Source organism: Mitsuokella jalaludinii DSM 13811 (assembly GCF_000702905.1).
Classification (GTDB): domain Bacteria; phylum Bacillota; class Negativicutes; order Selenomonadales; family Selenomonadaceae; genus Mitsuokella; species Mitsuokella jalaludinii.
In genome coordinates, this window is sequence record NZ_JNKR01000002.1 from 115,343 (window position 1) to 171,860 (window position 56,518).

Sequence of the window (56,518 nt, forward strand, 5' to 3'; positions counted from 1 at the left end):
ATTCTCCCAAGCCTGTTGGACAGGTGCATCATATTCATCAATGAGCAGGATGACCTGCCGCCCATAATGCTGACGCAGCATCTCCATCAAGAGAGCCAGCGCCGCAGAAAGGCGCGCTTCATCCGCTTCCATCTCTACAATCTGCTGGAAGCGCTTCTTCAACGGATCCTGCACGCGCGGGCTGTCGAGCAGATAGGTGTACCGGAGAAATAGCATGCTGATGTAACTGGAAAACAGCCCCTGCATCATCTCCCAGCTCAGACCATTCGTATCCTTGAACGTCAGGAACACCACCGGATACTGCCCGCACGCCCCCATATACGACGCCCCAGCCCGCTCGATGTCCAGCCCCACGAAGAGTTCACGGCTCTTGTCTGCCTTATCAATGGAAAAGAACCAGTCGAGCATGCTCATCGTCAGCGTCTTGCCGAACCGCCTCGGTCTCGTCAAGAGCGTCACTTTGCTATGCTCATCCAGCAGTTGCCGAATGAACCGCGTCTTGTCGACAAAATAATACCCCTTCCGCAATTCGCAGAAGTCTTCCACGCCGATTGGCATTGCCTTGTGCATACTGTCACCACCTTTTACTTATTGCCGTTTTTTTCATTATAGCACATCCGAAGGGTGCCGCGCCTCTGGTAATGCGTCTATGGTGTGCCAGAGTGCCGGGGACTCTGACGACACATCTTTTGGTATGATATAAGAAGAAAATGAGGTGTTCGACATGGTCAACTTCAAATGGAATCAGAAACGCGCGCTCGAAGTCGCGAAGGAAGACGGCATTTCTATTGGTGAGGCACGTGGCGAAGCGCGTGGAGAGGCACGTGGAGAGGTGCGTGGTAAGCTGATTGGCGAACGCAATGCCATGATGAAAGTCGCGCTGTCGCTCTTGAAGAAGGGACTTCCTGTAGGTGTCATCACCGATTCGACCAACCTCTCACTCGAGGAAGTCCGCAAGATTGCCAAGGATAATGGACTGGCTTTCTGACAGCGCGCAACGGTGAACAACGAATGCATAAAAAATCAAGAGGCATAGGAGTCGTAGCTCTTATGCCTCTTGTTGTCTTTGTGATGAACTCCCCCAAGGGGATGGTTGCGGTATTGCCCATCGCGCGGCGCTCAGAACTGCCAGTTGATGCCGACGTTGCCCTGCCATTTTTTATGCCAGTCGCTGCCAAAGGAGCGCTGGAAATTGTTGACGATGCACAATCTGGGATCTAGCAACATTCTAGGGGTTGACATTATGAGATATATCTCATAAAATATAAACAGGAGGAGTATATGAGATTTGAAGTCAAATTTTATGAAACAACAGACGGCAAGAAACCCGTAGAAGATTTTTTATTGAGTCTAGAGAACAAAATGCAGGCTAAGATGGTGCAGATGATGGAACTCTTGGAAGAAAAGGGGACCGACTTGCGTGAACCTTACACAAAGCCTTTGGGCGATGGTATTTTTGAGCTGAGATGTAAGCAATCTAGCAACATCTCTCGTGCTCTTTTCTTCTTCTTTCTCGGTGGTAAAATCATTATAACAAATGGATTCATCAAAAAGACCAACAAGACACCACCAAAGGAAATCCGCTTAGCAAAAGAGCGGCGTGCAGACTACATACAGCAACAGGAGGATTTATGATGAAAAGCTTACAAGAATTTAAAGCCGAGCGAATGAAGGACCCAGCATTTGCAAAAGCATACGCTGAATCGGAGCCTGAGATCAACATCATCCGCGCAATTGTCGAGGCTCGCAACCGGCAGAACCTTACGCAAAAGGAATTGGCCGAAAAGACGGGTATTGCACAGACTGAGATCAGCCGCATTGAGAGCGGTGCCCGCAACCCATCCTTGAAGATCCTGCAACGGTTAGCAGATGGCATGGGAATGGTTCTCAAGGTTTCGTTCGAGCCAAAGAGGGAGATACATGCATAATGTTCGACATGGTCAACTTCAAATGGGATCAGAAACGCGCACTCGAAGTCGCGAAGGAAGACGGTATTTCTATCGGCGAGGCACGCGGAGAAGCACGTGGAGAGGCACGTGGTGAACGCAATGACATGATGAAAGTCGCACTGTCACTCTTGAAGAAAGGGCTTCCTGTAGGTGTCATCACCGATTCGACCAACCTCTCACTCGAAGAAGTCCGCAAGATTGCCAAGGATAACGGGCTGGCTTTCTGACGGAGCGCGACGGTGAATAACAATTGCATAAAAAAACAAGAGGCATAGGAGCCGTGGCCCCTATGCCTCTTGCTGTACCCGCTTGCAGCAAGGTATGCGATGTTATTTGGTTGCTGCTTTCTTGTCCTGCGCGGCGAGGAGCTGCTGGACCATGGCCTTGAGTTCCTTGATCTCGCTGTCCTGCTTCTTGAGCTGATCGTCCTGACGGGCGACGGTTGCGCGCAGCTCCGTGATCTCCTGCGTGGAGCCCGGGCGGATCTGGGATTTGCCCTTCGGGCCGAACTTGAAGCTGACGCCTGCATTGATCATGTTCTCGCCATTGCCGAAATTCGTGCCGAGGCTGAACATCGTGTCCTCATCCGGGCGGTAGAACGCGCCGACAGCCGCACTGTTGGCATCGCGGTAGTTGCCGTAGCCAACAGCGAAGTCCCACTTGTCATCCGGGTCGAAATCAAGAGGATGCAGCGCCGCCAGAGCCGCCGCACCGGCACCGACCTTGTTGATCTTGCTGTCGAGGTTGTTCACACGGCCATTGATGTTCGTGATGCTCGAAGCATTCGAAGCCACCTGGCTGTCGAGCGCCGAGATGTTCTCACCAGCCGTGTTGGACGATTTCACGTACGTGCCATCCTTCTGGACGCGCGTCTCGTTGTAGACCGTGCCTGCATTGACGGCAGCCTTTGAGCCTTTCTCGATGGAAGCATCTTCATTGACCGTAAGATGATCTGTCGTGATGTTCTTAGCCGTTGCATTATTGACTTGGATACCTTTGTTCAGAGATACCTGGTAATTTGCCGGTTTTGTCGGATCTGTCTCTGTATTTGTCACAGTGATATTCGAGCCATCGCCCTTGACAGTACCTACGCCACCATCTTTGCCATCCTTACCATTTTTACCAGCAGGCCCTTGTGCACCGGTATCACCTTTATCACCCTTCGGACCTTGGGCTCCAGTTGCACCGGTATCACCTTTGTCGCCCTTGTCTCCTTTCGGGCCTTGTTCACCAGTTGCACCGGTATCACCTTTGTCGCCCTTGTCTCCTTTCGGGCCTTGTTCACCAGTTGCACCGGTATCACCTTTATCACCCTTGTCTCCTTTCGGGCCTTGTTCGCCAGTTGCACCGGTATCACCTTTGTCGCCCTTGTCTCCTTTCAGGCCTTGTTCACCAGTTGCACCGGTATCGCCTTTGTCTCCCTTGTCTCCTTTCGGGCCTTTGAAGTCCGGATCATCTTTCAGAGCATCTTTATCCAACGTAACCAATACTCGTTTGTCGCCTTCACTGCCGACTTCCCGTGCTAACAAGCCATCGCCAAAGTCAAACTGCAGATTGCTGATCGTCATATCCTTTGCAATCTGGTTTCCGCCTGTATACACACCACTGGCAACTTTACCGCCGGTATAGATCTGAACAGGCAGATTCATCACGGCCTTCAGCTGTGCCACGTTAACTGCATCCGTATCGTTGAAGCCAGCAGCTAAGTTGGTAATCTGACGGGTAATAGCCGGGGTAGTTACGTTATCGTCTTTATCCTTTTCTTCTGCACGACCGACCGAAACTGCAGCCGCCGTCGATTTCCAGGTAGAAGACGTATCAGTCGATGCCTTCTTTGTAGCGGGATCATAACCAACTGCATCCTTATCGATAGCAGCTACAGAACCGGCACCGATGGCTACACCGCCTGTTTTTTCGACGTTGGCATTATGGCCGAGAATCGTTGCATCAGTTACCGATGTCGTCATCTTGCTGTCAGCCGAGCCGATGATGACAGAGCCATTTGCGCCTGTCACTTCACGGTTATCACCGAGGAGCTGGATGTTATCTGTCGTCTTGACGACGTTCCTGGAACCCAGTACGGATACGCCATGAGACGAATCAACGGTATTGCCGATACCGGAAACCACAACAGCTCCCTTGGCATCCTGCTGAAGTTTCCCCTTCAATGTATCCTGAAGCGCTTTGGCCGAATCGCCGCCTTCCGTCGGAGCCTCGATATCGGTCAGCGAATTGGTGACTTCATTGCCCGCACCGAGAATGGTCGTATTGTTGGAGTTGGCAATCCGGTTGGCCGTACCGACGATGCTGCTAGCCACGCCCGAATTATCAGCTGCGTCCTTATCCTGATATTTATACGATTCAATGCTGTTCAGCGAACCATCTACGGTAGCTGCGAAGTTCTGAATCTTCTTCTTGGCCGTCGTAGCGGAATAAGCACCCGTTACAGTAGCGAACGTGCCGTTGTTGAAGCTATTCGTGCCAAGGGTCGTCATATTGATGTTATTGAAGTTATCGCGCAGTTTCTGAGAATCTGTACCATCTACGTCTATATCGGCAATGGCCCCTTTATACATATGAGAACCGACCATCAGACTGCCTGTACGAGCAAAGCTGTTACGGCCAATGGCAATACCACCGGCTTCATTTCCCGGTGTAAGCGGAATGTTATTGTCATCAAACTTAGTCTGGCCAAAGGCCCAGTTCTTCTCGGTATTGCCGTACATATTTTCAACACGTGCATTCTGGCCAAGGGCAATGCTGCCACCCTGATTAACATAGGAATCAACATGGGAATCCTGGCCGATGGCTACATCACCGCCGTTGGCATTCGGTTTGCCGTCGCTGGAACGAATCCAGGAGCCAGTACCAATAGCGACACCGTTAGCACTGCCTGCATAAGCCGTATCGCCGATGGCAACGGCACTCGCCTTATCTGCGTTTGCTCCAACACCTGCCGCCAGAGCATTAGTTCCGGTAGCGCCATCATTCTTGTAATTCTTTGCAGTAGAATCCGTGGAATTTACACTGTAGAAATGCGTCTGAGCCGCTTTCAACTGAGCCACATTGACGGCATCCGTATCCTGCGTGCCAGCTGCGACGTTAGTAATCTGGCGGGTAATGTTCTTAGAAGCATCGCCGACGGAAACGGCAGCCGCCGTCGATTTCCAAATGCCGCTTGTATCTTTATTGCGGTCAGTTCCAGACGGATCATAACCAACTGCATCCTTATCAACAGAAGCTACCGAACCTGCACCAAGGGCCACACCGCCATCGACCTTAGCATTGGCATTATGACCGACGATGACAGTGTCTTTATTTGAGGTTGTGATTGGCGTCTTTTCGTCGGCATTGCCGATAATCACGTTATGGGTCTGGCCTTCTGCTACGGTGCGATAATCGCCGATGACCGTATTGGAATCAGCGCCCTTATTGATCGTAACACTCTGACCCAGTACCTTTACATGGCTGGCATCGGTAATGGAACTGTTGAACCCATCCAGATAGTTGTACTGTACTTTCTTGTAAGTCGTCGATTTCATGGAGTTCCCCACGCCCATGATTTGTGAATTCTGGGTCTTTTCAGCGCTGTTGCCACCGCCGATGACCAGGGTAGCACCGCCTGCACTGCTGGCAACACCATCCATCAGAGCTTTCTGCATATCGGCAGCAGATTTGAACAATGAACTGTAAGCAGACGTATCAAATGAAGCGATGGAGTCTTTGACGCTATTGCCTGCGCCCATAACGATGGCCCCATTGCTGTTGGTCACTTTGTTGGCCGTACCGGAAATCATATTGGCTACACCACTAGTAGAGTCATAACTTGATAAAGACTCATTAGAATTAAAGGTGCCGATAACTGTAGCAAAAGCATTTTTTGTAGCATTGCCCGTATCAGAAAGACCGGCCGCTTCATACTGATTAGTCTGTACATTATAGCTGCCAATGGTAGTAGCAAAACCGCCGCCGGTATAGGAATTGGTCCCCAAAGTAGTGGAAGCTACACCAAACTGACGCAGTTGGTCTGCTGTGGTATCACCGATGGAAATCTTATTTTCTGCCAGTGTATGAGCACCGATTTCGATGGAGCCTGTACGGGCATACGAATTCGTTCCTATTGCAATAGCCTCGGGTAAATTCTTTTTAGCATGTTCATTCGAGTGAATATTCCAGCCCGTCTGGACTAAGCCATGCCACATAGTGGGGTCTGCTTTTTCTCCAAACGAAAGCATAGATTCCTGTGTCCCGCCGCCGATAAAGACCTTGGCATTCTTGCCGATGGCAATATTGGTCCCATCGTTGACCGGACTGATGTCGTAAGCAATGGGCTGGGCCCCTTTGTCCACAATATCCTTGTCCGCGGCCCAGCTGATGCCTGGCGTGCATCCCCACGTCAGGGCACCGGCGGTGAGAGCCATGGCGATGATGCGGGCCGGGGCTGGGGTGCTATGGTCGATAGACGGTTGACTGCTCTTGTGGTTCCGCTTAGCAAGTTCGGACACGACGATGTAGCACTGTCGTGCCTTGCTTGTAGATGACTTTGTAGATTCGATTCATTCGGTCTTCCCCTCCACTCTCATTTATCACTGAATTCATATGATTAAATTTAGTTTTAGGATAAGACCTATTGTTGTCGCACAGTCAATCTCGACATTGTTATCTATCATCGTTCTTTAGATATGTATGATATATCAATTTGTTGTTGCTGGAGATAAAAACAGCATGCGGCAGGGATAATGTCGCATGCTGTGAGGGGTCAACCGGATATGCTTTCTGCTGAAGGCGCGCTGCTGTCATCTCTTTGGATAGGCACCTGGAAGCGCAGGGTTTCGGCGGTCTTGCGGAAATCCTGCGCATCAAGGACGCCGATGATCTGGCAGGTGACATCGCCGATCAGCGTGCAGTTCTCTTGCTGGCAGTAGGCCAGGAGCTTCTCCATGTAGGCCGGGGCCTGCTCAAAATCTTCGAAATAGACACAGGCACACGTACTGCTCTCGTACGTCTCCGTCTTTACTTTCTCCGTGCTGTCATCGGGGACGATCATGCCAATCCGATCTGCCCGGCAGCGCCCCGCGAGGAAATCCTCCTGTTTCACCGTCAGGAAGGCATTGTACGGATAGACGCCGCGAATTTTCTTCTTGTGCAATTCTCCTTCCATGCACGAGAGATCGTAGACGACGCTGCCGAAATCCTCCTGGAAGTAATTGCGCACCGCCTTCTTCATGTAGACATGGGATGACGGCACGTACCCAATCGTCAAGGTGTCCTTGGGCGGCCGGTGTGTGAAATAGTCATTCCAGCGAAGGACCTTCTGGAGCTCTCTTTTCTGCCATTGCAGCTCACGCATCTTCCGGTCCAGCTCAACGACCTTCTGGCTATACGTATGCACTAGGAAGTCGGCACTGGAGTGATCCAGGATAGCCGCAATCTCCTTGAGGCTCAGGCCTAGATCCTTGTTGTGCTGGATCATGTGGAACACCATGCTCTGCCTGACATCGTAGATGCGGTAGTTGCTCTTCGGATTGACCTCTATCGGCTTCAGCAGTCCTTTCTCATCATAGAGCCGCAGTGTCGCCAATGTCGTATGATTCAACTTGGCCATCTGGCCGATTGTAATCTTGTTGTTCTTCATGATTATCCCTCCGCGAATGCTGTCATCTCGGCTGCCACAGTCTCATCATGCAAGCCCAACCAGGTAATCCAACGATACATGATAATACTTCGCCAGTATGATGAGCCGCTCTATCGGCAGCTTGCGCTTGCCGAGCTCATACATGCCATAGGCGACCTGACTGCAGTGCAGGACCTTGGCGACATCCGCCTGGGATAAGTTATTGCGCTCACGCAGATCTTTTAGATTCTTTGCCCAGATACTAGGCGTATGACGCAGGGCGGCTCCATCCGCCTTAGGCTGACATTCCCCCATCGCGACGTCCCCCCCCCGTGTACATTTGTGCACTTTGCGGTTGTAACCTGTACATCCATGACAATGACATTCCTTTCTAAAAATAACGGGACTGTTCTCATACATGCATCTGCCATATGGCTAATGCACGTTTAGTTTTATCATAACCCATATCTTAAGATTAGGGTCAATATGCATTTTGATTTTACAGATTCAGAAATACAATCCATATATTTGCCAATATACAAGAGAAGTTCTTCCTTCTGTCTGTATTGTACTACGACTTCCCTTGAATACATACCACTATTCTGCTGTCTTGCAGAAAAAATGAGATAGATCACACAGAAAAAGGATGTATTTATCTTGCAGGTGTGTGATATTATGAAATTGCGATTACAGATTGTATAGCACATTGTTATAAAACAAGACACTAAGAAGGCCGTGTGTCATTTGCCACACGGCCTTCTGTTCATCCTATGGAAGCGTGATGTCAATCAGCCCTGATCTTGGAGTCCGGCCAGGTAGTCGAGCGATACATGGTAGTACCTTGCCAGCTTCACGAGGTTATCAACCGAGATTCGGCGCTTGCCAAGCTCGTACATGCCGCACGCGACCTGACTGCAGCGGAGGACCTTCGCCACATCTGTCTGCGACAGATTGTTGGCCTGGCGGAGTTCTCGCAGCCGCTTGGACCACACGGCGACATTCCTTGTCATCTGCGATGTCTTCTCCTTTCCAGCCATCAGCCCTGACTCTTGTCGAGCTTGGCAAGGATTTCCGTCATCTTCTGCTCGAGAGCATCGATGCGCTTATCCTTGTCGGCATTGTCCTTCTTGAGCTCGTCGGTCCCCTTCGACTGTGCGTCGATGACTTTGGCCATCTGCGTCTTCGTCAGAGCATGGTGGTCCGAGCCGCCCGGGCCGAACTTGACGGTCACGCCCGCATTGAGGCCCACATCGCCATTGCCGAACGAAACGCCGAAGCAGAACAGGCTGTTCTCATCCGGCTGGTAGAACGCGCCAACCGCGCCTGCATTCGAATTGCGGTAATGGCCGTAGCCAAGCGCGAACTGCGCTTTGTCGTCCGGATCGAATTCCTGTATCGGATGCAGCGCCGCCAGGGCATTGCTGCCCGCCGCCGCACGGCTGATGTCGTTCTCGATGAGGCGGCTCGTCGTCTTGAGGCCAGTGTCCAGCGCGGACAAGTTCTGGCCGACGGTATTGTTTTCCTTGATTATGGATTCAAATCACATGCATCTAACCACGCCCAGAATGGCCAATTGAGTTAGAATTCACTGTCGACGGTTGGAGAGCTTGCGCGTACCTTTCCGCCGTGCTATAATAGACATAGAAAAAGAGGCCACCGTAGACGGTTGTCCTCAACTGTTGATCAAAAAGATGACCGTATAGTTGTGAGCTTGGCGGTCATTTTTTGTGCTTCTGTCTTTCCCGAGAGCGTAGCCCAGAGAAAAGCAAGCAATCGCAAATCCGAGGACATTCATGACAATGCCATAGAGCGTTCCTTCGTTCATGCGCATCCCCTCCTTCCAGTTGAGATCTGCCGCAAAGCAACAGTCCGCTGTGGAGGGCGTACAAAAATCCCTCCATCGTCAAACATCAAAGTAATCTGATAGAGAGGACAACCGCCTACCGTTGGTGGCCATCGGGAGCAAGCATGCTCCCGATTCTTTTATTATAGCATACGATTTCGGCAAAGAGAATGCATCATCAACAACATCAAGAGCTACAGCATCTTCGTCCAGAAGGTCCGCGATGGCCTGCAAAACGGGCTCGAACTCAGGACGGCTATCCGTCAGGCCATCACTTACCTGTAAGCGTCATCACCGATTCTACCAGCCTCTCACTCGAAGAAGTCCGCAAGATTGCCAGGGATAACGGGCTGGCTTTCTGACAGAGCGCAACGGTGAACAACGAATGCATAAAAAATCAAGAGGCATAGGAGCCGCAACTCCTATGCCTCTTGTTGTACTTGTAACAAAATCTCTTGCTGTGTCAGGGAATGGAGCGGAAATGAACGGAGATGACGTTTCCCATGGGGGGCTGCTCGTCCTGTTTCTTCCCGGTTGCCTGGATCCGGCGCAGATGTTTCACATTGTGTCCTATCTTGCCCGGACGCTCTTTTTTCTGCAGCAGTTCGAGCATGTTGAGCTGCTGCAGGACGCTCTTGAGTGTGCCGCTCTTCCTCGCCCGGCGGATTTTCTGCGCGAGCAGGATGAGGACGGCGTCTTCGACTTTGGCAAGGTTCGCATTGTGCTGCGGGCCAAGGCCGAGTTCTTCTGCCATTCCGATTTTCCTGAGGTAATCTGCGAGGCTGCCGCGCGCAAAAGCGAACGCCATCCTCTCGTGAAGACGGACTGCTGCACGTACCATGATTCCGTCCAACCTCACATCAAAATCAGTATGTCTCATAGGAACACACCCTTTCTGATGAATCAGAATCATCGTTTTGCTTGTCCTGCCAGAAGGAGTTGCCTTCTGGCAATTCTTTCCTACGCTCTTATTTCGCGGCAAACAAGAAAAATCCTGCCGGAATGCGGTGCTTTCGGCAGGATTTTTTATATAAGAAAGGACCCCTTGCGGGGCCCTCCATTTGGGGATACATCAAATCTATGGGGTTATGAGGATTCGAGTTATATGTTCAGGATACCTTATTTGGTGTCCATGATGGCTTCCGGGCCGCGATCGCCGGTGCGGATGCGGACGGCATCGGTGAGCTCGTAGACGAAGATCTTGCCATCGCCGATGTTGCCTGTGCGCACGGCTTTCTGTGCAACTTCGAGCACGCGCTCGACCGGAATCTCACAGACGACGGTCTCGAGCTTGATCTTCGGGACGAGGTTGATGTCGTATTCCTTGCCGCGGTAGACTTCCGTGTGGCCTTTCGACAGGCCGCAGCCGAACACCTGGCTGACGGTCATGCCGAGCACGCCGATATCGTTGAGTGCCTGCTTGAGTTCTTCGAGCTTGCTGGCACGTGTGATGATTTCTACTTTCGTGATCTTCATAGCTGCCTCACTCTTTCTGCGTACTTAGAATCGTGTTTGCGAGCATCTCGCTGGAGTTCTCGAGGGATGCAATCGGGCTGCCGGCCATCATGGCGCTGGCATAGCCGCGCTCGCCGTGCTCGACGACATCGAGCCCTGCGATTTCTTCCGTCTCGTCTGCGCGGACCTTCATGAAGTGGCTGACAATCTTGAATAGGATGTACGTACCGACAATGGCAAGAGCATAAGCAACGATAACCGAAACGACCTGAGCGAAGAGCAGGTGCGTTTCGCCGTAGAAGAGGCCGTCAGCACCGGCCGGGTTGACTTCCGTCGTAGCCCAGAGGCCCGTTGCGATGGAGCCCCAGGTACCGCCGATGCCGTGAACACCAAAGGCATCGAGCGAATCATCGTAGCCGAGCTTCTCTTTGAGGACAGCGACGGCGAGGTAGCAGACAATACCACCGATAAAACCAATGGCGAGCGCCGGCATCGGCTTTACAAAGCCGGCAGCTGGCGTGATGGCAACGAGGCCGGCGATGCAGCCGGAAGCCGCGCCGAGGATGGTTGGCTTGCCGTTGCGGTACCACTCAACGAGTACCCAGGAGACCGTTGCAGCAGCAGCTGCTGCCTGCGTCGTGACGAATGCGTTGGCGGCGAGGCCGTTTGCGCCGAGAGCCGAGCCGGCGTTGAAGCCGAACCAGCCGAACCAGAGGAGTGCTGCGCCGAGAACCGTCATCGGCAGGTTGTGCGGAATCATGGCGAACTGGCCGTAGCCGCGGCGCGTGCCGAGCAAGATGCAGATCGTCAGGCCGGACACACCGGAAAGGATGTGGATGACGAGGCCGCCGGCGAAGTCAAGCGCGCCGAGCTCTGCGAGGAAGCCGCCGCCCCATACCCAGTGAGCCATCGGGTTGTAGATGAAGATGGCCCAGAGCAGGATCAGGACAGCAAAGGCTGCGAAGCGCATGCGCTCTGCGAACGCGCCCGTGATGAGGGCCGGCGTGATGACGGCGAACATGCACTGGAAGGCGACGAAGGCGAGCTCCGGGATCGTGCCGTTCTCGAGGACGTTGAGGCCGACACCGGCAAGGCCGACCTTGTCGAGGCTGCCGATGAAGCCGCCGATGTCCGTGCCGAACGTCATGGCATAGCCGAGGATGACCCACTCAACGGAGATCATCGCGATGATGAAGAAACTCTGCATGATGGTCGTCAGGACGTTCTTGCTGCGGACCATGCCGCCGTAGAAGAACGCGAGACCAGGTGTCATTACAAAGACCAGGGCTGCACTGATGAGCACCCAGGCCGTATCGCCAGTGTCAATCATAAGAATCCATTCCTTTCCATTAGCTCAAAAAGATTGCAACGCTTGGAAAATATAATAGCTTTTTCCGTTCCATTCACCCGCCGCTGAATCAGGGCCAAATGCAAAAGGCGTCCAGCGGCATGAGCCTCGATGAGGTTTCTCATGCCCGCCGGACGCCTTTGTCCATTCCTGGCCGCTGTTTGTTTTGGGGATTTCAACGGAAAGTGTACCAGCCAGTGAACAGGAAAGCCCCGAAGAATCCGGTACCTGATTCTTCGGGGCTCCATTGCCTCTTGCTGATGTCTCTATAATAGCAGGGTCACCTGCATTCGTCAACAACAAATTTACATGTATACAGTATTTCGTTCTGAGCCACCCTGCTCAGTCCGACAGAAGTCCATGCTTCTTGACGATGAGGTCGTACGTGCCGTCCTCGCGCTTCTTGACGGAGAGGACCTTGTGGTCCTCGTCCTTGAGGCTGCGCGGCACATTCTGGATCGGCTCGCCGTCATTGAGGTGCACGGCAAGCGTCTGGCCGTCCTCGAGATCTTCGAGGGCTAGCTTGACTTTGACAAAGGTGATGGGGCAGACGACATCCGTGATGTCGATCGTGCCGTCGGTCTTCATTGCTTCACTCATAATACTTTATTGACCTCCTCTTCCAGCTTGTCCCAGCCGACGCGGTCCAGGCAGTTGGCAAAGCGCTCGCTCGGCTTCGCGTACTTCTCAAAGAAAGCCAGCGTCGTGTCGACGAGTTCGTAGAGTTTCTCCTCTTCAAAGACGATCGGCAGGAAATGGCGGCCAATCGCGATGCGGTTGCCGTAGAGGCCGCCGAACGAGATGACGAAGCCGGCCTTGCCCTGCCAGGCGTCCGTCGGGCAGCTCTTGATGCACTTGCCACAGTAGACGCACTTCGACTCGTCGAGCACGACCTTGCCCTCGTCTGCCTTGACCGTGATGGCCTTCTCGGGGCAAACAGCTTCGCAGACGCCGCAGAACGTGCAGGAATCGGACGACCATTTCGGCTCGACGCCGCCCTTGACGCCGAAGTCGTTCTCCTCGGCCTTGAGGCAGTTGTTGTGGCAGCCAGTGAAGCCGAACTTGAACTTGTGCGGCAGCTCGCGGCCACCGTAGCGCTTGTCGAACTCCTGCGCGAGGTGCTGCGTGTCGATGAGGCCCGAGGCGCAGACGGCGCAGCCCTGGCAGGCCGTGATCGTGCGCACGCGCGGCCCGCAGACGCCGACGGAGGCGCCGCCCTCGTGCAGGGCTTTCTTGACGGCGTCGATATCCTCGAGGCGGATGAAGGGAATCTCGATGCCCTGGCGTGAGGTCAGGTGCACGTAGCCCTTGCCGTACTGCTCCGCGACTTTCTGCACGGTGCCGAGCTGGGCCGCGGTGAAGTGGCCGCCGACGGACTTCAGGCGCATCGAGAAATGGTCTTTCTGGCGCTGGCGCATGAAGCCGCCTTTTTTGAGCTCTTTATAATCAACTGCCATGGGAATTCCTCCTAAGATATACATACATTATGATTGCTAGATGAGATAGATAGTAGATAGATGACGTTCTCATCAATGAGGGAAGACGGGAGGGGCTGGCCCGGCGCTGCGCGTGACGGTCTGCTAAACCTGTTTTTTGCCTTTTATGGCAGCCTTGCCAAGGAGCTAAACGCGCTCCGCTTGGACGACGCTCCTTGGCAAGGATTCTGGTCGGCAAAAAACCGGTTCTTCACGCAGACCGTCAAAGCTCCGCTAAGGGCCAGCCCCTCCCTCACTTCCTGAGATGCTCGAGGCGTTCCTCTCAGCTCATCGCCGATGAAGAGAAAATCAGCGGATGCGCAAGTCCTCTTTGCTCACGTCGGTCCGTTTCTCAATGTGGAAACTGTTCAAAACGGGTTCGCCGCCGTTGAGGGAGAGGATGAAGTAGCTCGCGCGGCTGTCGTAGGCGAGGCGCTTGTCTTCTTCGCTCGGGCGGGAGGGGGATGCGGGGTGGCTGTGCCAGTTGCCGAGGAGCTCGAGTCCTTGGGCGCGCAGCTCCTTGACTGCGGCGAACTGCTCCTTCGGGTCGAGGGAGAAATGTTCTTCGCTGTGATCGGTGTTCGTCAGGAAGAAGACTTTCTCCACGAATTTCTCGCCGGTCGCTTCGTCGATGCGGCCGCCAATCAGGCCGCAGTCCTCGACGGGCGCGGTCTTGCGCGCGTGCTGCACCATTGCGAGATAGTCCGCCAGTTTCAGATGAATGATCATGCTCTCCCCCCTCAGTGATGACGCAGGTCGCAGGCCGGCTGCTCGTAGTCGATGAGCTCGGTGATTGTCGGGTGATCGCTGCAGATGCCGCAGTTCGGGTTGCGCGGGATCTTGATCTTGCGGAAGGTCATCGTCAGGGCGTCGTACGTCAGGAGATAGCCCGTCAGGAGGTCGCCGATGCCGAGGATGTACTTGAGTGCTTCCGTCGCCTGCAGCGTGCCGATGACGCCGCCCATGACACCGAGCACACCGGCCTGACGGCAGGTTGGCACAGCGTCTTTCGGCGGCATTGTCGGGAAGACGCAGCGGTAGCACGGGCCCTTGCCCGGCACGTACGTCATGAGCTGGCCCTGGAAGCGGATGATACCTGCGTGCGAGAACGGCTTCTTCTCGAAGACGCACGCATCGTTGATCAGGAACTTCGCCGGGAAGTTATCGGTGCCGTCGATGATGAAGTCGTAGTCCTGGTCGCGGATGATGTCGCGGATGTTCTTCGACGTCACCATCTCGTTGTAGGTATGGACCTCGACGTCCGAGTTCATCGCCGCGATCGTCTCCTGACCCGACTGGACCTTGGCCTTGCCGACATCCTTCGTCTGGTGGATGATCTGGCGCTGCAGGTTCGAGAGGTCGACGACATCGAAGTCGACGAGGCCGATCGTGCCGACGCCGGCCGCTGCGAGGTACATCGCAGCCGGTGCGCCGAGGCCGCCCGTGCCGATCACGAGCACCTTGCCGCCGAGCAGTTTCTCCTGCCCCTTGCCGCCGACCTTGTCGAGGATGATGTGGCGCGAATAGCGTTCAATCTGTTCATTCGTCAAAGAGCTCATCTTGCGCCGCCTCCCATGAAATAGAGGAATTCCACCTTGTCGCCGTCCTTGACGAACGTCGACTCAAAGCCCGAGTGATCGACGAACTCACCGTTGAGCTCCACCGTCACGTAGTCCGGCTGCTCCGCCTTGGCGACGACGAGCAGGTCCTTGAGGTTGATGGACTTCTCGATGGTCAGTTCTTTGCCGTTTACTGTCAGTTTCATGTAAAATCCCTCCATAATACCAGAAAAAGCTCGCGATAAAGACACCCTGACAGAACAGACTCCTGCCACAGGCCTTATCGTGAGCTTTCGTTGACGAATGACTCTCGTATCTTGTTAATGCATACTTTGTTTATATGTTTAACAATTTATGGCTATTATACAGCCGTCTGCGAGAAATGTCAACATGTAGTGATAAAAGTCACGGATTATTTCGTGGCGCCAGCCAGAGGGGCCCTTGCATCAGGGAGCTCATCGCGCAGCCGCCCGCCGCGCCCGCCGCGAGGACTTCCGGCAGGCGCTCGGGCGTGATGCCGCCGATGGCGTAGACGGGAAGCGCTGTCGAAGCGGCGGCTTCGCGCAGGAAGCGGAGGCCGCGCGGCGGCAGGCCCGGCTTGCAGGTGGTCTCATAGATGTGGCCCGCGATGAGATACGAGCAGCCGAGCTGTTCCGCTTCGCGCACGTCTTCGAGCGAATGGCACGAGGTGCCGAGCCGCCCAGGCAACGCCCTCCCTTCCTGACGCATGGTGCGCAGGAGGGGAAGTGGCAGGTGAAGGCCGTCGGCATGGAGCCGCTTCGCCGCACCAGCGAAGGTATGCGCGATAAAGGGCACCTGATGGCGGCGGCAGAGGATCTGTACCTCCCGCGCCAGTACCTCATAGTCCCCCTCCTCCATATCCTTCTCGCGCAGGATGAGGGCGGCGGGATGTGCGGCGGCTACCTGTTCGAGGCGCGCGAGGAAGGCTGACTGCCCTCCTGCCTCATCAAAGAGATGGCGGTTGGTCACCGCGATGAGATGCTCCTGCTTCGCAGGAAGAACTTTCTTAGAGATACACATAGTCATTGAGCACTGGCTGCAGGCCCTCGCCGGCCATGTCCGCGTACATGCGGCGCAGGCTGCGGCTGTCGCAGATCTCGAACTGCGCGTCGCCGGTCTCGCCCTCTCCCTTCCCCGTGTACTTCTCCTCGTGGTCGCCGATGCCCGTCGAGACGCCGGCGGAAATCTTCGTCGCAGCGATCTTGACGATGCCGTTGCGGAAGGCTGCGCTCTCGCGCGAAGAGACGGTGATGCCGACGTACGGCAGGAAGATGCGGTAGGCGCAGAGGATCTGGCAGAGCTGGCGCTCGCCGACATCCTGCGGGTTGATTTTCTCGTTGTTGATGATCGGGCGCAGGCGCGGGCACGAGAGCGAGAACTCGGCCTGCGGGTACTTGCGCTGCAGGTAGTAGACGTGCAGCGCTGTCGCGAGGGCGTCCTTGCGGAAGTCGGCGAGGCCTAAGAGTGCCGAGAAACCGACGCCGCGCATGCCGCCCATCAGGGCGCGCTCCTGCGCCTCGAAGCGGTACGGCCAGACGCGCTTGTGGCCCATGAGGTGAAGCGTCTCGTATTTCTTGACATCGTATGTCTCCTGGAAGACGGTGACGTAGTCGGCGCCGCACTCGTGCAGGTAGCGGTAGTCGGCGACATTCATCGGGTAGACTTCGAGGCCGACGTTGCGGAAGTACTTGCGCGCGAGCTTACAGGCTTCGCCGATGTAAGCAACGCTACTCTTCTCCTTGCTCTCGCCCGTCAGCATGAGGATCTCCTCCATGCCGCTCTTGGCGATGACCTGCATCTCGTGCTCGATCTCGTCCTTGCTGAGCTGCAGGCGGTGGATGTCGTTGTAGCAGTTGAAGCCGCAGTAGACGCAGTAGTTCTCGCAGTAATTGGCGATGTAGAGCGGCGTGAAGAGGTAGACCGTGTTGCCGAAGTGACGGCTCGTCTCGCGGCTCGCGCGCTCCGCCATCTGCTCCAAGAGCGGCAGGGCGGCCGGCGAGAGCAGCGCCTTAAAGTCCTCGATCGTGCACGTCTCGTGGTCGAGGGCGCGCTTGGCGTCAAGGATCGTGTAGGCGCTCGGGTCGTAGTCGTTCATGGCCGCGATGACCGTCTCGCGCACAGTCGGGTCGATCTGCTCCATGTCGGGCCAGTAGGCCATCGGGTCGGTACGGCTCGAGGGGTCCGTCTCCAGGCGGTGCTTCTTGGCGAGGGCTTTCTCGCTGAGCTTGTCCGAGTCGATGAAGAAATTATTTTTCTGATTCGTCATCACAATGCGCTTCCTTTCTGTTCTCTACGCTCAGTCATGCAGGAAGCCCGTCAGCGGGTCGGAAGCGGCGGCACCGCGCGTCAGCACGCGGCCGAGCCCCGAGAGATATGCCTTGCGGCCGGCGCGGATCGCATCGCGCATCGCCGAGGCCATGAGCGGCACATCGCCGGCCGTCGCGAGAGCCGTGTTCGCCATGATGGCCGCGGCGCCCATCTCCATCGCCGCGCAGGCCTCCGACGGCTTGCCGATGCCGGCGTCGACGATGATCGGCAGGTCGATCTCGTCGATGAGGATCTGCAGGAATTCCTTCGTCGCGAGTCCCTTGTTCGAGCCGATTGGCGCGGCGAGCGGCATGACGGCCGCTGCACCGGCATCGACGAGCGCGCGGGCGGCGTAGAGGTCGGGGTACATGTAGGGCAGCACGACAAAGCCCTCCTTGGCGAGCATTTCGGTCGCGCGGATCGTCTCGTTGTTGTCGGGCAGCAGGTACTTCGAGTCGCGCATAATCTCGATCTTGATGAAGTCGCCGCAGCCGAGCGCCTTGGCGAGATGCGCGATGCGCACGGCCTCCTCCGCCGTGCGGGCGCCCGAGGTATTGGGCAGCAGGGTGACGGTCTTTGGCACGTAGTCGAGGATGTTCTCCTTCTCCTTGGTGTTCGCGCGGCGCACGGCCACCGTCACGAGCTCTGCTTCGGCGTAGCGCACGGCCGCGTCGATGAGTTCGAGCGAGTACTTGCCCGAGCCGAGAATGAAACGCGAGTGGAACGTGTGGCTGCCGAGCGTGAAGCTGTCCTCGGCCATCTTTTCCTCGATGGATTTCGTGGATTTTGTGGATTCTGTCATTTCTATCGTCTTCTTTCTCTATCTCTCTGTGCATATACGGCAGCTGCTGTGGGCCGTCAGGCACCGCCGCCCATGAAGCAGACGATCTCGACGACATCGCCCGCCCTGAATGATGTCGTCTCGTACGCATCCTTCGCGAGGATCGCGCCGTTGTACTCGACAGCGATTGCCCGGCTGTCGTAGCCGGCTTCCTTCAGGAAGTCCAGGAGCATCGTGCCGTCTTTGGCCTGTGCTTCTCCATTGATCGTGACCATAGGTTCATCTCCATCCTGTCTGCATAAAAAAAGAAGGAAGACCTGCTTGGTCTTCCTTCGCTCATCTCACGTCTGCGCCTGCCCTGCGGCGAAGCGCTCCATCTCCCTACGTTGGCATTATCCAAATCAGGTCAAGGGTCGGGACCACGAGTCCCCTCTCAGCCTGCTGTGCACGACGCCGCAAGCTCCCCCGTTATGCAATTGCAACTCTTATTATAGTCGGACTCTTTCACATTGTCAACGTCTCTCAAGCAATTGTGTATTGGTTGGCGACAGACTGCCAAAGCTCGAGGCCCGTGCGCGCGACCGTCGCGTAGAACGGCTCGCCCGCCTCGCGCAGTGCGAGGTACTTCTGGACGAGGGCCTCCAGGAGGCCGAGGAGCTTGTCGTCGGCCACGCGGCCCTCGAGCGGCCGAGCAAAGGCAGATCCCTCGCCGAGATGTCCGCCGATCATCAACGTGTAGACGGGCACGACCGCCTCGCCGACGCGCGCGCGGCCGCCCGTCAGTCCGATGTCGGCGACCTGCGGCTGCGCGCAGGCGTGGAAGCAGCCCGTCAGGTTGATGCGCAGCGGCTGTCCGACCTCTGGGAAAGCTTCGTCGAGCGCGGCCGTGAGCTCGTGCAGGCGGTTCTTCGTCTCGATCGGTGCGAAGTTGCAGTAGGCATTGCCCGTGCACGAGGAGGCGTAGCCCGTGAAGAACCCCGGCGCCGTCGGGTAGGCCTTGAAGATTGCATCATGAAGCAGTGCCCCGGTCTCTCCCTCGGGGATGTCGAGCAGGATGAGGTTCTGCGAGTTCGTCGTGCGCAGGCGTCCCTGGCCGAAGCGCTCAGCAAGCTCGGCAAATGCCCGGAGGTCTTCGGCTCGGATGTGGCCGTTCTTCACGTGGACGCCGACGTAGCAGAGTCCCGGCTGCTTCTGCGCGTGGATGCCGTAAAAGCGGCCGTAGTTCCACGGGGCGGTGACTTCCTCGCCGCCGCGCAGCAGAGCGCCCGTCTGTGCCTCGATCTTCTCGGCGACACGCTCTGCGCCGAGGTCCGCCACGAGGTACTTGAGGCGGCAGTGATTGCGCTTCTCGCGGTAGCCCTCGTCGCGGAAGAGCGTTGCGACAGCCTCAGCGACGGCCTTGACCTCCGCCGGGCGGATGAAGAACGGCAGGCGTACCGCAAGATGCGGCTCTGCCGAAAGGCCGCCGCCGACGTAGGCGACGAAGCCCGCCTCCCCCTCGCGCCTTGCCGGCACAAAGGCAAGGTCATTGATGCGCGCAAAGCCGGCATCATGCGGGTTGGCCGAGATGGAGATCTTGAACTTGCGCGGCAGGTTCGAGAAATCGCGGTTGCCGAGGAAGAACCGGAAGACTTCCTCGACGAGCGGGCGCGTGTCGAGAAGTTCCTCTGCGTCGACACCGGCCAGCGGGTTGCCGAGGATCGTGCGCGGCACATCGCCGCAGGCCTCGACGGAGCTCAGGTCCGCGGCCTTGAGCCGCGGCAGGATGTCCACGGCATCGCGCAGGGTGATGTTGTGGATCTGCACGGCCTGACGTATCGTGATCTGGATCTCGCCCTTGCCGTACGCGGCGGCAAAATCCGCGAGGACTTTGGCCTGCGCTGCCGTCAGCTGGCCCGAAGGCAGCTTGACGCGCACGAGGAAGTGGCCGTCGCGCGGCCGCTGCGCGTAGATCCCCGCCCACTTGAGGCGCTCGATGTCTCCGGGGTCGATCTCCTTGAATGCCTTTTCGGCGAGCGCGGGAAGCTCCTTGAGGATCTCGAGCCCGTCCTTCTCGTGTTTCCACTGTTCATTGCGGTTGGTCATACTATCTCTCCTGTCATGAAAAATGGAGGTCCCCGTACTCAACGAGCATCCATACGCAAAAGAGCATACATACTCGAAAGAATACAGGAACCTCCATTTGCTGGTCAGTTACTGAATCGTATTTACGATACCATGGATAGTCGTTATCCGTCAACAGAAAATATCACAGATCTGTGATAAAAATCACAATACCTCTTCTTCCCCACCGCTCAATGGCGGCCAAAGGCGAAGATCTTGACGCAGAGAAAGGTGATCGGCACGCCGAGGATGGCGGCGAGCAGGTAGCTCGCGAGCGACGGCAGGCCGAGCAGATTGTAGCAGATGAAGACGATGGCGTTCTGGATGATGTAATTCGGCACGTACGAGAGGAAGAACTTCACGTAGCGCGCGGGCGTCATGCGCGTCGGGAAGACGAAGAAGCTGTTGAGCAGATACGCATTGCCATTGCTCAGCAGATAGCCGATGTTGAATGCGAGGTTCGCATTGTGGACGAGCGGCTCGAGAATCGTCGCGAGGAAGCTGCAGAGGAAGGTGTTGAGCGTGCCGATGATGAGGAAGAGCAGGAAGGCGCGCGTGAAGAAGTGGTGCTTGATGGTCTGCCAGTCAACTCTCATGGGCAGGCTCCGGCTCTTCTACCGAATCATTGGCCATGGCGATGGCCGAAGCCGCCGCCTCGTCATCGAGGCCGTGCGCGAGGTCTTCGGGCTTGCCGCGCGCGAGGAGGTAGAGCGGACGGCGCTTCGTCTCCTCGTAGGTGCGGCCGAGATACTCGCCGATGATGCCGAGGATCAGGAGCTGCATGCCGCCGAAGAAGAGCAGGCAGGCCATGATCGTCGGCCAGCCCGCCGCCGTGTCCTCGCTGACGAAGGTCTCATAGAGCACGTGCAGGAAGAGGCAGATGCTCGCGAAGAGGCTCGCCATGCCGAAGTAGAGGCCGAGGCGCAGCGGGAAGGTCGAGCACGTGAAGACGCCGTCGACGGCGAGGCGCCACATCTTGCGCGGCGAGAACTTCGAGCTGCCCGCAAAGCGCGGCGGCGCCGTGAAGTGCAGCTGCTTCTGCCGGAAGCCCATCGCGCCGATGAGCCCGCGGATGAAGCGCGCGTGCTCGCGGTAGCGCCGGAAGGCCAGCACGGCCTTGCGGTCCATCAGGCGGAAATCCGAGCCGCCCGGCTGCACGGGCACCTCCGAGATGAGGTTGAGGAACTTGTAGTACCCGGCGGATGTCGTGCGCTTGAGCCACGAGGCATCGCGCGTCGCATCGCGTATCGTCTGCACGACATCGTATCCCTCGTGCCAGTACTTCAGCAGTTCGGGAATGAGCTCGGGCGGGTGCTGCATGTCGCCGTCCATCGTGATGACGACATCGCCGTCCGCGTGGTCGAGGCCGCAGGTCAGCGCGAGCTGGTGGCCGTAATTGCGTGCGAGCAGCATCGGCTGGACGCGTGCGTCTTCACGCTCGAGCTTCGCGAGGATGGCGCGGCTCTTGTCGCGCGATCCGTCGTCGACAAAGATGATTTCCCAGTCAAGGTCAAGACCTGCCATCGTCTGGCGGACGGCTTCGTAGAAATGATGCAGATTGTCCTCCTCGTTGTAGACGGGTACGACGATGGACAGTCTCTTTTTCTCCATGGATATCTAGACTTCCCTTCTATCCTTCTGTGTTCCTTCGTGTTCCTTCTGTGTTTTTATTCCGCATCGCCGGGATTGGCGATGCGGCGGCGCGGCACGATGGCCTTGACGATCGTCGTGCCCTGTGACTCGTAGACGTTCTCGAGAGCGCTGTCGGCGAGGCGGCCGCGCAGGAAAGGCAGCCGCTCCGTCTCGCAGATGATGAGGATCGGCGTCTCGGACGGCAGGTCCTCATAGGCGAGGAACGGCATGACATTCTTGGCGTTCCAGCTCATGCCGCCGGGCCGGACGTCCTCCATCTCCTCGCGCCCGATAAGCTCGGGGATGTTCTCTCCGTAGTAGAAGACCGTCGAGGCCTTGTAGTGGATACGGTCATTATTATAGTCGCCGTAGTTAACGACGAGGTAATCACCGGGATTAAGATTCCTTAAAGCAGCGGCCGTCGTGCGCCCCGACTGCTGCTCGCAGAGCGGGATGGCGGCCACGAAGATCAGCACGGCGTAGAGCACGTACATGCAGGCGGCAGTCCGCTTGACGAGGCGCATCTTCGGCAGCAGAAAGCGGCCCGCGAGGATGGCCATCGGCAGGAAGGCCGGCTGCGTGTAGGTGACGTACTTCGTCGCCATGCACTGGAAGAAGAGGTTGACGAGCAGCGCCCAGACAAAGAGGAAGATGGCCGCATCGCTCACGCGCCGCTGCTTCACCCTCTCCCTGAGCTCTGCCCAGCACTTCTTGACCTGGTAGAGCACGACGAACGACCACGGCGCGAAGCCCACGAGGAAAATGAGCGTGTAGTAGTAGAAGACATCGTCGCGCGCATGCTCGGCCACGCGGGCGCGCAGGAAATTGTGCACGCCGAAGAACGTGTCGATGAAGTCCATGCCGTGCAGGCGGTACATGACGTAGTACCACGAGCCGCCGACGGCGAGGAAGACGGCCATGCCGGGCAGCCACTTCATGTGCAGGAGCTCCCCCGCCCGGCGCCGCACGCAGAGGAAGACGAGCAGGATGAAGCCCGGCAGCAGGAAGCCTATGGGCCCCTTCGTCAGGACGGTCAGCCCCGAAAAGAAAAAGGCCGCGAGGTAGAGCCATCGCCTACCGCTGCGGTAAGCGAGGTAGAAGGCAATGAGCACGGCGTTGAAGAAAAAGACGAACGTCATGTCCGTGATGACGGCCTTCGAGAGGTAGAAGAAGGCGATCGTCGTGCCGAAGATGATGGCCGAGAGGAAGGCCGTAGCCCTGTCGTAGAGCTTGCGCGCGAAGTAGTACGTCTCAAGCACATTGAGCACCGAGAACACAGCCGGGAAAAAGCGCGCAGCAAACTCTCCCGTGCCGAAAATCTGGAAAGCCACGAGGAGTTCCCAGTAAAAGAAGATCGGTTTATCATACCAGTAATTCCCGTAGATGCGCGGCGAGGTGAAATCGCCAGCTGCCAGCATCTCCTTGGCGGTCAACGCGTAGTTCGATTCGACGGGGTCCGTGATGGCCAGCTGGCCGTTGCCGAGCAGGACGAGGACAATGACGGCGAGTAGTGCCAGCGCGCGCTCGTGCTGCTTCATCATGGCAAGGATCTTATTCATGCTTTGCCCCCATCATCCCTGCTGATCTGCAGCAGCATCCTTTGCGAGGCAGGCCAGCGTCTCCTGCTGGATGTCGGCGAGCGTCGTCTTGGCGAGCTCCTGCTCGAGCGCGCGCTGGGCATCTTGCAGGTGGCCGTCGAGGATCTTGTGGATGTTGCGGCCGACCGGGCAGGCCGGATTCGGATTGTCGTGGAAGTGGAAGAGATGCTCGTGGTCGATGGACTCGACGGCCTCGAAGATGTCTAAGAGCGTGATCTCCTCGAGCGGACGCGTGATCCTGATGCCGCCCGTGCCGCGCGCGACCTTGATGAGCCCGGCCTTCTGGAGCTGGGACATCGTCTTGCGGATGATGACGGGGTTGACATTGACGCTGCCCGCGAGGAAATCGCTCGTGAGCTTGTACTGGTCCCCGAACGCCTCGATGCAGGCAAAGATGTGGACCGCAATGGTGAAACGGCTGGAAATCTGCATAGTATCCCCTCTTTCCCGGCTCATATCGCATCCCATCGCACCGTATATACTGTATATGCTGTATATGCTGTACATGGATCTTCATGGATCTTGAGCCGCATTCTCTCATCTATCGTATTCTTGCAGATACGCTGTATTTATTAATACCTTCAGTATAGCAGGAATCCAATGCCTGTCAATTTCCCTGCTACATCGAGCGCTCTGCCTCATGGCTGTGCGCTCGCCTGCGCCGCGCTCTCGAACGGGAAGCGGTCGAGCGCAAAGAAGCGGCCGCGGATGCCGCCCATGGCCTCGTGCAGCATGCGCAGGAAGAGCGGCCAGTCCGCCGGCATGTCCTGCGCATCATAATGGCAAGTGAGCCCCGCCTCGAGGCGGTCGTGGCGCTGCCAGCGCACGATGAGCCGCGCCCCCGTATCCGAGCCATCGATGCAGCGCACGTGCAGGCGCTGCTCGAAGGCAGCCGGTTTGTCGAGCGCATCGAGCAGATTGCTCACCGCCTTCGGCAGATCGTAGGCATGGCGCTCCGTGCCGAAATCCTCCTTGTGGCGGTTGTAAAGGATCATGCGCTTGCGGCGGTCGAGGACGAGTTTCTCGCGCAGCTCCACGACCGTCCTCTTCCGCCCCGTGATGACGGGCACCTTCTCGACGAGCAGGAAGCGGATGTACTCGAGGTGGTTCTGCTGCTGGATGGCGACGTCCGGCAATTCATTGAGGCAGTCGACGAACGACGTCCAGTTCTCGGGGAACGCCCCGAGCCCTATGATGTGGCGCGCGTTCTTGCCCTGCTCCTTGTAGAAGAGCTGCCAGCGCGTGTCCGCCGAGAGCGGCGCCGACGCCGTGAAGCGCGAGCGCCAGCGCTGCGCGATGGCGAGCTTGTCGAGCTTGCGCAGCCAGCGGCGGCCATTCGGCAACTCTACAAGAGCGTCCGGAGCGAGTTCCTGCGGCAGCTCCTCGAGCGAATCCGCCCGGGCCGCGCCGACATAGACCTTGCGCTCGCGCACCGCCACCTCGACCCGCAGGCTGCCTGCCCGCAGAGGGCCGCCCATCGTGAATATCAATTGTTCGAGCAAAATGTAACCCCCTAGATACCTAAGATACAGAATAGAAGATAAAACACACTGCAATGCAGGCTCCCGGCCAGCGCGGACATCCGCAAGAATCGCTTTACAGGAAAGATAGAAATGCGGTACAATGGCTGTCAGGAGGTGTATTGTTTTTATGAAGAAAATCTATTTACTCGCGATGATGCTCTGCCTGCTCATCCTGCCGGCAACGGCCATGGCTGCTCCGTCCGCGAACGCCAAGGCATTCGAGAGCGAAGAGACGATCTCGAACGAGTGGATCGACGCCATGCTCGTCAAGCAGGACTCGGCCTCTGCCCTCGCCGTCATGAGCGCCGAGGCCAAGAAGAACGTCAAGGCATCTGAAATGCTCAAGGCACAGCAGCGCATGGCCAAGGAACTCGGCACGCTCAAGGAGAGCCGCTTCGTCTCGTGGACGCGCTTCGACAAGACGGACCAGTTCATCTACCTCATGAGCTTCGACAAAGCCAAGGTCGTCCGCTGCGAATTCATCTTCAACAGCAAAGGCGAGCTCGACTACTTCGCCCTGACGCCATTCGCACCGCAGGAGAATGCAAAGAACGCAAAGGCAAGCAACAAGGCAAAGAAATAAGCTATGGGATGACGCCTGCAAAAAGAGCTGTCGCGAAAGCGGCAGCCCTTTTTTTGTATAACATCGTAGGGGGCGGGGTGGAGACTATTTCGGTTTCGTCACTTCGTTAAATGCCCCGCAAGGTATATCTTCAGTACTGAGGAACTGCGCCGCATACAGCGACGCTTTTACATTGCAAACAAAGCCAAGCTCGTTTGCGGGGCAGCCCTGCGGGCAGTCACTCCGTTCCTGCAAGCGAAATAGTCTCCACCCCGCCTAGTCAGGCCATCGCATATGAGCCCACCGTAGAAGTCGAGTTGTGGCAGTAAAAAGGTACTGCCTAAGGGTGGGGGAATATATTTCGCCTGCAGGCGGCGCAGTACGTGCCCGAAGGGTGTGCCCCACCCAGAGGCTATCTTCGCTACGCGATGTCAAAGCGCCGCGGCAGGCGGCGAAGCGGCTTCCGTCCGCAACCTCACTTGGGGCACATTTACGGAGCCGCCGAAGCCGAAATATGTTTCACCGCCCCCTTGCCAAACCTCCCTCGATGGCCCTTTGCAAACCGAGCATAGGCCCCATTTCGCGGAGCTTCTGAAGCCGGAATACACCCCCCGCCCCGTACAGATGTCAACAAGAACTGACCTCTTTTGCCGGCTCAAAGACTGAGCTTCTCCTGCACATGGTCGAGTATGATCCCGCCAATCGCGCTCTTGCTCATGAGCGGGTAGTCCCACATGCGGCCGTCCCGCGCGAAGATCTTGACGCGGTTTGTCTCGGTGCCAAAGCCCGCGTCCTTCTCGGAGACGTCATTGGCGACGATGAAGTCGAGGTTCTTCTTGGCGAGCTTGGCCTTGGCGTAGTCCTCGACGTGCTGCGTCTCTGCGGCGAAGCCGACGAGGATCTGGTGCGCCTTCTTCTGGCCGAGCTCGTAGAGGATGTCGGGGTTGCGCTCGAGCACGAGCGTGAACTCCCCGTCCTGCTTCTTGATCTTGTCAGCCGCTACGACCTTGGGCCGGTAATCGGCGACGGCGGCCGCCTTGATGACGACATCCGTGGCCGGGAACTCCCGGAGCACGGCTTCGCGCATCTGCCGCGCCGTCTCGACGCGCACGATGCGCACGCCCTCCGGCACGGGCAGAGCGCTTGGCGCCGACACCAGCACGACATCGGCGCCGCGGCTCTTTGCCTGCTGCGCGATGGCATAGCCCATGCGGCCCGTCGAGCGGTTGCCAAGGTAGCGCACGGGGTCGAGCGGCTCGATGGTGCCGCCGGCCGTCACGAGTACCTTCTTGCCCGCGAGCTCCTTCCCCTTGGCGAAGAAGGCAGCGAGCTCCTCTACGATGGCGGCTGGCTCCGGCAGGCGCCCCTTGCCGCGGACGCCGCAGGCGAGCATGCCGCTCGCTGGCTCGATGATGTGATATCCCCTTGCGGCGAGGTCGCGCAGGTTGCGCTGCGTCACGGGATTCTCGTACATGTTCGTGTTCATCGCCGGCGCGGCAAAGACAGGTGCCTTTGTCGCGAGCAAGGTCGTCGTCAGCATGTCGTCGGCGATGCCGGCCGCTGCCTTGGCAAGGACGTTGGCCGTCGCAGGTGCGATCAGCACAGCATCGGCGAGACGCGCGAGCGCGATGTGCTCGACATGGTAGTGCGGCACCTTGGCCCACATGTCCGTCGTCACCGGTTGGCCGCTGATCTCGCGGAAGGTCAGCTCCGTGACGAAGTTCTCGGCGCCGCGCGTCATGATGACATGGACCTCCGCGCCGGCTTTCTTCAGGCGGCTCGCGATCTCGACGGCCTTGTAGGCGGCGATGCCGCCCGTCACACCGAGCACGATTTTCTTGCCCGAGAGGGCGCCTGCGTTCTCCTGTTCCATCGGCTGCATCTCCTCCCCTGCTGTTTCCTCAAGGAATCTTACTGGTCGATATCGAGCTCGTAAGAGATCTTGCCCTCGGCAATCTCCTCGAGCGCATTCGTCACGTTCTTCGTCGAGCGGGCCTTCGTCGCCTTGAGCTCAGCGCCGTCTAAGAGCTGGCGTGCGCGCTTGGCGGCGAGCACGACGAGGCCGTAGCGGCTGTCGACTTTCTTCATCAGCGTATCCGTGGACGGATTGACCATGCTCATCTCAACAGTATTCGTTCTCATTGTTCCAACACCTCATTGATCATATCTTCTTTATCACGACGGCAGTGCTCTGCGACCATGATGGCCTGGATGCGCTTCACAGCCTGGCGCACTGTGTCATTGATGACGACAAACGTGTAATTGCGGCCAATCTCGATCTCCTTCTCGGCGGAGCCGAGACGGCGCGCGAGCGACTCCTCTGTCTCCGAGCCGCGGCCGCGGATGCGGCGCTCGAGCTCCGGCAAGGACGGCGGCAAGAGGAAGATGAAGAGCCCGTCGGGGCAGCGCTTCATGACATTCAGCGCGCCCTGCGTATCGATTTCGAGCAGGATGTCCTGCCCTGCCTCGCGGCGCTCCTCGATCTTGCCGAGCGGCGTGCCGTAGTAGTTGCCGTAGACATTGGCGTACTCGAGGAAGCCGCCCTCCCCGATCATCTTCTCGAACTGCTCCTTCGTCAGGAAGTAGTAGTTCTTGCCGTCGACCTCACCGTCGCGCGGCTGGCGCGTCGTCGCGGAGATCGAGTAGGCAAGCTCCGGCGTCTTCGAGAGGAGCTCTCCGCAGACCGTTCCCTTGCCCGTGCCCGAAGGCCCCGAAATCACAATCAATAACCCTTTGCTCATTCTACCTCATCTTTTCCTTTAGTATTCCGATTCATCTCCGCTCTGCTGGCCCTCGCCATCTCCTTCGGGTCATCCTCGACGAGGATGCGGTGCGTGATCGTCTCCGGCTGCACGGAGGACAGCACGACGTGGTCGCTGTCCATGACGAGGACAGCGCGCGTGCGGCGGCCATACGTCGCATCGATCAGGCGCTCATTGTCGCGCGCCTCCTGGACGATGCGCTTGATGGGCGCCGACTCTGGGCTCACGATCGCGACGATGCGGCTCGCAGATATGATGTTGCCAAAACCGATGTTGATTAAGCTGATATCCATTTCGTCTTTCCTCCCTATCGTGAATCGTGAGCTGTCTCACTCGATGTTCTGGACCTGCTCGCGGAGCTTCTCAATCTCGCTCTTCATGTCGACGACGAGCTGCGCGGCCTCGGCCGAGCTCGCCTTCGAGGCGATCGTGTTCGTCTCGCGGTTCATCTCTTGGATCAGGAAGTCGAGCTTGCGGCCGATGGGACCGTCCGCCGACGCGAGGATGGCGCGGAACTGCTGGAAATGGCTGCCGAGCCGCACGACTTCCTCCGTGTAGTTGACCTTGTCGGCGTAGAGCGCCGTCTCCTGGATGATGCGCGTCTCGTCGATTCCCTGCTCAGAGAGCAGCTCCCCGAGCGTCTTCTCGAGGCGCTCGCGGTAGGCCTGCACGATCGTCGGCGCGAGGGCCTTGAGGCGCTCGACGGATGCTTCGAGCTCGCCGAGGCGCACGAAGAAGTCGCGGCCGATGTTCTCGCCCTCGGCCTGGCGCATCGCATCGAAGCTCCGCAGGGCCTCACTGGCAGCCGCGCGCAGCACGGGCTCGAAGCCCGCGAGCTCTTCGTCCTTCTCGACCTGCAGGACATCGGGGTACGAGGCGACCTGCATGACGTCGTCGGGGCGCGCGAGGTGCAGGAAGTCGCTGAGCTCGTCGAGCGCCGCGTGGTACGAGGCGGCGAGCTGCTTGTCGACGCGGATGGAGGCGGCGTGCTCGCGCTTGTCGAGATAGTTGACGAAGATGTCGACCTTGCCGCGCGCAGCCGTCTGGCGCACGAGGCGGCGCAAATTGTCCTCGAACGGCGAGAGCGCCCTCCCCATGTGGAAGGACATCTCGAGGAAGCGCTGGTTGACGGCCTTGACCTCGACCGATACCTTGTATTCCTCATTCTCGACGACGGCAGAGCCGAAGCCGGTCATGCTCCTGATCATAGCCTCACCCCCGTCAGTACGCGATCTCACCCGTGAAGACGAGCTCCGCCGGGCCCGTCATGAAGACATGGTTCGTGGCCTCATCCCACTCGACCATGAGCTTGCCGCCGTCGAGCTCGACCTCGACCTTACGGTCCGTGCGGCCCGTAAGCACACCGGCGACGCCCGTCGCACACGAGCCCGTGCCGCAGGCGAGCGTCACAGCAGCGCCGCGCTCCCAGACGCGCATGCGCACGTGCTGGCGGTCGCGCACCTCGACGAATTCCGTGTTCGTCTTGCGCGGGAAGGCCGGATGCGACTCAAACGAGGCACCAAGTTCGTGGATTGGGAACGCCTCAGCATCATCGACGAAGATGACGCAGTGCGGGTTGCCCATCGAGACGCAGGTCATCTTGTAGTTCTGGCCCTTGACCGTGATATCCTCCTCGATGACGCGGTCCATGCCGAAGCCCTTGACGGGGATCTTCTCGCCCTCGAGCACCGGCTCGCCCATGTCAACGCGCACACCCGTGACCTTGCCCGCCTCGAGCTGCAGGCGCGGCACGAGGATGCCTGCGCCCGTCTCGACCGTGAACGCTTCCTTCGCGGTCAGGCCGAAGTCGTGGAGATAACGCGCGAAGCAGCGGATGCCGTTGCCGCACATCTCGGCCTCACTGCCGTCTGTATTGAAGATGCGCATGCGGAAGTCCGCCTTATCGGACGGCAGCACGTAGAGCACGCCGTCGCCGCCGATGCCGTAGTGGCGGTCACAGACCTGCTTCGCGAATGCAGCGAAATCATCGACGTTTTCCTTGAAGCAGTCGACCAGGACAAAGTCATTGCCACAGCCCTGCCATTTTGAAAAATGCATGAGGAATACCTCCTTTTACCTTATCCTTATATTCTACTGGTTTTGGCCGCCACTTGCAACCCCTTTCCGTACATCTGTACTTGAGTTCCCCCTGCACAGATGGTACAATATTCCCGATACTATTATATAGAAGGAATGAGGAATCCATATGAGTCTTGACGGCTTTTCGATGCGCCCGCTGACGCGCGAGCTTGACGCAGCGCTCGCGGGCGGCCGCATCGACAAGATCACACAGCCCAATAAGCAATCCATCATCCTGTCCGTGCGTCAGCCCGGGCAGAATTTCCTGCTGCACATCTCCATCAACTCGCAGAACCCGTCGGCCCACCTGCTCGAGAAGAACCTCGAAAACCCGCCTGAACCGCCCGTCTTCTGCATGGTCCTGCGCAAGCAGATCGAGACGGGCCGCATTGCCCAGATCCGCCAGCACGGACTCGACCGCCTGCTGCTCATCGACATCGACTCGCTGGCCGCGGGCGGCCGCATCGTGACGAAGACGCTCGTGCTCGAGCTCATGGGCAAGTACAGCAACATCATCCTCGTGCAGGACGGCATCATCATCGACGCGCTGCGCAAGATTGGCGCGAACAGCAGCCGCGTGCGCACCGTCCTGCCCGGCCAGGCCTACGAGTTGCCGCCCGGACAGGAGAAGAAAGACCTCTTCACAGATGATATCGAGACCATCATGGCCATCGTGAAGGCAGACCCAACGCTTCGCCTTGACAAGGCACTCTTAGCCGCCTGCATGGGCTTCGGCCCTGTCTCCGCGAAGGAAGTCTGCTTCTCGGCAGGGCTCGCGCCCTCCATCCGCATCGAAGCGCTCGATGCGGCCGACTTCCAGGCTGTCAAAGGCGCCCTTGAGGAAATCCGCGAGGCGGCTGCGCACGGCGGCGAGGACGGCGATAAAGCCGTGCTCTTGCTCGGCGAGAACCAGAAGGTGCTCGCCATGGCCGCCTTCCCGCTCCACTACCTGCCAGAGGCCGCCGCGCTCTCCTTCCCGACGATCAGCGCCATGCTCGAGAAGGCCGACAACCTGCTCGGCTCCTACGTGCTGCCCGACAAGGACCGCTTCCGCAAGCTCGTCAAGAATGAGAAGAACCGTGCCGAGAACAAGCTCACGAAGCTCGATGAGGAGATCGCAGCGGCGGAGAACGCGGAGGAATTCAAGGTGCGCGGCGACAACCTCATGACGTACCAGTACCAGTTCAAGGACCGCGAGGACGCGAGCGTGACCGTGCCGAACATCTACAGTGAGACGGGCGAAACTATCACGATCCCACTCGACCAGCGCCTGACGCTCGTCGAGAACATGCAGGCCTGCTACAAGAAGTATGACAAGCTCAAGCGCGCACAGGAACTGCTGCAGGTCCAGCGCCGCGAGTGCGAGACAAATATCGCCTACCTCGAGAGCATCGAGGCGTCGCTGCTCGCCTCCTCGAATCTCGCGGAGATCGCCGAAATCCACAACGAGCTCATCGCCGCCGGCTACCTGCGCGAGAAGCCCAAGAAGAAGAATAACGACAAGCCCGCCCGCCCCTTCCACTTCCAGGCGCCAGACGGCACAGAGATCCTCGTCGGCAAGAACAACTACCAGAACGACAAGCTGACGTTCAAGACGGCGCGCTTCAACGACACCTGGTTCCACACGAAGGACATCCCGGGCTCCCACGTCGTCCTGCAGAACGGCGGCACAGAGCCGAGCGAAGAGGACATCCTGCTCGCCGCGAGCCTCGCCGCGCACTTCAGCAAGGCGCGCGGCTCCTCGAAGATCCCCGTCGACTACACAGAGATCCGCTACGTCAAGAAGCCGTCCGGCAGCAAGCCCGGCTTCGTCATCTTCACGAACCAGAAGACGCTCTACATTACGCCCGACGAGGCAAAGCTCGCCAAGGTACTCGCGCAGGACCCGAGCTGAGCTTAAAGGAAGCCCTGCCAATATAAAATCGTATAGAAGCGAAAAAAACGGCCGCACCGAGGGGGACTCGGTGCGGCCACTTTTTATGGGGTATATGTGATAGAGGTTGTATCAGATCTTTTCCATCTCAGCTTCGAGCTCTGCCTCAAGCTCAGCTTCCGTCAGCTGGCCTTCCGCAGCAGCGCGGCGTGCCTCGCGGCGGCGAGCGTAGAGCAGGTAGTAGAGAGCAGCGCAGCCGATAGCGCCGAGGCCGACAGCGAAGTAGATGCCCTGGAAGCCGAGGGATTCCTTGAAGGCGCCGAGCAGGTACGGGCCGACGCCGAGGCCGAGGTCAAGGGCGATGAAGTACGTCGAGACGGCAACGCCGATGCGGACTTCCTTGACGAGCTTGACACAGATGGCCTGGCCGTTCGACATGAACGTGCCGTAGCCGAGGCCGACGAAGACACCAGCGACGAGCATCATCCAGCTCTGCGTCGTGATGGAGAGGAGCAGCAGGCCGATGGCCAGGCAGGCGTACGTCGGATACATGACGAAGTCCTCACCCTTGCGGTCGAACATGACACCGGCAACCGGGCGGGCAACCGTGACGGCGAGTGCGTAGACGACGAAGAACAGCGTGCCGGCCGTCATGAGCTGGAGCTCACCGGCATACGAGGCGAGGAAGCTCAGGACGCTCGAGTAGCAGACAGCGACGCAGAAGGCGACAATCGAGATGGCCGTGACTTTCGGCTCGAGGAAGTTCGCGATGTGGATCTCCTTGAGTGCGGCGCGGTGCTCTTCCGTGAGCTCCATCTCCTCGACGTGCATGACAGACGCAGCACCGAGGCAGACGACGATCATAGCGATGCAGAAGTAGATGATGTCTTCGAACGGGAAGATCTGCTGCATGAGCATGCCGATGAAGGGGCCGATGGCAGCTGCGAGGCTCATCGAGAGCGCATAGTAATTGATGCCCTCGCCGCGGCGCTCTGCCGGGATCATCGTCGAGACGATCGTGCTCGTCGCCGTCGAGGCGATACCGTAGCCGATACCGTTGAGGCAGCGGACGAGGAAGAGCATGGCCATCGAGTGGATGCCGAAGTACATGAACGTCGTCGCGAGGTAGAAGATGATACCGGCGAACAGCATCTTCCTGCGGCCGTAGAGCTCGACCGAGCGGCCCGCGAAGAGGCGCGCGACGAGCGTGCCGAGGATGAAGATGCCGGAAGCGAGGCCAGCCTCACTCATCGAGGCATTCAGCGAGTGGATGGCCTCCGATGCGATGATGACCATCAGCATATAGTAGATGATGTAAATCAGGAAATTGACAAGCGTATCAAGGATGAACCCTTTCGTCCATAACCGTGGTTTGGAAGACATAAATAAAATCAACGACCTTTCTCACAAAGAATAAATCAAATGTATGACAGTTATTGATTATAGGGGGTCGACCTGATTTTGTGTAGCGCATAAAAAAGATGCTTGTCATCATAAAAACAGATGACAAGCACCATTCTCTACGGGTTCTGTCGATATGACCTTCAGTCGCGTTTCCTGTGCATGGCACGCATAACAGCGTCCGCCCCATCTGGATGTTTTCGCGTTTTTAGGATGAGTCACGAAGAGGCGCTGCTAAAAAACTTCCTGTTTCTTCTGCTTTTGCGCGGGGGCCGTGCTCATCGCTTCTCGCGATGAATAGAGTCCTGCCCCTCGTCAAAGCTCTGCAAGACGTGGCTGACGTAGTCGCGAATCAGGTCGATCTTGGGGCTGTTCTTCTTGTAGATGAGGCAGGCGTCGACGCGCAGCGGCTGCGCGAGCTCGTACCAGCCGTCGCGGCAACCGAGTGCGCGCAGCAGGCGCTCCGGCAAGAGCGCTCCCGCCCCATTCTGCTGGCAGTAGTAGACCATCGCGTAAGGCGTCGAGAGGCGCGCCGAGATGACGGGCGTTTCCTTCTCGAGAACGGGCGCGAAGTACGCGTGGAACGTCTTGTTCATGAAGTAATTCTTCGGGTAGATGACGATGGGCAGGCGCGCAATCGCCTCGCGCGTGACAGGCACAACACGAGGCTGCAGGAGCGGCGCGTAGTAGACGAGATTGTCCCAGCAGAAGTGCGCCGTCTCGTACTCGGCCGCGCCGCCCGCCGGCAGCGAATCGGCGACGTAGTACGTCGAGGCGACGTCGAGGCGGTCATCCTGCAGCGCGCGGCAGATCTGGTCCGTCTCGAGATCGAATACGTTGAAGCGCAGGTTCTTGTTGGTCTGGCGGAAGTGCGCGATGTGGCGGTTCACCTGGATGTCGCCGAGCGTCCGCAGGATGCCGACATTGAGCTCAGCGGGCTGCGCGGCATTGGCCGACTGCAGGTCGTAGACGATCTTGTGCAGGCCATCCATCCAGTCCGTGATGCGCGCGAGGAAGACCTTCCCCGCCTCCGTCAGGTGGCTGCCGCGCTTCGAGCGTTGGATGAGCGTGACGCCGAGCGCGCTCTCGAGGTTCTTCATCTGCGCGCTGAAGGCCGACTGCGTGATGTTCGCCTCCTTGGCCGCTCGCGTGAAGTTCTGCACACGCCCGTAGATAATGAAGCATTCCAGCTGCTGGATGCTTGGCAAATCTCCCATCATAAAAGCCTCCCAATCGATCCGCGAGGATCATCCGACACGATATAAATACGATTTATCGAAACGATTGACTACCATTCTAACAGAGGCCATGTGATTTTGCAATACAGCCCACGAAAAAGAGGCCGCCGCATCGCTGCGACAGCCTCTGTTCTTTTCGGTCGAAGGGCGCCGGCTCCCATCACGTTGACTTGTGGTTGGCGTTCAAATCAATGGACTTGACTGGAGCCGGCAAGATAAAGCCTTTCGGCTTGCCAACCTACCCCCTTCATCTATTATTATAACGGAATACAAGGTCCAAAAAAGGCGATTCCATTGTAGGAACTCATGAAAATATTTGTGAGTTCCTACAATAGAAAGCACTGGACAAGTGCTTTTTGCGCAATCTCCGCCTCATCCGTCCTCATTTTCGTCCGTTTCTCCCGCTTCTTCGGCTTCGCAGTCGAGGTACTGACAGACGAGCGAGCGGCCGCCCTCCCGCGCGAGAAGGTCGGGAAGCCAGTCCGGCTTCTCCTCATTGTCCTTGAGCAGGCATTCGAGCAGCACGTACGAGGCCAGCGCGTCCTCGAAGGCGCGGTGCTTCTTCTTCGTGTGCCAGCCAAACGACTCCAGGAGGGCGACGAGGTTGTACTTCTTGCGTTTCGGCAGGAGCTGCTGTGCGAGGCGCACGGTGTCGAGATAGCGCGGGCAGAAGCGGATGTTCGTGTCGTTCTTGTGGTTCATGCGCATGAGCGCGAGGTTGATGCTCAGGATGTCGTTGTCACCGATGGCGTGGCCGACGACGAGGTCCTCCGGGTCGACGAAGTCGAGGAACTCCGGCAGGATAACGTCGAGCGGCGACTTGTCCCTGAGGTCCTCCTTCGTGAGGCCCGTCATGTTGCGCACCGTGCGGTTGATGAAGGTCCGCGGGCGGATGAGCCGGCGGAAGACCTCAATCTTGTCCGAGGCGATCGGCATGCGGATGGCCCCAATCTCGATGATGTCGTCGGGGAACGCCCCGGCCATCTCGAGGTCGAACGAGACGACGCCCCTCGGATGGAGCTCCGCGAGCCCCTCGAGGCTGACGGACTGCGCGTGGATGGCCCGCTCGAGCTGTTTCTTGCGCCGTCTCTGGCGGCGCTTGTTTTCCTGTTCCTTACTCCGCATGATACTCTCCTGTTCTACTCGCCTGCCCGCGCCAGGAGGCGCACGGCAGCATCTGCGATATCGGTGCATAATGGCCGCTATCTTTCGTCATCGCCTTGTCTGCCCATTGCACGGAAAGACGGTCCGGCGTATAATGGGCCTACAGCTTGCGCTGACAACAAAAAAAGGAGGATATTATGCAAAGTCTTCTACTCGTCTTCATCGGCGGCGGTCTTGGCGCCGCCTGCCGCTACTTCAGCACCACGCACATCGGGGCGCTCTTCGGCACGTACTTCCCGTTCGGCACGCTGTTCGTCAACACGCTCGGCAGCCTGCTCATGGGCTTCATCATGGGCTCGCTCGTCTTCCTGATGGAAAAGACCGGCTTCACGCTTGCAGAGCCCGTCCGGCTGCTCCTGACCGTCGGCTTCCTCGGCGGCTTCACGACCTTCTCATCGTTCAGCCTCGAGACGGTCACGCTCATCGAGGGCGGCAGCCTCTTCTACGCCGCCATGAACATCGCCGCCAATCTCGGCCTGTGCTTCCTCACGACGTTCCTGGGCCTCGGCGCGTCCAGAGCGCTCAGCGCGCTCTAACGCCTCCTGGCCACATTCCGGACGAAGGCGCCCATCGCCTTCTCGCTGACCTCTGCCTCTGCTTCATGCTGATTGATGGCCGTAAGCTCTCGCTGTAGCTTGTCGCGGAGGCTTCTTTCGTGCCGGCCGCCATCTTTCGCGACGGCCTGCTGTACCTGAAGGAGCATGAGAGCCGTCCTGCTGGCCGAAGCCAGGCGAACCGTCTGCTCAAGCTGCGGCCGGCACGCCTTGAGCTGCTCGGGCGGCAGCTCCTTCAAGAGGCGCCCTGCAGCCTTGGCGCGCGCGTCGGCCATGGCGAGAAGCGCCGCATGCGCTTCCTTGGCCCCTGCCCCATCCGGCCAGCTCTCCAGCAGGCGCTCAGCCGTTGCGGCAAAATCCGGGTCATCCGCGAGGCCAATTGATGCCCAGTCATTCTCGAGGTGGCGCGAGCCCACGGCAAAGAGCGCCATGTCGTTTGCGAGCGGCCCGTACTGGCGCTTGATGGCCTCCTGCCACGACTTCTCGGGATCGTAGTGCTCGGGGTCTTCGGCGTAGTCAGCCCCCGTCGCCAAGGCGATTTTCGACAGGGCCTCGACCTTCATCGGGTTGAAGAAGATGGCGGGCAGATTCCCCTTCGGCAGGGGATCTACAGGGCCGAGCGCGAGCTTCGCCTCCATGTAGTCGTTGACGGGGTAATTCCACCAGAGGCCAAGCGCCCGCCCGTAGAGCGCATCAGCTTTCGCGAGCGCCTCATCCGTCAGCGGCCCCTTCGCCACGCCGTCACCCGTGTAGAGCACCAGGATGTCGTGCGAAAGCCCCTCGGCGAACGCATCCGTGTAGGGCTTGCGCGCGCCGCCTTCCTGCATGTCTGCGTAGAAGTACTCCGTCGGCACCGTCAGGAAGGCGCCGATGTCCGCGTGGCGCCGCCGCAGCTCGCGCGAGACGTCGCTCAAAAAGGCCGCCTGGCCTGCGCCGTCCTTGTCCTTGATGTCATCAAAGAAGATGGCGAAGTCGCGCACACCGAGCGCGTAGAGCGTCTCGAATTTCGCGAGCATCTTCTGGCGGTCGGCATAGCCCTTGTAACCGTGCAGCGAGACATCGAGCCCCGGCGAGACGGCAAAGATGAAGCGCACGTCCTGCGCCTTGGCCGCCTTCACGAGCGCGCCGAGTTCCCGGAGTTTGTCCTCCGGGTAAGGTTCGCGCCATTTCTCGCGGTGGTATGGGTCATCCTTCGGCGCGTAGAGATAGGCGTTGAAGCCCTCAGCCCGGCAGAACGCGAGAATGTCGAGCCGCTCTTCCTGCTGCCACGGCGTGCCGTAGAAGCCCTCGATGACACCGCGCAGAGGCACGGGTGACGCCGAGACAGGCTGCATCGTCACGCCGCCCGCCAGGATGGCACCGGACACACCAAGGCACACCGCCATCTTTCTCACTTGTCGAAATCGCATCCAAACATCTTCCTTTCTGTTATCTATATCATATCACATTACGGCGAGAAAGTATCTCATCAGCAGAAAATTTTCACAGATTCTCCGCGCTTTTCTGCTCCTGTCTTCTAAAAGCGATGCGTCCATGATACAATAAAAAGATGAAAAAATGCAAGAGAACAGAACAGAAAGGAGGGGGCGCCCATGTCATGGTTTCATCTGCCGTCCTGCAGTGAGGGGCGACGCGCGTTCGGCAAGAAATGCCTGAAGCGCCTGGGGCTCGCTCTGCTCGTCGTCTGCCTCCTCATCCTCCTCGCACTCGAGATCATCAGCCGCGGCGCAGCGCAGATCTTCAACTACGCGATGGCAAACCAGGACATGCTGCGCGGCACGATCACGGTCGAGCGGCTGATCTCCGACATCACGGGCCACGTCTACTTCACAGGCCTCGAGTGGAAGGACCGCGAGGGCAATCCCATCCTCGAGATCCCGAGCGGCGACTTCCGCGTCAACGTCTGGGACGTCCTAACGCGCGACTTCAAGTCGACGACGATACGCGAGCTCACCGTCAATCAGCCCTCCGTATCCGTCCACCTCTCCGACGACATGAAGGTCGACTTCGTGCGCCCCTCGCCCGACATGGACCGCCTCAAGAAGGAGTCTGAGGACTGGCGCGAGAAGGTCAACCTCGCGACGCTCGACGCGCGCGAGCGCCGGGCCGTCGGCCAGTGGCGCCGCGAGCACCACCAGCAGAAAGTCCAGCGCGACTGGCACAACTTCAATGCGGCGGGCAAGCATCTGAAACTGCGCCTGAACGTCCACGACGGCGGCGTCGAGGTTTTCTACCGCGAGCGCCACTACGTCATGAGCCACGTGCAGATGGCCGTCGACCTCGACACCGCGAAGCAGATGAGCCTCGACATGTCGATTGGCGGCTTCGGCGGCACGATGATCGGCGATGCCATCGCGCTCAACGGCACGGTGGACTTCACAACGGACCCGGAGCCCGTCTGCAACACGGCGCTCGTGCTCTACCAGATTGATCCCTCCTCACTCGGCTTCGGCATGAACATCCACGACAAGATGACGCTCTCGACGTACTTCACGGGTCCCGTCTCCCACCCTATTGGCACGGGCAAGGTCGAGATGGACGAGCTCCACATCCCGGGCCTCGACTTCGCGAATGTCGAAGGCAAGGTCTACTACGAGAACTCCCTGCTGCAGTTCACCGATGTCACGGCTGATGTCTACAAGGGCCGCCTTTCGGCCTACGGCGACTACGACCTTGACACGCGCTTCTACAACCTCTACGGCCATGGCGAAGCCATGCAGACCGAGGCGGCCCTCCCCAAGAGCGGCCTGCACACGCGCGTTGACCTCGACCTCGAGATCCACTCGGAGGGCTCGGCCAAGAGCACAGTGTCGGCCGGCTCCTTTGTCTCAGGGCCCGGCCGCTACCACCTGCTGCCCTTTGACCGCCTCTCCGGCAAGGTGACAGACGCGGGCGGCGACCTCCACTTCTACGATGCCGTCATCAATCTGCCGGGCTTCACCGTCTCGACAGACGCCTTCCACATCCAGCACGGCAAGCTCAGCCTGAACCCCATCAAACTGACCGACAAGGAAGGGAAGCCGCTCTACACCTTTGTGCCGGACAAGTGATCATCCCCCACCTCTATCAACGGAAAGGAACAGCCAAATGCCAACTGCCAAGAATCCTGCATCACCCACGCCGCCCGCGCGCACAGTGCGCCGCCGCGGCATAGCGCTCGCGCTGACGGGTGCCGTCCTCTGGGGCGGCTCAGGCGTCGCGGGGCAGTACATCCTGCAGAACTGCGCCTTCTCGACGGAATGGCTCGTCGGCGTGCGCCTCATTCTCTCAGGCGCAATGCTGCTGCTCATCGACCTCGCCTTCTACCGCCAGGATCTCTTCGCCGTCTTTCGCGAACGGCGTGACGCCGTCGAGACCGTCGCCTTTGCCGTCCTCGGCATGCTCGGCGTCCAATACACCTACTTCGCCGCCATCAAGTACAGCAACGCCGCGACCGGCACGATCCTCCAGTACCTCATGCCGGTCGTCATCGTCGCCTGGGCAGCGCTGCGCACGCGCAGGCTGCCGCCCTTTGGCGAACTCCTCTGCGTCGCGCTCGCCGTCCTCGGCACCTTCCTGCTCGTGACGCACGGCAGCCTGACCAGCCTCGCCATCTCGCCGCCCGCCCTCTTCTGGGGACTGCTCTCGGCCTTTGCCGCCGCCTTCTACACCGTCCAGCCGAAGCGCCTGATCTGCAAGTACCGCCCGACACTCATCATCGGCTGGGGCATGCTCGTGGGCGGCCTGCTCTTCCTGCCCGTCTCGCGCCCATGGGACTTCACGGGCCTCTTCAACGCGACAGCCGCCCTGCTCTTTTCCTACATCATCGTCTTCGGCACCGTCATCGCCTTCGCCTGCTACCTCGGCAGCCTCCAGTACCTCCAGCCCGCCGAGACGAGCATCCTCGGCTCCGCCGAACCCCTCGCCGCCATCCTCCTCTCCGTCACTCTGCTCCACATCGCCTTCACCCCCTTCGACCTGCTCGGCGCCCTGAGCATCCTCGCTGCCGTCATCCTCTTGACGCGGAAATAAGCAAAATACGCGCAAAAAGAAAGCGTCTCTGCTGCATCATGCAACAGAGACGCTTTTTGATTCTGTATCGATGCTCAGCTTCTCAGAGCCTCATCTTGAAGTCTTCGTAGCCGAACTGGCGGACGGGCTGCCAGCTGCCGTCCTCGTCGCTGGCGATGATGGCGGGCAGGGGCATGCCGTTGAAGGTGTTGTTCTTGACCATGGTGTAGATGGCCATGTCACCAAAGACGATGCGGTCGCCGACGGCGAGGGGCTCGTCGAAGGAGTATGTGCCGATCGTGTCGCCGGCGAGGCAGGTCGGGCCGGCGAAGGTGTAGGTGTGGGCCTTCTCCCCCGGTTCGCCGCTGCCGAGGACGGGCGGGCGGTACGGCATCTCGATGACGTCGGGCATATGGCAGGCAGCCGATGTGTCGAGGATGGCGATGGCGTTCTCCTGCTGGATGTCGAGCACCTCGGCGACGAGGAAGCCCGCGTTGAGCGCGACGGCCTCGCCTGGCTCGACGTAGACCGTCAGGCCGTACTTTTCCTGCATGCGGCGGATGCACTTCTTCAAGAGGGCGATGTCGTAGCCTGCCTTCGTGATGTGGTGGCCGCCGCCGAAGTTGATCCACTTCATCTGCGGCAGGTACTTGCCGAATTTCGCCTCGACCGCTTCGAGCGTGACGGCGAGCGCATCGGCTCCCTGCTCGCAGAGCGTGTGGAAGTGCAGGCCCTCAAGGCCCCCGATGGCGCTCTCATCAAAGTCGCGCAGGCGCACGCCGAGGCGCGAGCCCTCCGCGCACGGGTCGTAGATGGCGTGGTCCTGCGTCGAGCGCTCGGGGTTGATGCGCAGGCCGCACGAGGCGCCGGCTGCGAGTGCCTCCGGGCCGAACTTCTTCCACTGGGCAAAGGAGTTGAAGATGATGTGGTCACAGATCTTGGTGAGCTCCGCAAATTCCGACTCCTTGTAGGCGGGCGAAAAGACATGGTTCTCTTTGCCCATCTCCTCATGGCCGAGCTTGGCCTCGTAGAGGCCGCTGGCCGTCGTGCCCGAGAGGTACTGAGCGATCAGCGGGTAGTAGTGGTACATGGAGAAGCACTTCTGGGCGAGCAGCACATGCGCGCCCGTGCTCTCCTCCACCTCGTGCAGGATGCGCAGGTTGTGCTCCAAGAGGTCTTTGGCGATGACGTACGAGGGCGTCGGCACCTCGAAGAACTCTTTGCGGTAATGTGATGCCAATTTCCCCATCAGTCGACGAGCTCCGGGTCAAAGCTCTCCTTCCACGGCAGGCCCCACTTGTTGAGGGCGTCCATGAACGGATCCGGGTCGAACTCCTCGATGTTCTTGACGCCCGGGCCTTTCCAGGTGCCGTTCATGATGAGCATCGCGCCGATCATGGCCGGCACGCCCGTCGTGTAGGAGACGGCCTGCGAGCCGACTTCCTTGTAGCATTCCTGATGGTCGCAGATGTTGTAGAGGTAGTACGTCTTGTCCTTGCCGTCCTTCTTGCCGCGGAAGATGCAACCGATGTTCGTCTTGCCCTTCGTGCGCGGGCCGAGGCTTGCCGGATCCGGCAGCACAGCCTTGAGGAACTGCAGTGGCACGATCTTCTTGCCCTCGAACTCGATCGGCTCAATGGAGGTCATGCCGACATCCTCGAGGCAGCGGAGGTGATTGAGGTAGCTCTCGCCGAACGTCATGAAGAAGCGGATGCGCTTGATGCCCGGGATGTTGAGGCCGAGGCTCTCGAGCTCCTCATGGTGCAGGAGGTACATGTCCTTCGGGCCGACTTCCGGGAAGTTGTAGACGCGCTTGATCTCCATCGGCTTCGTCTCGACCCAGTGGCCGTCCTCCCAGTAGCTGCCGTTGGCCGAGACTTCGCGGATGTTGATCTCCGGGTTGAAGTTCGTCGCGAACGGATAGCCGTGGTCGCCGGCGTTGCAGTCGAGGATATCGATGTAGTTGATCTCGTCGAAGTGGTGCTTGAGCGCGTAGGCGGCAAAGACGCCCGTGACGCCCGGGTCGAAGCCGGAGCCGAGGAGCGCCGTGATGCCGGCCTTCTCGTAGCGCTCGCGGTAGGCCCACTGCCACTTGTACTCGAACTTCGCCGTGTCCTCCGGCTCATAGTTGGCCGTGTCGACGTAGTTCGTCTTCGTCGCGAGGCAGGCATCCATGATGTGCAGGTCCTGGTACGGCAGCGCGAGGTTCAGCACGACGTCTGGCTGGAAGTCCTCGATGAGCGCGACGAGCGCATCGACATTGTCGGCATCGACCTGCGCCGTGCGGATCTTCGTCTTCGTCGTGCCCTCGAGCTTCTCCTTGAGCGCGTCGCACTTCGACTTCGTGCGCGAGGCAATCATGATCTCACTGAATTCGTCCGAGTTCTGGCAGCACTTGTGGATGGCGACACTCGCGACGCCGCCGCAGCCGATGATCAAAGCTTTTCCCATGGTAATACCTCCTGAGATATAGAATGTAGAACAAGTTTTATTCCTGGATGTAAGGCTTCTCGAGCGCGAGCAGCATCTCGCGCAGGAGCTTGAGGGCCGTGGCCGTCGAGGCACCGCTCGGGTCAAGAGGCGGTGAGAGCTCGACCATGTCACAGCCGACGATGCGGCAGCCGCGGATGGTGCGCAGCGCGGCGGACAAGAGGTCCGTGAAGCGCACGCCGCCCGCCTCCGGCGTCCCCGTGCCGGGGAAGCACGAGGGGTCGAGCACATCGAGGTCGATGGTCAGGTAGACCGGGCGGCCCGCCAGCGACTCAATCGCCTCGTCGAGGCCAGCAAAGCTGAACTTCTGGATCTTCGTGTGGCCTTCGGCCGACCAGTACCACTCCGCGCGCTCGCCGCTGCGGATGCCGAACTGGAAGATGCGGCCGTCGCCGATGATCTCCCAGATGCGGCGGATGACTGTCGCGTGCGAGAGGCGGTTACCGAGGTACTCCTCGCGCAGGTCCGTGTGCGCGTCAAAGTGGATGACGGCGACATCCTGGTACTTTGCCTGCACGGCGCGGAAGGCCGGCAGTGTCACGAGGTGCTCGCCGCCGATGAGGAACGGCAGCTTGCCATCCGCGACGATATCGCGCGCACACGCCTCGATGTCGCCGAGCGCCATCTCCGTGTCGCCGAAGCAGAGCTCGAGGTCGCCGCCGTCAAATACCTTCGCGTCTTCGAGGTCGAGGTCCTGGTACGGGCTGTACGTCTCGAGCCCATACGACTCCGCGCGCATCGTGCGGCTCGCGAAGCGCGTGCCCGGGCGGTACGACGTCGTCGAGTCAAACGGCGCGCCGTAGAGCACAATGCGGCTCTCCTCGTAGGTGTTTTCACAGCCGAGGAACGTCTCGACATTACGATTCCGGTTCAACATCTCTTAGCATCTCCTCCACATAGTTCGGCAGGGCAAAGGCGCCCACGTGCAGCTGCGTGTTGTAGTAGCGCGTCTTGAGGCCAAGGGCATTCCAGCGCACCCAGTTGACGTCCTTGACGGGATGGCGCTTCTTTGAGGCAAAGCCGAAGAGCCAGTGGCCGGACGGGTACGTCGGGATGTGCGCCTGATAGACGCGGCTGATCGGGAAGGAATCGACGATGCGCTTGTGGGCGCGCTGCATCGCGTAGGCGTCCTGCTGGTAGAACGGGCTCTCGTGCTGGTTGACCATGATGCCGTCCTCGCGCAGCGCCTTGTAGCAGTTGCCGTAGAACTCCTTTGTGAAGAGCCCCTCGCCCGGCCCGAACGGGTCCGTCGAATCGACGATGATGAGGTCGTAGGCGTCCTCCGCGTGGCGCACGTACTTGAGGCCATCTTCGTAGTGGATGGAGATGCGCGGGTCAGAAAGGCAGCCCGCCGTCTGCGGCAGGTACTTCTTGCAGACCTCGACGACGAGCTCATCGATCTCAACGAGGTCGATGTGGCGCACCGTCGGGTAGCGCAAGAGCTCGCGCACCGTGCCACCGTCGCCGCCGCCGATGACGAGGATGTCGTGCGCATCCGGATTGACGCACATCGGCACGTGCGTGATCATCTCGTGGTAGATGAACTCATCCATCTCCGTCAGCATCATGTAGCCGTCGAGCGTCAGGAAGCGGCCGAACTCCTTCGAATCGAAGATGTCGATGCGCTGAAATTCGCTGCGGCCCGAGTAGAGCTGGCGGTCCACCTTGATGGAAAAGCGGACATTCGGCGTGTGGTGTTCGGTAAACCAGAGTTCCATGAAATCCCCCCTCTTAATTTTTATCGGTATCCTTTCACGATCACTTCACGACATTGAGCCGTGCGATCGTCATGTCTTCAGGGCCCGTCATCTGACAGCCCTTCTTGCGCGCGTAGCGGATGTAGGTCAGGATCTCGTCCGTGATGCGCTCGCCCGGCGCGAGAATCGGGATGCCCGGCGGATAGCACATGACGAACTCGCTGCAGACGCGGCCGACCGTATCCTCGAGCGGCAGCGACTCCTTCTCGGCGTAGAATGCCTCCTGCGGCCCGTAGACGACTTCCGGCTCGATGTACTCGGCCTTGAGCATCTTCGAGGAATCCTTGCGGTAGTTGCGCCGGATCTCCGCGAGCGCCGCGACGAGGCGCTCGATGTCCTTCGGGCGGTCGCCGACTGAGACGTAGGCCAGGAGGTTCGCGATGTCGCCGAACTCCGTCTGGATGTCGTACTCGTCGCGCAGCAGGTCATAGACCTCGATGCCCGCAAGGCCCGTCGGGCGTGTGAAGATGGAGAGTTTCGTCGTGTCGAAGTCGTAGACGGAGTCGCCGTTGATGAGCTCGCGGCTGTAGGCGTAGTAGTCGCCGATGGCGTTGATCTCGTCGCGCGCGTACTCGACAAGACGGATGACCTTGTCGAAGATCTCCTGGCCGTGCAAGGCGAGGTTGCGGCGGCTGATGTCGAGGCTCGAGAGCAGGAGGTACGAGCCTGAGGTCGTCTGCGTAATGTTGATGACCTGATGCACGTAGCCCGCATTGACGTTCGGGCCGCAGAGCAGCATCGAGCTCTGCGTCAGCGAGCCGCCCGACTTGTGCATGCTGATCGACGCCATGTCAGCGCCCGCCGCCATGGCCGAGACGGGCAGCTTGTCGTTGAAGTAGAAATGCGTGCCGTGCGCCTCGTCGGCGAGCACCATCATGCCGTGCTCGTGTGCGAGGCGAACGATCTCGCGCAAGTTCGAGCAGATGCCGTAGTACGTCGGATTGTTGACGAGCACGGCCTTCGCGTCGGGATGGCGCCTGATGGCGTCCTTGACTTCCTCGACGCGCATGCCGAGCGAGATGCCGAGCGTGTGGTCCATCTGCGGGTTGACGTAGACCGGCACTGCGCCGCAGAGGATCAGCGCGTTGATAGCGCTGCGGTGCACATTGCGCGGCATGATGATCTTGTCGCCGCGGCCGACGGCCGTCAGCACCATCGCCTGCACGGCCGACGTCGTGCCGCCAACCATGAAGAACGCATGTGCCGCGCCAAAGGCCTCCGCCGCGAGCTTCTCCGCATCGCGGATGACCGAGACGGGATGGCAGAGATTGTCGAGCATCTTCATCGAGTTGACATCGACGTCGAGGCACTTCTCCCCGAGGAAGTCCCGGAGCTCCGGATTGCCGCGGCCGCGCTTGTGGCCCGGCACATCAAACGGCACGAGGCGCGCGCGCTTCATGCGCTCGAGCGCCTCGAGGATCGGCGCGCGGTCCTGAGTCAGATATCCTCCCATTTCCTTCACTTCCTTATCGTGTGTAGTATATGCGCAGAGCACGTCACCTCAGTAGAGGTTGCGCCCACTGTAGATCTCGATCATCTCGCGGCGCAGGCTGTTGCTGATGGCCAGGCGGTCCTTCGGCGGGATCTCGTAGATATCCGTATTGAAGAGGTAGTTCTGCAGCTGCGGCTCCTTGATGAGCATGCGCGTGTGGTAGAGATTCGCCTGATAGAGGTTGATGTCGACGGCATCGTAGCGGTCGAGCGTCTCCTTGGCAATGAACTCCTGGATGGACCGCATCTTCGAGTCCATGAAGAGCTTGCGGCCGTTGAGGTCGCGCGTGAAGCCGCGCACGCGGTAGTCCATCGTGATGATGTCCGAGTCGAACTGCGCGATCATGTAGTCGAGCGTCTTCAAGGGCGTGATCTCGCCGCACGTCGCGACATCGATGTCGACGCGGAACGTCGCAATGCTCGTGCCCGGGTGGAACTCCGGGTACGTGTGCACCGTCACATGGCTCTTGTCGAGATGCGCGAGGATCGTGTCGCCGAGGATGGCCGACTCGACCGGCTTCTTGCGCCCCGATGTCACCGCGTCTTCTTCCGCGATCAGCATCGTCACGCTCGCTCCCTGCGGGTCGTAATCCTGCTTCGCAATGTTGAGGATGCGCGCGCCGATCATCTCCGTGACCGTCGACAGGATGTTCGTCAAGCGCTCCGAGTTGTACTGCTCGTCGATGTACTTGATGTAGTCCTGCTGCTCCCGCTCCGACTTCGCATAACAGATATCATAGATGTTGAAGCTCAATGCCTTCGTCAGGTTATTGAAGCCGTACAGCTTCAGCTTTTCCTCCAATCCACAAACCCCTGCCTTTCACCAAAAAGGCCACGGCTCCAGAAGCCGTGGCCTGTCTGCTATCGTTAGCTTTATTGTAGCAGATTCAACTCGTTGAAACAAGAAGAATCTTGCGCCCGGAGCCCTCTCTTGAGCAGGTGTCCCCGCCGTCAGCCGGGCTGCTCGAAGCGGCGCAGGATCTCGCGGTCCTCGTCGCTGAGCGCCTTCTTCGCGAGCAGGTCCGGGCGCTTCTCCTTCGTCAGGCGCAGGGACTGCTCATGGCGCCACTGGCGGATCTTCGCGTGGTCGCCCGACAGCAGCACCTCCGGCACCTCCATGCCCTCGAAGTCGCGCGGCCGCGTGTACTGCGGAAAGCCCAGGAGCCCGTCGTAGAACGAGTCCGTCGGCGCCGACTCTGCATCGCCGAGCACGCCCGGCAGCATGCGCGAGACGGCATCCGTGATGACCATCGCGGGTAGCTCGCCGCCCGTCAGCACGAAGTCGCCGATGGAGATGGCCTCGTCAGCCAGCGGGTAGATGCGCGCGTCGAAACCCTCGTAGTGGCCGCAGATGAAGACGAGCTGCTCGTAGCTCGCGAGCTCCTTCGCCTTTGCCTGCGTGAAGACGGGCCCCGCCGGGTCCATGATCAGCACGCGGCGGCTCGCCGCATGCATGGCTGTCTCCTCAAGCACCGCGCGCACAGCGCGGTACATCGGCTCCGGCTTCAGCACCATCCCCGCGCCGCCGCCGAACGGCGAATCATCGACATGCCTGTGCTTGTCAAACGAGTAGTCGCGGAAATTCGTGAAGTGGATGTCGAGGATGCCCTTCTCCACGGCGCGCTTCGTGATGCTCGCGCCGAACGGCCCCGCAAACATCTCCGGGAACAGCGTGATCATGTCAATGCGCATCGTCCGTCTCCTCCGGCAGATCGACGACCATGCGGCCGCCCGCGATGTCGATCTCGTGCACGACCGCCTTGAGCGCCGGTATGAGCAGTTCGCGCCCGTCCGGGCGGCGCGCCTGGTAGACATCATTGCTGCCCGTGCGCAGGACGTTCTCGACCGTGCCGAGCTCCGTGCCCGCCATATCATAGACCGTCAGCCCGATGATGTCGAAGGTGTAGAACTCACCCTCTTCAAGCGGCACAGCCTCGTCGCGCGCGACCGTCAGCAGCTGGCCCGTCAGGCGCATGGCCTGCTCGCGCACCGGGTACTCGCGGAACTTCAGCAGCACGAACTGCTTGTGGAACTTGCAGCTCTCGATGTGCAGCATCTCATCGCCGACCATGACTTCCTTCATGCCAGCAAAGCGCTCGACGAAGTCCGTCAGCGGGATGATGCGCAGCTCGCCGTGGATGCCGTGCACCGCGCCAACCTTGCCGATCGTCACGCGGTCTTTTTTCTTATTAGCCGCGGATGGCGATAATCTTGTCATCTTCCACCAGCACTTCCACATTCATGAGCTCACGCATATCGTCGCCGACCTTGACCTCGACCTGGCGCTCGAGCGTGCCCTGCACGATCTCCGAACCGATCTTGAGCTTCTCCGTCTGCTCCTTCTGCGCGAGAGCCTGCGCGCGGTACTCCGCACGCTTCTGGCGCTCCTGGCCGAAGTGCTGCTGGATGGCGTTGAGGCGCTGGATCTCCTGCGGCGTCGGCTCCTGCGGGTTCGCCGGGCCGTTTTCCTGCATGACGCGCTTCTCCTGGATGTCGAGCTGCTGCAGCTCGAGCTCTGCGCGCTGGATGCCCTCTGCGAGCTCCTTCGTCATCTTCTCCTTGAGCTTCTCCGTGACCTTAGCCTTGACCGTCACCGGCATCTTGAGCGAAATCGTATCCATGGTATTCCTCTTTTCTGCTTCTCTGCTTCTTGTTCAAGATACAAAAACAGCGGCAATGCCCATACCATGCAGATGCATGTGGGGCGATGCCGCTCTTTTCAAATGATATCAACCGAGACTTTCTTGTTCTCCCGGGTGGCTGCGGCCTTGACAACCGTGCGCATGGCTTTCGCGATGCGGCCCTGGCGGCCAATGACCTTGCCCATGTCATCCTCATCCACGTGAAGCTTCAGCGTGACCTGACGGTCTTCCTGCTCCTCCTCAACGCGGACATCTTCCGGATGATCCACTAAGGACTTCGCGATGACTTCAACAAGTTCTTTCATGCTGTAGCCTCACTCAATCAGTTCTTAGCGTTCTTTGCCTCAGCAAACTTAGCCATGAGGCCCTTCTTGCTGAAGAGATTCTTAACGGTGTCCGTCGGTTGAGCACCCTTGCCCATCCAGTCGAGAACCTTCTCCTCGTCAACATTGACGACTGCCGGGTTCTGGGACGGATCGTAGTTACCGAGGACCTCGATGAAACGACCATCGCGCGGTGCGCGGGAGTCCGCGACAACAATGCGATAGAACGGATTCTTCTTTGCACCCATACGGTTCAGACGAATCTTTACTGCCATGTGAATTCACCACCTTTCAAATTGGGTTTGGGAAATATCTCAATGCATGAACGGCAATTTGGGAAGTCCCAGGCCGCCGAGATTCGGCAGGCCCTTCTTGCCCTTCTGCATCTTCTTCATTTTCTTCATCATCTTCTTCATCTCGCCGAACTGCTTCAAGAGCTTGTTGACGTCCTGCACGCGCGTGCCGGAGCCCATCGCGATGCGCTTGCGGCGGCTGCCGTTGATGATCGTGATGTTGGCGCGCTCCTTCGGCGTCATCGACTTGATGATTGCCTCGATCTGGCGCATCTCCTTGCCGTCGAGGTCGATGTCCTGTCCGGCGAGCTGCTTCTTGAGGCCGCCCATGCCCGGAATCAGGCCTAAGATGTTGTCGAGCGAGCCGAGTTTCTTGACCTGCTGCATCTGCGCGAGGAAATCATCGAGCGTGAACTCGTCCTTGCGCAGCTTCTTCTCCATCTTCTTGGCTTCTTCCATGTCGAAAGTCGCCTGTGCCTTCTCGACGAGCGAGAGCACATCGCCCATGCCGAGGATGCGCGAGGCCATGCGGTCCGGATGGAACGGCTCGAGCGGCTCGAGCTTCTCGCCAAGACCGATGAACTTGATGGGCACGCCCGTGACCGCCTTGACGGAGAGCGCCGCGCCGCCGCGGGCATCGCCGTCGAGCTTCGTCATGACGACACCGTCGAGGCCGAGCGCGTCGTTGAACGCCTGCGCGACATTGACCGATTCCTGGCCCGTCATCGCATCGACGACGAGCAGTATCTCATGCGGATGGACCTCCGACTTGATGTCGCGAAGCTCCTGCATGAGCTTCTCATCGATCTGCAGGCGGCCCGCCGTATCGATGATGACGACATCGCAGGCATGCGACTGCGAGTAGCCGATCGAGCTCTTCGCGATCGTCACAGCGTCCGTCCCCTGCTCCATCGAGAACACAGGGATGTCGAGCTGCTTGCCGAGGACCTGCAGCTGCGTGATGGCCGCCGGGCGGTAGATATCCGCCGCGACGAGCAGGGGGCGCTTGCCCTGCTTCTTGAGCGCAAGGCCGAGCTTGCCGGCAGACGTCGTCTTACCGGCGCCCTGCAAACCGACCATCATGATGACCGTCGGCGGCTTCGGGCTGATGTTGAGACGGCTCTGCGTGCCGCCCATGAGCTTCGTGAGCTCCTCATCGACGATCTTGATGACGACCTGAGCCGGCGTCAGCGTCTCGAGGATGTCCTGGCCGATGGCGCGTTCCTTGACCGTCTTGATGAACTGCTTGACTACCTTGAAGTTGACGTCGGCTTCGAGAAGTGCCATGCGCACCTCGCGCATCGCCTCATTGACGTCGTCCTCCGTCAGCTTGCCGTGGCCGCGGAGCTTCTTGAAGGTTGCCTGGAGTCGGTCCGATAAACTTTCAAAAATCAAAAATCATACCTCCCGGCCATATTCACTGCTACCAAGGAGAGGCACGAGCCGCGCGAGGATGTCGCCGACCGCAGCGCTGTTGGCATCCGTTCGCAGGGCCTTGACCGAGCGGCAGATGTCCGCGAGCACCGCGCGCTCCTTCTGGTAACGCGCCACGAGCCCAAGCTTCTCTTCGTACGATTCCATGGCCTTTTCAGAGCGATGGATGTTGTCGTAGACCGCCTGCCGGGAAATCCCGAGCTCCTCGCCGATCTCCGACAGGGAAAAATCCTCAAAGAGATGCATCTTGAGGCATTCCTGCTGCTTCTCTGTCAAAAGCGCCCCATAAAAATCAAACAGCGCCGACAAATACAAAAGCTGCTCCATCCTGCCCCACCTTAATCCTGATATCGTGCCAAGGCGTTTTGCTTGACATAGGCTATTATAGCGGCTCTCCGCCACTGTGTCAAGCATTTTTCCTTGTCAGGCCTAAAAAAATGAGACATGAACGAAGGCATCCAGCAATTTTTTGCTGGATGCCTTCTCTTTTTCTGTTTGCCTATTGACTTTACTTCACAGCGTCAGATGGCGCGTCTTTCTCGATCACGCTGCCGTAGACATCGCGGTAGCGCTTCTTCTGCTCGCCGTTCTTCTGCTTGACCAGTTCATCGCGGTCGTTGACGCGGACGCGCTCGATCTTATGGCGGTCGTTGTCATCGCCCTCGACGCGGTCGACGCGGAAACGGGTCAGGGAGAGCTCGCGGATCTCCGGCTCGAATTCTTCCGACATGCGCTCCATGTCGCCGTCGACGCTGGCACCGTTCTCGAGTGCCCGCGAGAAGATGGCGGCGAACTCATAGCGCGTGATCGTGCGCGTGCCCTTGAACTCGCCATCCGGATAGCCCTCGAGCAGGCCGCGGTCGGCCAGCTTCTTGACGTAGACATACGCCCAGTGGTTCTCCGGCACATCCGGGAACAGGATGGAACGGCGCTTCGGCGCGTTTGCCGTGCCCTGCTGGCCGACGAGCGCTTCGAGCTTCTCGATCTTCTCGTCCTGCTTCTGGACGTAGTCCTTGAGCGCGAGGATCTCCTTTGCCATCGCGACGCGGCTGTTCGTCACATGGTTGCCCTGGCCGAACTTGAAGCTGATGCCAGCGTTGACCATGTTCTCGCCGCCGCCGACCGTACCGCCGACCGACAGCGTCGTGTCCTCATTCGGACGGTAGAACGCACCGACTGCCGCCGCATTCGCACCGCGGTAATTGCCGTAGCCCACCGCGAAATCCCACTTGTCATCCGGGTCGAAGTTCTGCGGATGAAGTGCCGCGAGAGCCGCAGCACCAGCACCGACGCGGTCGACACGGCGGTCGAGACTGCTGACCTCACCACCGAGCTTGCCGATCGCCTGGTCGCGCTGCGCGAGCTGGCTGCCGTTGACCGCATCCGTCGAATCCGGCGCAATGCGGCCCGGCGCGACGTTCTCGACCTTGTTGCCGCCCATATTGACCGCGCCCTGCTGGACCGTGATGTCCTTGTGCTTGTCATCGCCCTTGACCGTCAGACCGCCGTTGTTGATGGTCGTATTGCCCGTCGTGACTGTCTTGGCATCGATGCTGTCAATGCCCTTGAGGTCCTTGGCCAACTTGACCTGCATCTTAGCGTTATCGCCATCCTGCGAAACAACGACGCCGATGTTGTCGCCAGCCGCGTATTCCTTCGCACCGCCGTAGAGCTGGACATTATTGTTCAGCTTCACCGCCACGCTGCCAGAATCACCGCTGTACTTCATGCCATCGTCCATCGTGGCGACCTCATGGGAGACTATCTTTTCACCATCTTTCGTCGCGGCCGTCGTCTCGTAGTGGATGCGGGATGCCTTTTCGTCCTTGGCGTCGCCATCCTTCCCCTTCACATTCTTCGCGTAATCCAGCGTAGCCTGTCCGAGGATCGTGGAAAGGTCCGTGAAAGCACCATCCTTGCCATCTGCGCCCTTCGGGCCCGTCAGGCCGATATGGCCGACACCATCCCTGCCAGCAATCGAGACCGCATCTCTGCCGTCCTTGCCAGCGATGCCGACTTTGCCGTCGACACCATCCCTGCCAGCAACGCCGTTCGGACCGGTGATGGAAACGCCAGACTTGCCGTTCTTGCCATCCTTACCGGTGACGAAGAGGCCATCCCTGCCGTCTTTTCCATCCTTGCCATCATGGCCGATGACGACAGTCGTGCCGCCCTTTGTCTCGACCGTGACGTTGCCGTCCTTACCAGCCTTGCCAGCGTCGCCCTTCTGGCCGACCTTGAGCTGGTCGTTGAGCTTCAGGTCATAGACCTTCTGCCCATCCTCGCCAGTCGTCTGCTTCAGCTGGAGATTGCCATCCGTGTAGGAGCCGTCCGCTTTCGCAGCCGTGCCGCCATTGACGGTGACTTCCGTATGGTGCTTGTCGACCTCGTCGATCTTCGTGTTCACATCAGCAATCTGCTTGTTGACATTCGACTCGACCTGATGGAGCTGATCCTCTGTAGCAGCACGGCCGCTGACATAGGAACCATCCTTGTTCCAGGTCTTGTTGCCCAAGTTGGTGACATACTTGCCAGCCTTGTCAGTCTGGTTCGTAGCATTGCCATCCTTATCGTAGATGGTCAGGCTTCTGTCACCCCCTGCGATATTGCCGATCTTGACGCCATTGTCACCGCCAGCGATAATCTGGCCTTTCGAGCCATCGACAGTGACCTTGTTGTTGCCATCGCCGGCCGTGATCTTTGCGCCATTGCCGTCGATATCCACCTGTTTAGCCTTATTCGCAGCATCGCCCAAAGTGATATGGTCGTTCAAGTTGACCTTATTGTTGTCGTCCACTGTGATGTTCTTGCCACTCTTGGCCTGGACACCATCCGCGGCCGACTTCGCGATATTCGTGACATCACCGATGTTGGCGGCATTGTTCCAGTTCTCCTGGCCTTCAACCGTTGTGTCATACATCTTCCCATCTTTGCCGCTGGCCACGTTGGTAATCTGATGCTTGCCACCATCGATGCCCGTATTGGTGATGCTCGGGCCATTATCAATCTTGAGCCCCGTGCCATCCACTACGGTCTTCGAGGTTACATCCTTACCATCGACTCTGGTCGTCGTCGCATAGGAAGAACTGTTGAGCCCCGTCAGGTCTTTGTTCAGCTTGAGCAACAGTTCACCGTCTTCGCCATTCTTATTAGCTACAACAGCGATATTGCCGTCGACAAAATCATCTTTCGTCTTACCTGCTGCAACATTACCCTTGATAGTAACTGTCTTGTTCAGCTTGACCGAAGCACCATCGCCGAAATCACCGGCATACTTCTGGCCGTCATCCATCGTGGCGACTTCATGGGTAACACCATTGTGGTCTTCATAGACCACACGGTCCATACCATCCTTGCCGCCATGACCGTCCGTGCCATCGACACCGACCTGGCCATTCTTGACGTGGATATCAGCCGATGCGTTCTGACCATCTTTGCCGTCAGCGCCTTTCGGCCCCTTCGGGCCGGTCAAGCCGATATGGCCTTCACCATCCTGGCCGGAAATGGAAACTGCATCTTTGCCCGGCTGGCCGTCCTTGCCCGGCGTACCGATGGCGATCTTGCCATCGATGCCGTCCTTACCATTGAGGCCGTTCGAGCCCGTGATGCTGACGCCATTCTGGCCATCCTTGCCAATAACAGAGATGCCATCCTTGCCGTTGAGGCCGATGCTGGATTTGCCATCTGCACCCTTGAGACCAACGGAGCCATCTGTACCTTTCGCACCATCTTTGCCAACCGTGCCGAGGTTCAGATTATCGTTGAGTTTCAGGTCATACGTCTTCTGACCATTTGTATCCGTGACTTTCAGCTTCAGGTTTTCACCGCTATAGTCTGACGTCCCGGCAGGCTTTCCGCCTTCTACAGTCACGGCTGTATGTTTGCCAGCCGTAGTTGCAGCTTCTTTGACCGCGTCACTGATTGTCTTGAGCTGGTCTTCGGTAGCCGCACGGCCGCTGACGTATTCCGGCTTGTCGACATTCCAGTCCTTGTTATCAAGGCCCGTGACATAGTCGCCAGCTTTGTTTGCCTTGGCGGTAGTCGTATTGCCATCCTTATCGACAACTGTAATCACATCAAGAGTATTCTCGTCAAAGTGCTTAATGAGAATCGGGTCGTTTCCATCAGCAGCATCACCATTCTTGTTACCGCCGACGGTCAAGGAACCATCCTGATGCAAGTTGATCTTGTCATTCAGAGCAACCTTGATTGTTCCACCTTCGACAGAAGTCTGGATGTTGCCATTGCTCTTCTTAGTCTTTTCATCATACGTGCCATCGCCGCGAATCTGCAACGTATCGTTGAGTTTCTTGGCAACCGGTTTAGCCTTGCTATCATCACCGACGAAGTTCAGGCCATCGTCCAGTGTTGCGACGACGTGCTTGCCGCCCTGGCCGTTTTCACCATCCTGTCCATTCTTATAGACAATACGGGTGATGTCCTTGCCATCGACGCCCGGAGCACCCTGCTTGCCGACTTCACCGTCTTTACCATTCTGGCCCTTTTCGGTCGTGATGATGGTCGTCGTGATGCCCTGTTTGCCATCCTTACCATTGATGCCGTTCTTACCGGCGATGCCGATAGAACCTTCCTGCCCATCATAGCCATCCTTACCAGCTTCACCATCTTTGCTGTCTTTACCGACGGTAACACTATTGCCAGTGATGTCCTTATCCATGAGGACCTTGACCGTCGTGTTTCCATCAACGTCCTGTTCCACTGTCGTGGTCAGGTTGTCGTCAGTATAAGTATGGTTGGCTTTAGCATCTGAACCTTTGATATTGATGGTACTGTTCAGCTTATTGCTGACCGGATTAGCAGCGTTTTCCTTAGCTGCGGCATTGGCACCGATTTGCAGGCCGTCATCCATGGTGGCGACTTCATGGGTAATATGGTTGTGGTCTTCATAGACAATGCGATCCATGCCGTCTTTGCCGTTGTTTCCATCAGTGCCATCTACGCCGTTCTGACCATTCTTGACATGGATGTCTGCACTAGCATCCTTGCCATCTTTGCTGACAGGGCCGGTGAGGCCGATATGGCCTTCACTGCCGTCCTTGCCATCCTTACCATTGGTAACGCCGATGGTAACGCCATCCTTGCCGTCGTTGCCTTTCACGGAAATACCGTCTTTACCGTCCTTACCGTCATGGCCGATGACCACAGTGGTGCCCTTGCTGGTTTCGACAGTGAATTTGCCATCCGTACCATCTTTGCCGTCCTGGCCAGGCGTGCCTTTCTTACCGATGGCCAGCTG

59 protein-coding genes and 1 riboswitch (2 of these 60 cut by a window edge) are annotated in these 56,518 nt (G+C 58.8%); of the genes, 9 read left to right on the top strand and 50 right to left on the bottom strand.

Annotated features, from left to right (window positions below):
• A protein-coding gene (locus tag T518_RS02700; RefSeq protein WP_036374787.1) for an AAA family ATPase crosses the window boundary here: on the bottom strand, positions 1-570 show its 5' portion. It extends 693 nt beyond the left edge of the window; the window shows 570 of its 1,263 coding nt (coding positions 1-570); the start codon lies at positions 568-570; its stop codon lies beyond the left edge, outside the window.
• Between the two features lie 154 nt (positions 571-724).
• On the opposite strand from T518_RS02700, the gene T518_RS02705 reads away from it, so the two are divergent.
• The 4 genes from T518_RS02705 to T518_RS02720 all read left to right on the top strand — a co-directional run bounded on the left by T518_RS02705 (position 725) and on the right by T518_RS02720 (position 2,176).
• Positions 725-988, top strand: a complete 264-nt coding sequence (locus tag T518_RS02705; protein WP_155948040.1) for an RpnC/YadD family protein — start codon at positions 725-727, stop codon at positions 986-988.
• A gap of 293 nt (positions 989-1,281) precedes the next feature.
• Positions 1,282-1,635, top strand: coding sequence for a type II toxin-antitoxin system RelE/ParE family toxin (locus tag T518_RS02710; RefSeq protein ID WP_036374791.1), 354 nt, complete (start codon positions 1,282-1,284; stop codon positions 1,633-1,635).
• On the top strand, positions 1,635-1,928 hold the full coding sequence (locus T518_RS02715; RefSeq protein WP_036374799.1) for a helix-turn-helix domain-containing protein: 294 nt from the start codon (positions 1,635-1,637) through the stop codon (positions 1,926-1,928). The genes T518_RS02710 and T518_RS02715 overlap by 1 nt, the downstream gene beginning before the upstream one ends.
• Positions 1,929-1,936: 8 nt before the next feature.
• Positions 1,937-2,176: an RpnC/YadD family protein gene (locus T518_RS02720; RefSeq protein ID WP_155948042.1), complete on the top strand. Its 240-nt coding sequence runs from the start codon at positions 1,937-1,939 to the stop codon at positions 2,174-2,176.
• A 102-nt stretch (positions 2,177-2,278) separates the two neighbouring features.
• Here the strand turns inward: T518_RS02720 and T518_RS11335 are convergent, their stop codons facing one another.
• The 25 genes from T518_RS11335 to T518_RS02850 all read right to left on the bottom strand — a co-directional run bounded on the left by T518_RS11335 (position 2,279) and on the right by T518_RS02850 (position 25,187).
• Entirely contained in the window at positions 2,279-6,298 is a 4,020-nt protein-coding gene (locus T518_RS11335; protein WP_162177190.1) for a YadA-like family protein, read from the bottom strand.
• Between the two features lie 410 nt (positions 6,299-6,708).
• On the bottom strand, positions 6,709-7,584 hold the full coding sequence (locus tag T518_RS02740) for a MerR family transcriptional regulator (RefSeq protein ID WP_036374811.1): 876 nt from the start codon (positions 7,582-7,584) through the stop codon (positions 6,709-6,711).
• 45 nt (positions 7,585-7,629) lie between these two features.
• Complete coding sequence (locus T518_RS02745; protein WP_081828392.1) at positions 7,630-7,878, bottom strand: helix-turn-helix domain-containing protein; 249 nt, start codon at positions 7,876-7,878, stop codon at positions 7,630-7,632.
• 473 nt (positions 7,879-8,351) lie between these two features.
• Positions 8,352-8,573 (bottom strand): helix-turn-helix domain-containing protein, encoded by a 222-nt coding sequence (locus T518_RS02750; RefSeq protein WP_036375080.1) that lies wholly within the window; start codon positions 8,571-8,573, stop codon positions 8,352-8,354.
• A 26-nt stretch (positions 8,574-8,599) separates the two neighbouring features.
• Positions 8,600-9,061, bottom strand: coding sequence for a YadA C-terminal domain-containing protein (locus T518_RS02755; protein WP_051652159.1), 462 nt, complete (start codon positions 9,059-9,061; stop codon positions 8,600-8,602).
• 174 nt (positions 9,062-9,235) lie between these two features.
• Positions 9,236-9,388, bottom strand: coding sequence for a hypothetical protein (locus T518_RS11945; protein ID WP_155948045.1), 153 nt, complete (start codon positions 9,386-9,388; stop codon positions 9,236-9,238).
• 481 nt (positions 9,389-9,869) lie between these two features.
• Entirely contained in the window at positions 9,870-10,247 is a 378-nt protein-coding gene (locus tag T518_RS02760) for a hypothetical protein (RefSeq protein ID WP_148485458.1), read from the bottom strand.
• Positions 10,248-10,525: 278 nt separating this feature from the next.
• Positions 10,526-10,882, bottom strand: coding sequence for a P-II family nitrogen regulator (locus T518_RS02765; RefSeq protein ID WP_036374817.1), 357 nt, complete (start codon positions 10,880-10,882; stop codon positions 10,526-10,528).
• Positions 10,883-10,889: 7 nt separating this feature from the next.
• Entirely contained in the window at positions 10,890-12,191 is a 1,302-nt protein-coding gene (locus T518_RS02770; RefSeq protein ID WP_081828394.1) for an ammonium transporter, read from the bottom strand.
• A gap of 24 nt (positions 12,192-12,215) precedes the next feature.
• Complete coding sequence (locus tag T518_RS12090; RefSeq protein WP_162177191.1) at positions 12,216-12,512, bottom strand: hypothetical protein; 297 nt, start codon at positions 12,510-12,512, stop codon at positions 12,216-12,218.
• Positions 12,513-12,551: 39 nt separating this feature from the next.
• Entirely contained in the window at positions 12,552-12,809 is a 258-nt protein-coding gene (locus T518_RS02775; protein WP_036374823.1) for a sulfurtransferase TusA family protein, read from the bottom strand.
• Positions 12,806-13,666: a 4Fe-4S binding protein gene (locus tag T518_RS02780; RefSeq protein ID WP_036374826.1), complete on the bottom strand. Its 861-nt coding sequence runs from the start codon at positions 13,664-13,666 to the stop codon at positions 12,806-12,808. The genes T518_RS02775 and T518_RS02780 overlap by 4 nt, the downstream gene beginning before the upstream one ends.
• 327 nt (positions 13,667-13,993) lie before the next feature.
• Positions 13,994-14,413 (bottom strand): M67 family metallopeptidase, encoded by a 420-nt coding sequence (locus T518_RS02790; RefSeq protein WP_051652160.1) that lies wholly within the window; start codon positions 14,411-14,413, stop codon positions 13,994-13,996.
• An 11-nt stretch (positions 14,414-14,424) separates the two neighbouring features.
• Positions 14,425-15,243, bottom strand: a complete 819-nt coding sequence (locus tag T518_RS02795) for a HesA/MoeB/ThiF family protein (protein ID WP_036374831.1) — start codon at positions 15,241-15,243, stop codon at positions 14,425-14,427.
• Positions 15,240-15,449: a sulfur carrier protein ThiS gene (thiS, locus tag T518_RS02800; RefSeq protein WP_036374834.1), complete on the bottom strand. Its 210-nt coding sequence runs from the start codon at positions 15,447-15,449 to the stop codon at positions 15,240-15,242. The genes T518_RS02795 and thiS (T518_RS02800) overlap by 4 nt, the downstream gene beginning before the upstream one ends.
• Before the next feature lie 199 nt (positions 15,450-15,648).
• The gene (locus T518_RS02805; RefSeq protein ID WP_248617141.1) at positions 15,649-16,290 is read right to left on the bottom strand and encodes a thiamine phosphate synthase; all 642 of its coding nucleotides are present in this window, start codon (positions 16,288-16,290) and stop codon (positions 15,649-15,651) included.
• Positions 16,271-17,530: a 2-iminoacetate synthase ThiH gene (gene thiH / locus T518_RS02810; RefSeq protein WP_036374837.1), complete on the bottom strand. Its 1,260-nt coding sequence runs from the start codon at positions 17,528-17,530 to the stop codon at positions 16,271-16,273. The genes T518_RS02805 and thiH overlap by 20 nt, the downstream gene beginning before the upstream one ends.
• 30 nt (positions 17,531-17,560) lie before the next feature.
• The gene (locus T518_RS02815; protein WP_036375090.1) at positions 17,561-18,331 is read right to left on the bottom strand and encodes a thiazole synthase; all 771 of its coding nucleotides are present in this window, start codon (positions 18,329-18,331) and stop codon (positions 17,561-17,563) included.
• A gap of 98 nt (positions 18,332-18,429) precedes the next feature.
• On the bottom strand, positions 18,430-18,627 hold the full coding sequence (gene thiS / locus T518_RS02820) for a sulfur carrier protein ThiS (protein WP_036374840.1): 198 nt from the start codon (positions 18,625-18,627) through the stop codon (positions 18,430-18,432).
• Positions 18,628-18,713: 86 nt separating this feature from the next.
• Positions 18,714-18,829: riboswitch (TPP riboswitch) on the bottom strand.
• Positions 18,830-18,874: 45 nt separating this feature from the next.
• Complete coding sequence (locus T518_RS02825; protein WP_051652162.1) at positions 18,875-20,437, bottom strand: nitrite/sulfite reductase; 1,563 nt, start codon at positions 20,435-20,437, stop codon at positions 18,875-18,877.
• Positions 20,438-20,646: 209 nt separating this feature from the next.
• Positions 20,647-21,051, bottom strand: coding sequence for a GtrA family protein (locus T518_RS02830; RefSeq protein ID WP_036374843.1), 405 nt, complete (start codon positions 21,049-21,051; stop codon positions 20,647-20,649).
• On the bottom strand, positions 21,041-22,066 hold the full coding sequence (locus T518_RS02835) for a glycosyltransferase family 2 protein (protein ID WP_036374846.1): 1,026 nt from the start codon (positions 22,064-22,066) through the stop codon (positions 21,041-21,043). Before T518_RS02835 ends, T518_RS02830 begins: the two co-directional genes overlap by 11 nt.
• Before the next feature lie 56 nt (positions 22,067-22,122).
• The gene (locus T518_RS02840; protein ID WP_051652163.1) at positions 22,123-23,646 is read right to left on the bottom strand and encodes an ArnT family glycosyltransferase; all 1,524 of its coding nucleotides are present in this window, start codon (positions 23,644-23,646) and stop codon (positions 22,123-22,125) included.
• 12 nt (positions 23,647-23,658) lie between these two features.
• Positions 23,659-24,117, bottom strand: coding sequence for an Rrf2 family transcriptional regulator (locus T518_RS02845; protein WP_036374849.1), 459 nt, complete (start codon positions 24,115-24,117; stop codon positions 23,659-23,661).
• 206 nt (positions 24,118-24,323) lie between these two features.
• Positions 24,324-25,187: a hypothetical protein gene (locus T518_RS02850; RefSeq protein ID WP_155948047.1), complete on the bottom strand. Its 864-nt coding sequence runs from the start codon at positions 25,185-25,187 to the stop codon at positions 24,324-24,326.
• Between the two features lie 148 nt (positions 25,188-25,335).
• Here T518_RS02850 and T518_RS02855 point away from each other — a divergent pair, with 148 nt between their 5' ends.
• A complete protein-coding gene (locus T518_RS02855) occupies positions 25,336-25,791 on the top strand; it encodes a hypothetical protein (protein WP_036374854.1) in 456 nt (151 codons plus the stop codon).
• A 634-nt stretch (positions 25,792-26,425) separates the two neighbouring features.
• On the opposite strand, the gene coaBC is transcribed toward T518_RS02855, so the two are convergent.
• Genes coaBC through dapF form a run of 6 tightly spaced genes read right to left on the bottom strand, consistent with a single transcriptional unit; the run spans position 26,426 to position 30,590 of the window.
• Positions 26,426-27,652: a bifunctional phosphopantothenoylcysteine decarboxylase/phosphopantothenate--cysteine ligase CoaBC gene (gene coaBC / locus T518_RS02860; RefSeq protein WP_081828395.1), complete on the bottom strand. Its 1,227-nt coding sequence runs from the start codon at positions 27,650-27,652 to the stop codon at positions 26,426-26,428.
• Positions 27,653-27,681: 29 nt separating this feature from the next.
• The gene (rpoZ, locus tag T518_RS02865) at positions 27,682-27,912 is read right to left on the bottom strand and encodes a DNA-directed RNA polymerase subunit omega (protein WP_036374858.1); all 231 of its coding nucleotides are present in this window, start codon (positions 27,910-27,912) and stop codon (positions 27,682-27,684) included.
• Positions 27,909-28,511 carry a guanylate kinase gene (gene gmk / locus T518_RS02870; protein ID WP_036374861.1) on the bottom strand — a complete coding sequence of 201 codons (603 nt, stop codon included), beginning with the start codon at positions 28,509-28,511 and terminating at the stop codon, positions 27,909-27,911. Before gmk ends, rpoZ begins: the two co-directional genes overlap by 4 nt.
• Positions 28,508-28,825 carry an extracellular matrix/biofilm regulator RemA gene (gene remA, locus T518_RS02875; protein ID WP_051652164.1) on the bottom strand — a complete coding sequence of 106 codons (318 nt, stop codon included), beginning with the start codon at positions 28,823-28,825 and terminating at the stop codon, positions 28,508-28,510. The genes gmk and remA overlap by 4 nt, the downstream gene beginning before the upstream one ends.
• 36 nt (positions 28,826-28,861) lie before the next feature.
• Positions 28,862-29,740: a YicC/YloC family endoribonuclease gene (locus T518_RS02880; protein WP_036374864.1), complete on the bottom strand. Its 879-nt coding sequence runs from the start codon at positions 29,738-29,740 to the stop codon at positions 28,862-28,864.
• 13 nt (positions 29,741-29,753) lie between these two features.
• Positions 29,754-30,590 (bottom strand): diaminopimelate epimerase, encoded by an 837-nt coding sequence (gene dapF / locus T518_RS02885; protein WP_036374867.1) that lies wholly within the window; start codon positions 30,588-30,590, stop codon positions 29,754-29,756.
• 148 nt (positions 30,591-30,738) lie between these two features.
• Here dapF and T518_RS02890 point away from each other — a divergent pair, with 148 nt between their 5' ends.
• Positions 30,739-32,505 carry an Rqc2 family fibronectin-binding protein gene (locus T518_RS02890; RefSeq protein ID WP_036374870.1) on the top strand — a complete coding sequence of 589 codons (1,767 nt, stop codon included), beginning with the start codon at positions 30,739-30,741 and terminating at the stop codon, positions 32,503-32,505.
• Positions 32,506-32,616: 111 nt separating this feature from the next.
• Here the strand turns inward: T518_RS02890 and T518_RS02895 are convergent, their stop codons facing one another.
• The 3 genes from T518_RS02895 to T518_RS02905 form a co-directional block, all read right to left on the bottom strand.
• Positions 32,617-33,867, bottom strand: a complete 1,251-nt coding sequence (locus T518_RS02895; protein ID WP_036374873.1) for an MFS transporter — start codon at positions 33,865-33,867, stop codon at positions 32,617-32,619.
• A 296-nt stretch (positions 33,868-34,163) separates the two neighbouring features.
• Positions 34,164-35,102, bottom strand: a complete 939-nt coding sequence (locus tag T518_RS02900; protein WP_036374875.1) for a LysR family transcriptional regulator — start codon at positions 35,100-35,102, stop codon at positions 34,164-34,166.
• 393 nt (positions 35,103-35,495) lie between these two features.
• Complete coding sequence (locus tag T518_RS02905) at positions 35,496-36,248, bottom strand: 3'-5' exonuclease (RefSeq protein WP_051652166.1); 753 nt, start codon at positions 36,246-36,248, stop codon at positions 35,496-35,498.
• Positions 36,249-36,424: 176 nt separating this feature from the next.
• Here T518_RS02905 and crcB point away from each other — a divergent pair, with 176 nt between their 5' ends.
• The gene (crcB, locus tag T518_RS02910) at positions 36,425-36,823 is read left to right on the top strand and encodes a fluoride efflux transporter CrcB (protein WP_036374878.1); all 399 of its coding nucleotides are present in this window, start codon (positions 36,425-36,427) and stop codon (positions 36,821-36,823) included.
• On the opposite strand, the gene T518_RS02915 is transcribed toward crcB, so the two are convergent.
• Positions 36,820-38,250, bottom strand: coding sequence for a protein O-GlcNAcase (locus tag T518_RS02915; RefSeq protein WP_036374881.1), 1,431 nt, complete (start codon positions 38,248-38,250; stop codon positions 36,820-36,822). The genes crcB and T518_RS02915 overlap by 4 nt on opposite strands.
• Before the next feature lie 183 nt (positions 38,251-38,433).
• Here T518_RS02915 and T518_RS02920 point away from each other — a divergent pair, with 183 nt between their 5' ends.
• Together T518_RS02920 and T518_RS02925 are read left to right on the top strand one after the other, a co-directional pair.
• Positions 38,434-39,891 (top strand): translocation/assembly module TamB domain-containing protein, encoded by a 1,458-nt coding sequence (locus T518_RS02920; RefSeq protein ID WP_051652168.1) that lies wholly within the window; start codon positions 38,434-38,436, stop codon positions 39,889-39,891.
• Between the two features lie 37 nt (positions 39,892-39,928).
• The gene (locus tag T518_RS02925; RefSeq protein WP_051652169.1) at positions 39,929-40,852 is read left to right on the top strand and encodes a DMT family transporter; all 924 of its coding nucleotides are present in this window, start codon (positions 39,929-39,931) and stop codon (positions 40,850-40,852) included.
• Between the two features lie 82 nt (positions 40,853-40,934).
• On the opposite strand, the gene nspC is transcribed toward T518_RS02925, so the two are convergent.
• The 14 genes from nspC to T518_RS11950 form a co-directional block, all read right to left on the bottom strand.
• Positions 40,935-42,080 (bottom strand): carboxynorspermidine decarboxylase, encoded by a 1,146-nt coding sequence (nspC, locus tag T518_RS02930; RefSeq protein WP_036374885.1) that lies wholly within the window; start codon positions 42,078-42,080, stop codon positions 40,935-40,937.
• Positions 42,080-43,282, bottom strand: coding sequence for a saccharopine dehydrogenase family protein (locus tag T518_RS02935; protein WP_036374888.1), 1,203 nt, complete (start codon positions 43,280-43,282; stop codon positions 42,080-42,082). The genes nspC and T518_RS02935 overlap by 1 nt, the downstream gene beginning before the upstream one ends.
• Positions 43,283-43,319: 37 nt before the next feature.
• Positions 43,320-44,198: an agmatinase gene (gene speB, locus T518_RS02940; RefSeq protein WP_036374890.1), complete on the bottom strand. Its 879-nt coding sequence runs from the start codon at positions 44,196-44,198 to the stop codon at positions 43,320-43,322.
• Entirely contained in the window at positions 44,179-45,039 is an 861-nt protein-coding gene (gene speE, locus T518_RS02945) for a polyamine aminopropyltransferase (protein WP_036374893.1), read from the bottom strand. Before speE ends, speB begins: the two co-directional genes overlap by 20 nt.
• 40 nt (positions 45,040-45,079) lie before the next feature.
• Positions 45,080-46,531, bottom strand: coding sequence for an aminotransferase class I/II-fold pyridoxal phosphate-dependent enzyme (locus tag T518_RS02950; RefSeq protein WP_036374896.1), 1,452 nt, complete (start codon positions 46,529-46,531; stop codon positions 45,080-45,082).
• A 48-nt stretch (positions 46,532-46,579) separates the two neighbouring features.
• On the bottom strand, positions 46,580-47,371 hold the full coding sequence (gene speD / locus T518_RS02955; protein ID WP_036374899.1) for an adenosylmethionine decarboxylase: 792 nt from the start codon (positions 47,369-47,371) through the stop codon (positions 46,580-46,582).
• A gap of 149 nt (positions 47,372-47,520) precedes the next feature.
• Positions 47,521-48,261 (bottom strand): tRNA (guanosine(37)-N1)-methyltransferase TrmD, encoded by a 741-nt coding sequence (trmD, locus tag T518_RS02960; protein ID WP_036374903.1) that lies wholly within the window; start codon positions 48,259-48,261, stop codon positions 47,521-47,523.
• Positions 48,251-48,787, bottom strand: a complete 537-nt coding sequence (gene rimM / locus T518_RS02965; protein ID WP_036374905.1) for a ribosome maturation factor RimM — start codon at positions 48,785-48,787, stop codon at positions 48,251-48,253. The genes trmD and rimM overlap by 11 nt, the downstream gene beginning before the upstream one ends.
• Complete coding sequence (locus tag T518_RS02970; protein WP_036374908.1) at positions 48,759-49,190, bottom strand: YlqD family protein; 432 nt, start codon at positions 49,188-49,190, stop codon at positions 48,759-48,761. The genes rimM and T518_RS02970 overlap by 29 nt, the downstream gene beginning before the upstream one ends.
• A 98-nt stretch (positions 49,191-49,288) precedes the next feature.
• Positions 49,289-49,516: a KH domain-containing protein gene (locus T518_RS02975; RefSeq protein WP_036374911.1), complete on the bottom strand. Its 228-nt coding sequence runs from the start codon at positions 49,514-49,516 to the stop codon at positions 49,289-49,291.
• A gap of 17 nt (positions 49,517-49,533) precedes the next feature.
• On the bottom strand, positions 49,534-49,809 hold the full coding sequence (rpsP, locus tag T518_RS02980) for a 30S ribosomal protein S16 (protein WP_005840070.1): 276 nt from the start codon (positions 49,807-49,809) through the stop codon (positions 49,534-49,536).
• Positions 49,810-49,848: 39 nt separating this feature from the next.
• On the bottom strand, positions 49,849-51,222 hold the full coding sequence (gene ffh, locus T518_RS02985; RefSeq protein WP_036374919.1) for a signal recognition particle protein: 1,374 nt from the start codon (positions 51,220-51,222) through the stop codon (positions 49,849-49,851).
• Positions 51,223-51,225: 3 nt separating this feature from the next.
• On the bottom strand, positions 51,226-51,588 hold the full coding sequence (ylxM, locus tag T518_RS02990; RefSeq protein WP_036374921.1) for a YlxM family DNA-binding protein: 363 nt from the start codon (positions 51,586-51,588) through the stop codon (positions 51,226-51,228).
• 181 nt (positions 51,589-51,769) lie between these two features.
• Positions 51,770-56,518, bottom strand: the 3' portion of a protein-coding gene (locus T518_RS11950) for an S-layer homology domain-containing protein (protein WP_248617143.1). Its footprint extends 3,948 nt past the window's final position; only the last 4,749 of its 8,697 coding nucleotides appear in the window; its start codon lies beyond the right edge, outside the window — the gene reads right to left on this strand; its stop codon occupies positions 51,770-51,772.

Coding starts and splice junctions, on each gene's coding strand:
- T518_RS02705 (WP_155948040.1), top strand. CDS start 725: ATGGTCAACTTCAAATGGAATCAGAAACGCGCGCTCGAAGTCGCGAAG.
- T518_RS02710 (WP_036374791.1), top strand. CDS start 1,282: ATGAGATTTGAAGTCAAATTTTATGAAACAACAGACGGCAAGAAACCC.
- T518_RS02715 (WP_036374799.1), top strand. CDS start 1,635: ATGAAAAGCTTACAAGAATTTAAAGCCGAGCGAATGAAGGACCCAGCA.
- T518_RS02720 (WP_155948042.1), top strand. CDS start 1,937: ATGGTCAACTTCAAATGGGATCAGAAACGCGCACTCGAAGTCGCGAAG.
- T518_RS02740 (WP_036374811.1), bottom strand. CDS start 7,584: ATGAAGAACAACAAGATTACAATCGGCCAGATGGCCAAGTTGAATCAT.
- T518_RS02745 (WP_081828392.1), bottom strand. CDS start 7,878: ATGGGGGAATGTCAGCCTAAGGCGGATGGAGCCGCCCTGCGTCATACG.
- T518_RS02750 (WP_036375080.1), bottom strand. CDS start 8,573: ATGACAAGGAATGTCGCCGTGTGGTCCAAGCGGCTGCGAGAACTCCGC.
- T518_RS11945 (WP_155948045.1), bottom strand. CDS start 9,388: ATGAACGAAGGAACGCTCTATGGCATTGTCATGAATGTCCTCGGATTT.
- T518_RS02760 (WP_148485458.1), bottom strand. CDS start 10,247: ATGGTACGTGCAGCAGTCCGTCTTCACGAGAGGATGGCGTTCGCTTTT.
- T518_RS02765 (WP_036374817.1), bottom strand. CDS start 10,882: ATGAAGATCACGAAAGTAGAAATCATCACACGTGCCAGCAAGCTCGAA.
- T518_RS02770 (WP_081828394.1), bottom strand. CDS start 12,191: ATGATTGACACTGGCGATACGGCCTGGGTGCTCATCAGTGCAGCCCTG.
- T518_RS02775 (WP_036374823.1), bottom strand. CDS start 12,809: ATGAGTGAAGCAATGAAGACCGACGGCACGATCGACATCACGGATGTC.
- T518_RS02780 (WP_036374826.1), bottom strand. CDS start 13,666: ATGGCAGTTGATTATAAAGAGCTCAAAAAAGGCGGCTTCATGCGCCAG.
- T518_RS02790 (WP_051652160.1), bottom strand. CDS start 14,413: ATGATCATTCATCTGAAACTGGCGGACTATCTCGCAATGGTGCAGCAC.
- T518_RS02795 (WP_036374831.1), bottom strand. CDS start 15,243: ATGAGCTCTTTGACGAATGAACAGATTGAACGCTATTCGCGCCACATC.
- thiS (WP_036374834.1), bottom strand. CDS start 15,449: ATGAAACTGACAGTAAACGGCAAAGAACTGACCATCGAGAAGTCCATC.
- T518_RS02805 (WP_248617141.1), bottom strand. CDS start 16,290: ATGACTATGTGTATCTCTAAGAAAGTTCTTCCTGCGAAGCAGGAGCAT.
- thiH (WP_036374837.1), bottom strand. CDS start 17,530: ATGACGAATCAGAAAAATAATTTCTTCATCGACTCGGACAAGCTCAGC.
- T518_RS02815 (WP_036375090.1), bottom strand. CDS start 18,331: ATGGCCGAGGACAGCTTCACGCTCGGCAGCCACACGTTCCACTCGCGT.
- thiS (WP_036374840.1), bottom strand. CDS start 18,627: ATGGTCACGATCAATGGAGAAGCACAGGCCAAAGACGGCACGATGCTC.
- T518_RS02825 (WP_051652162.1), bottom strand. CDS start 20,437: ATGACCAACCGCAATGAACAGTGGAAACACGAGAAGGACGGGCTCGAG.
- T518_RS02830 (WP_036374843.1), bottom strand. CDS start 21,051: ATGAGAGTTGACTGGCAGACCATCAAGCACCACTTCTTCACGCGCGCC.
- T518_RS02835 (WP_036374846.1), bottom strand. CDS start 22,066: ATGGAGAAAAAGAGACTGTCCATCGTCGTACCCGTCTACAACGAGGAG.
- T518_RS02840 (WP_051652163.1), bottom strand. CDS start 23,646: ATGAATAAGATCCTTGCCATGATGAAGCAGCACGAGCGCGCGCTGGCA.
- T518_RS02845 (WP_036374849.1), bottom strand. CDS start 24,117: ATGCAGATTTCCAGCCGTTTCACCATTGCGGTCCACATCTTTGCCTGC.
- T518_RS02855 (WP_036374854.1), top strand. CDS start 25,336: ATGAAGAAAATCTATTTACTCGCGATGATGCTCTGCCTGCTCATCCTG.
- coaBC (WP_081828395.1), bottom strand. CDS start 27,652: ATGCAGCCGATGGAACAGGAGAACGCAGGCGCCCTCTCGGGCAAGAAA.
- rpoZ (WP_036374858.1), bottom strand. CDS start 27,912: ATGAGAACGAATACTGTTGAGATGAGCATGGTCAATCCGTCCACGGAT.
- gmk (WP_036374861.1), bottom strand. CDS start 28,511: ATGAGCAAAGGGTTATTGATTGTGATTTCGGGGCCTTCGGGCACGGGC.
- remA (WP_051652164.1), bottom strand. CDS start 28,825: ATGGATATCAGCTTAATCAACATCGGTTTTGGCAACATCATATCTGCG.
- T518_RS02880 (WP_036374864.1), bottom strand. CDS start 29,740: ATGATCAGGAGCATGACCGGCTTCGGCTCTGCCGTCGTCGAGAATGAG.
- dapF (WP_036374867.1), bottom strand. CDS start 30,590: ATGCATTTTTCAAAATGGCAGGGCTGTGGCAATGACTTTGTCCTGGTC.
- T518_RS02890 (WP_036374870.1), top strand. CDS start 30,739: ATGAGTCTTGACGGCTTTTCGATGCGCCCGCTGACGCGCGAGCTTGAC.
- T518_RS02895 (WP_036374873.1), bottom strand. CDS start 33,867: ATGTCTTCCAAACCACGGTTATGGACGAAAGGGTTCATCCTTGATACG.
- T518_RS02900 (WP_036374875.1), bottom strand. CDS start 35,102: ATGGGAGATTTGCCAAGCATCCAGCAGCTGGAATGCTTCATTATCTAC.
- T518_RS02905 (WP_051652166.1), bottom strand. CDS start 36,248: ATGCGGAGTAAGGAACAGGAAAACAAGCGCCGCCAGAGACGGCGCAAG.
- crcB (WP_036374878.1), top strand. CDS start 36,425: ATGCAAAGTCTTCTACTCGTCTTCATCGGCGGCGGTCTTGGCGCCGCC.
- T518_RS02915 (WP_036374881.1), bottom strand. CDS start 38,250: ATGCGATTTCGACAAGTGAGAAAGATGGCGGTGTGCCTTGGTGTGTCC.
- T518_RS02920 (WP_051652168.1), top strand. CDS start 38,434: ATGTCATGGTTTCATCTGCCGTCCTGCAGTGAGGGGCGACGCGCGTTC.
- T518_RS02925 (WP_051652169.1), top strand. CDS start 39,929: ATGCCAACTGCCAAGAATCCTGCATCACCCACGCCGCCCGCGCGCACA.
- nspC (WP_036374885.1), bottom strand. CDS start 42,080: ATGGGGAAATTGGCATCACATTACCGCAAAGAGTTCTTCGAGGTGCCG.
- T518_RS02935 (WP_036374888.1), bottom strand. CDS start 43,282: ATGGGAAAAGCTTTGATCATCGGCTGCGGCGGCGTCGCGAGTGTCGCC.
- speB (WP_036374890.1), bottom strand. CDS start 44,198: ATGTTGAACCGGAATCGTAATGTCGAGACGTTCCTCGGCTGTGAAAAC.
- speE (WP_036374893.1), bottom strand. CDS start 45,039: ATGGAACTCTGGTTTACCGAACACCACACGCCGAATGTCCGCTTTTCC.
- T518_RS02950 (WP_036374896.1), bottom strand. CDS start 46,531: ATGGGAGGATATCTGACTCAGGACCGCGCGCCGATCCTCGAGGCGCTC.
- trmD (WP_036374903.1), bottom strand. CDS start 48,261: ATGCGCATTGACATGATCACGCTGTTCCCGGAGATGTTTGCGGGGCCG.
- rimM (WP_036374905.1), bottom strand. CDS start 48,787: ATGACAAGATTATCGCCATCCGCGGCTAATAAGAAAAAAGACCGCGTG.
- T518_RS02970 (WP_036374908.1), bottom strand. CDS start 49,190: ATGGATACGATTTCGCTCAAGATGCCGGTGACGGTCAAGGCTAAGGTC.
- T518_RS02975 (WP_036374911.1), bottom strand. CDS start 49,516: ATGAAAGAACTTGTTGAAGTCATCGCGAAGTCCTTAGTGGATCATCCG.
- rpsP (WP_005840070.1), bottom strand. CDS start 49,809: ATGGCAGTAAAGATTCGTCTGAACCGTATGGGTGCAAAGAAGAATCCG.
- ylxM (WP_036374921.1), bottom strand. CDS start 51,588: ATGGAGCAGCTTTTGTATTTGTCGGCGCTGTTTGATTTTTATGGGGCG.